The sequence below is a fragment of the Caballeronia sp. LZ065 genome, from assembly GCF_031450975.1.
In the GTDB taxonomy this organism is placed as follows: Bacteria; Pseudomonadota; Gammaproteobacteria; order Burkholderiales; family Burkholderiaceae; genus Caballeronia.
Map to the genome: position 1 here is coordinate 396346 of NZ_JARUXV010000004.1, position 56126 is coordinate 452471.

Below are 56126 nucleotides of genomic sequence, written 5' to 3' on the forward strand. Positions count from 1 at the left end.
CGAGCGGAACACCTCGCCGCGCCGGACCGACTCGCGCAACGAGTCGACCGATCGCAACGGCTTGAGACGTGCGGTCACGATCAGCTTCTGGTGCGTATAGACCCACAATGTGGCGATCTCGGAAGGCGTCAGTTCGAAATTGAACATCACGTCGTTGATGAGCGCGAACAGCGCGCCCTCGTGATGTTCGAGGCGCGTCGAGTGCGAGCCTTCGTGCAGCGTGTCGAAGAACGCGTCCGGCAAGCCGAGCCGGCCGCGCATCCAGCGCTCGCAGGCACTGTTGGCCAGATCGAAATGCAGCCAGACGAATTCCTTGGTGGTGTCGTCGCGGGCGAGCCATTCGCTCGCGGCCTCTGCATCGATCGGCTCGCCCGGCTGATCGACGTGGAATCGAAAGCCGCAGACGAGGCCGGAAAAATCGGAGCCGTAAGGCGGTCTTTGCAGGGTAGCGGGATTCATGCAGGATTCATGCGGAATTCGGTTGCGGTTCTGGTGCGATCTGCGCGTCTGCGATAGACGCCGCGGCGGACGCGACGCGCCAGTGTGCCATCGGTCGCGCCCCGAATCGTGATCGTAACGCGTGCCGGCCGCGAAACGTTGGCGGCGAGTGCATCGGCGCATGCAAATATGACTGTCATATTGGCGGCGTATGATCGGCGCACCGGAGACGGGCGCTCATGCGGCGTCCGCATCGGGCCGGCCGCGCACCGGGCGCCGCGCGCCAACTTGGGGAGAAGGCTTTGGAAGACCATGACGATCTGGACGGCGTGACTCAGACCACCGCCGGAGGACTCATCCGGCTGACATCGGTCATCGCGACGCTGACGCGGGAAAGCGCGATCGATACGCGCTTCGGCGCAAAACTCCTCAAGCGTCTGGACAAGGAGGCGCGCCGCGTGGCACAGAGCGGCGCGATGCTGGACGACGCCGAGCAGGCGGCGCTGCTTGGCGCGCTCGGCGAGCTGGATCTCGTGTTGCGCCAGCGCGACGCCGCTTCGCTGGTCGAAGCCAACGCCCGTCTGCGCGACACCGAAGCGGCGTCGAGCAAGAAGCGGAAGGGCAAGAAGGACGATCAAGCCGCCTCGTCCGCCGACGACGCCGCCTGAACCCGGTCGAGGCGGGCGGGATCGATTCGTGCTGCACTGCGGGCATCTGTGTCCGTCGGTTGCCCCATGTCCGTTTCCCTGCATTCCCCTCATTGCGCGCTGTGGTCGCGCCGTAATGTCGACGTAAATCGCGACCGGTGGCGCATCCTGGTCGTCGACGACAACGCCTTCAGCGCCGAGGCGCTTTCCGCCGCATTGATTTCGGACGGTTTCGACACGCGCTTCGCGCTCTCGGGCGTGGATGCGCTGCACGCCGTCGATCGTTGGGTGCCGCACGTTGTCATTCTCGACATCACCATGCCCGAACACGACGGCTACGCGACCGCGCGGGTGCTGCGCCGCATCGCCCATACGCGCGACGCGGTGATCATCGCGTTCACGGCGCTCGGCGAGGAAAGCGTGCGGCCGCAGGGGCTGCCTGCAGGCTTCGACGGCTATTGCCAGAAGGGCAATCCGCCCGGCGCGCTGGTTCATCTGATCGAGCGTCTGGTCGTTCACTGATAACGTCGATAATCACGCCTGCCAATGTTCTTTGCGCACGCTCGTGCGCTAAAAATTGTTCCGTCCCCGCCGAATGAAGCTCGCGGTGACTGGACATTTTCTCCTGCTCCAAACCATTGTCTGGAAAGCCATTGCGCGGTTTAAGCACGATTGTGCGGCCAGCGATTGTTGGCGATGGACGAAAACTGTATTGAAACTAATGGGGATAAAAAAGCGATAGTAGGGGTATACACTGCATTCCATCGACGTAGCAGACAGTTTCTCGCAAGACCGCTGCGGCGCTTTCTGATTGAACGTCAACCGTCTTTGGAGCACACACCATGAAACGCAATCTTCTCGCTACCCTGCTTATCGCTGTTTCCGCCGCTGTCGCCGCCCCCGCTTTTGCAAGCGGCTACGGTCCGGCTCCGTTCTACCGTCCGGCTGTCGGCGCGCCCGCTTCGCAACAAGGCCCGAGCGCGCAAGCCATCGCTGCTCAGGAAAACGCCAACGGCGTGAACACGACCGCTTTCGGCGGCTCGCGTGAATCGCTGGCTCAATCGGGCAATCGCGCCCAATCGAGCAACAACAACGCGCAATCGGTTTTCTTCGGTCACTGATCGAACCGGTCAAGCCTGGCGTACCGGCCGGGTTGACTGTCTGACGGAATTTCGGCGCCCGGCGGTGCAGACTCACAAGGTCTGCATCACCGGGCGCCGAACGTTTAGGGAACGCTTTTTCAGGCCGGGGTCACGCGGCCCGGGCGAGGGCGCTGCGCATCACGGTGGCCAGCTCCGAGGGCTCGAATTTCGATACGTAGGCATTCGCGCCGACCTTGCGCACGTGCTGTTCGTTCGCCGAGCCGGACAGCGACGAATGGATCACCACCGGAATGTGCATCAGGCTGCTGTCGGCCTTGATGCGGCGCGTGAGCGTGAAGCCGTCCATTTCCGGCATTTCGAGATCGGTGAGTACGAGGGCGATCCGATCGGCGATTTCGGTGCCGTCCTTCTGCGCTTTCTTCAGCGCGGCTTCCAGCACGTTCCACGCTTCCTGGCCGGTTTTGGTCATGACGTAGGGCACGCCCATCGCGGCGAGGCTTTGCTCGATCAGCGCGCGCGCCACGCCTGAATCGTCGGCGGCGAGCACGCGTGCGCCCGGCCTCAGTTGCAGGCGGCCGGTGCTGGCTTCGGTGATGTCGGCGGTCTGTCCCGGCAGCACGTCGCGCACGATGCGCTCGACATCGAGTACCTGCGCCAGCCGCGAGCCGTCGATGTTGCCATCCAGCCGCGCGAAACTCGTCACGGCGGTGCCGCCCGAGTGCGATTCCGCCGACAGCACCTGGTTCCATTCGAGCCGCACGATATCGTCGACTTCCTCGACGGCGAAGCCTTGCGTCGTGCGCGCGAATTCGGTGACCAGCAGGATTTTCGGACCGTTCTTGGGACGGCAACCGGTGATGCGCGCGAGATCGATCACCGGAATGATCTGGCCGCGGATATCGGCGACGCCCAGAATCTCCTCGTTCGATCCGGCGACGGCCGTGATCGACGGCATCGCGAGAATCTCGCGGACCTTGAAGACGTTGATGCCGTAAAGCTCGCGCTGCTCTGAGCCTGGCGCCTCGCCGAGTCTGAAAAGGAGCAATTCGAACATGTTGCTGCCTGCGAGCCGCACGCGCTGCTCGATATCCTGTTGTGAAGTGCTCACCTGTTCTCCGTAAGCGGCGCGTTGCGCCGCGTTGCTGTCCTGTATGCCGCATCCGGCGATGATGTCCGCCGGGTGTCTGAATAGCGGCAGGCGTCGCGGAAACTGAAGGAAGACGGCGCGCGGCCGTTGCACGATGCAGGCGGCGCGCCGCACCGTTGATCTATACTTTTTGCCGAATGGTCGGGTTAATGCCGATGAGGGCGTCGCGTGCGAGGCTTTAGGCTCTTGAAAGGCGCATGACAAGACCGTCGCCGAAAGACAGCACCGTTTTCCGCGTACAACAATGCGCACCACGCCGGCACGATGCGCCGGCAGACCGCGCGAAGCCAGTCGGAGGCGCTCGATGGCAACAGTCGCACAGGTTCTGAATTCGAAACCCGACCAGACGGTCTTTACGGTTGCCGCCACGGCGTCGGTCTTCGATGCCATCAAGATGATGGCCGACCGGCATATCGGCGCGGTGATCGTCACCGAGGGCGACGAGATCGTCGGCATCATGACCGAGCGCGACTATGCGCGCAAAGTCGTCCTGATGGACCGCGCGTCGAAGCAGACGCCGGTGCGCGACATCATGACGTCGCAGGTGCGCTACGTGCGCCCCGACCAGACCACCGACGACTGCATGGCGCTCATGACCGAAAAGCGCATGCGCCATCTGCCGGTGATCGACGGCGGCAAGCTGATCGGCATGATTTCCATCGGCGACCTGGTGAAAAACATCATGGCCGAGCAGCAGTACACCATCCAGCAACTCGAGTACTACATTCGCGGCGAACACACGTAAGCCGCCGCATCCGGACTGTAAGCCATTCGTTATAATCGGCAAGCCGCCGCGCGCTCTTGCATCAAACGCGCGGCGGCTTGCCGTGTCCATCGCGCACGGGAATCGCAACGAAACCTCGCGGAGCGCTGCCGATGACCCCCACCGCTGTAGCCCCTGCCTCTGTCGAAACCGTTCACACGCTCGCCGCCGACGCGCCGTTCTTCATCGTGATGAACGCGGGTTCCGGCCGCAAGCTCGTCGACGAAACGCGCGCCGTGCTGGAACGCGAACTCGGCGCGGCGGGGCGTCGTTTCGAACTGCGCGTGGTCGAGGATCCGCGCCGGCTGCAAGCCATCGCGCGTGAAACGGCGAGCGTGGCGCGCGCGCAGGACGGCGTGCTCGTCGGCGCGGGCGGCGACGGCACGCTCTGCACCGTCGCGCACGCGGCGCTGGACGCCGGATGCCCGTTCGCCGTGCTGCCGCGCGGCACCTTCAACTACTTCAGCCGCGATCACGGCATTCCCGCCGACCTCGAATCCTCCACGAAACTGCTGCTCGGCGCGCGCGTCTATCCGACGCAGACAGGCTTCGCCAACGGGCGGATGTTTCTCGTCAACGCGAGCCTCGGTCTGTATCCGCGCCTGCTCGAAGACCGCGAAACCTACAAGCGGCAATTCGGCCGCAGCCGGCTGGTGGCGCTATGGTCGGCGCTGTATACGATGCTCAAGCCGCACCGGCATTTGCGCCTGCATCTCGAACATGAAGGCCGCACGACCGAGTTGCGCTCATCGACGCTCTTCGTCGGCAACAACCGGCTGCAAATGGAGCAGATCGGCATGCCCGACGCCGCGCGTGCGCTGGAACAGGGTTTGCTCGTTGCGCTTGCGCCGCGGCCGGTCGGACGGCTGATGCATCTGTGGCTGTCGCTGCACGGCGCGGCGGGGCGTCTCGCCGATTCGGATCACGTGACGAGCATGACCTTCGAGCGGATCGTGGTCACGCATCCGTCGAAGAAACGCAAGCTCGTCAAGATCGCCACCGATGGCGAGATCACGCGGCTGCAACTGCCGCTCGAATTCCGCGTGTCCGACCGGCCGCTGCTGCTGCTCAAACCCGAGCCCGAGGTGGCGGAAGCGAACCGTTCATGACCTTGCTGGTGCAGATTTCCGATCCTCATTTCGGCACCGAACGGCCTGCTGTGGTCGCGGCGCTGCTGCATCTGATCGAGACATTGCCGCCCGATCTCGTGGTCCTGTCGGGCGACATCACGCAGCGCGCACGTCGCAGCCAGTTTGCGGCCGCGCGAGCGTTCGTCGATGCGCTGGGCGCCACGCCCACGCTGGTCGTGCCGGGCAATCACGACATTCCGTTGTTCAATCCGCTCGCGCGGCTCTGCTATCCCTACGCCAACCATCAGCGCGCGTTCGGCGCGGACCTCGAACCGAGTTTCGAATCGGCGGCGCTGCTGGTGCTCGGCGTCAACACGACGCGTCCCTGGCGGCACAAGGACGGCGAAGTGTCGATGGCGCAGATCCGGCGCGTCTCGGCACGGCTGGAAGCGGCGCAGGCCGAACAGCCGGCGCAGTTGCGCGTGGTGGTCACGCATCAGCCAGTGGCCGTGACGCGCTCGCAGGACGAAAAGAACCTGCTGCACGGGCGCGAGCGCGCCGTGATGCGCTGGGCGCGCGCGGGCGCGGACCTGATTCTCGGCGGCCATATCCATCTGCCCTATGTGCTGCCGCTGCACGATACCTTCGCCGGCTTGCCGCGGCGCATGTGGGCGGTGCAGGCGGGCACGGCGCTGTCGAGCCGCACGCGCGGCACCATCGACAATTCGGTGAACCTAATCCGTCACGATGCCGCCGCACGCGGTGAGCGCCGGACCACGGTGGAACGCTGGGACTATTCGGAAACGCACGGCGCGTTCGAGATGATCGCGCGGCACGATCTGGCGCTGGACGGCGTGCTGCCGCCGGCCGCGGTCACGCAGCCCGGATGACCAGTTCCGCAAAGCCGGTGGCGGCATCGGGTTCGCGGGTGTAACGCTCGCCGGGCAGGTTCGCGACGACAAGCTCAACGGTGGTGCGCACGATGCAGCCCGGCGCGACGTGGCCGCCAAGTACGCGGCCGTCGGCATCGGACACGCTCATGTGCAGGTGCGGACCTTGCGACGAGAGCGAACCGGCCAGCGTCAGGATTTCGAGATCGCCCTGCAACCCGGCGATGTCGTCGCGCCCCGCATAGCGGATCCGAGCGACGCTCAGGCTGCCGATGCCCTGCAGCACGAACGCCGCTGAAAGTCCGCGCGACTGGAAGGCGTGATCGAGCGCGGCGCGCAGGTCGCTGCCGGGCGGGAGGCGGAGAGTCAATGCATGCATGACGGGAAGAGTGAAGCCGGACCGCATTCAAGGTAACACGCTCGCGGATCGCGATGGCATGATGGCGCGACCCGTTCCGGGCATTCATCGATGGAGGCGCCGTGAGTTTCGAACTGACGATGCTGGCATGGACACTCGTGCTCGCGCTGGTGCAAGTCTTGCTCCCTGCATTCGTACGCAGCCGCGAAGTGGGGCTGCGCTACAACGCCGGCCCGCGCGATGCTCCTGCACGGCCGCCCGGCAGGCTCTCCGGGCGCCTGCTGCGGGCCCAGACGAACCTTTTCGAAACCCTGCCGATCTTCGCCATCGCGGTCTTGATCGTGCATGTGACCGGACGCGAGAACGTCCTGACGCACTACGGCGCGCTGGCGTATTTCGTCGCGCGCCTGGTGTACGTGCCGCTGTACGTGGCGGGCGTGCCTTTCGTGCGCTCGCTCGTATGGCTGGTGTCCATCGTGGGGATCGTGCAGATTCTTGTGCCGATCGTCTAGCCGCTGTCCGGCCGCCGCGTTCTGGCAGCCCGCGTGTTCAAGCAATGGAGTACCGAGCCATGACCGACCAACCCGCCACTCTCGAAATCGACACCGCGCCGGATCCTCGCTTCGCCGTGATCCTGATGCACGGCCTCGGCGCCGATGCCAACGACTTCGTGCCGCTCGTGCCCGAGTTGCGCCTCGCTGATGCGCCCGCCATCCGCTTCGTGTTTCCGAACGCGCCGGAGATCGCCGTCACCGCGAACAACGGCTACGTGATGCGCGCGTGGTACGACATCCTGTCCTTCGAAGGCGTCAACCGGCGCGTGGACGAGTCGGGGATCGAGGCATCGGTGGCGCGTGTGCGCGAGCTGATCGCCGAACAGGACGCACGCGGCATTCCCACCGAACGCATCTTCCTGGCGGGCTTCTCGCAGGGCGGCGCGATGACGTATCACGCCGGCCTCACGCACCCGGATCGGCTCGCGGGGCTGATCGTGCTGTCGGGCTACATTCCGTCGGAAGGGCTGATCGGCGAAGCCTTGAGCGAGGCGAACCGCACGCTGCCGATTTTCGCCGCGCACGGCACCCTCGATGACGTGCTCAAGCCGAGCCTCGGCGAACAGGCGTGCGAGTTTGCGCGCGAGCAGGGCTGCGACGTCGAATGGCATGCCTATCCGATGCCGCATTCGGTCTGCATGGAGGAAGTGGAGGCGCTACGCCAGTGGCTTGGCGCGCGTCTGGTTTCTTAAGGTCGCGGCGAAGAGCTTCAGCACCGCGTCCGCGTTCACGCCGATGCAGGCGTCGCAGGCTGGGCGCGTGTCCCACTCGGGCGCGGGCGCGTGCATCGAAGCGGGCTTCTGCACCGTGAGCCCGGCGGCGATGCCTTCCGCCAGCACGCGCACCGGACCGCGCCGCGTCACATAGTTTTCGCGTGCCACGACGAAAGCCGCCGCCGAGTAATCGTGCGCGTAGATGCCGCCCACGACGCCTTCCTGCGCATGAAAGCGTTCGTAGAAGCGCGACACGTCCCACACGAAACGGCCCGCGTCGCCGGCGCTGTCGCGCAATCCGGCCAGGAAGGCGGTGGTCATCACGGTTTCGTGCGTGACATCGAGTCCGACGATCGACACCTTCCAGGGCGCGCCGAACACGATGTCGGCGGCATCGGGATCGCCGTGCATGTTTGCCTCGGCGGCCGGCGTCACGTTGCCGAGCGCACCATGGATGCCGAACGCGCCGCCCATCACGACGACCTCGCGCACGAGCATCGCGATGTCGGGATCCAGTTGCAGCGCCAGGGCGAGATTGGTCAGCGGCCCGACCGCGAGCAGCGTGATCTCGCCGGGATGCGCCCGCACCGTCTCGATAATGAAGCGATGCGCCTCGCGCCCGTCTTCTCGCCCGGAAACGTGATCCCGCTCGATCTCCCCAAGCCCGTCCTTGCCATGAATATGCGGAATGGGCGAAGGCGCGGGCCGCCGCAACGGCGCCGCCGCGCCGCGCACGACCGGCACGCCCGGCGCGAAGCGTTGCGCGAGATAGAGCGCGTTGGCGGTGGTCGTGTCGATATCCGCGTTGCCGAACACGCTCGTGATGCCCACCAGTTCGATGCCCGGATGCAGCGCCTGAAACACGAGCGCGAGGGCGTCGTCGATGCCGGGATCGGTGTCGTAGATGACCTTGTGCAGCGTCATGCCGCGTCCGCCGTCTCGTGCTGCGGCAGCAGCGCAAGCATGCCGCGCCGTAGCTCAGCCGGGCTGACCGGCTTGCTCAGCACGTCCTGGTCGCACGCGAGCGGCACGATGCAGGCCGCCGGCTCGCCCGTCACGACGAGCACGGGGCACGGCCGGCCGAGCTTCACGGCCCCGAGCATCGCCACCTGGCGGGCGGTGCGGGCATCGCGCAGACGGAAGTCGGTGATGATGAGATCGGGAAAGCGCTCGATGTCGCTCAGGATCTCCTCGTATTCCTCGAAGGTCGCGGCCGAATCGAACAGCACGCCCCACTGGGTCAGCAGCGCTTCCGTGGAGGCGCGCACGAGCCCGTCGTCTTCCACGAACAGCACGTAGCGGCCCTTCAACTGCGCGGCATCGGCTGCTTCCGAGCGCGCCGGCGCGCGCGCCGACGGCTGATCCTGCGTCGGCCCGCACAGCGGCATTTCAAGCGAGAAGCGCGACCCGCGTCCCTCGGTGGACTTGAGCTCGATGCGATGCTGGTCGAGCATCGACATGACCGCGTTGACGATCGACAGCCCGAGTCCCAGCCCCTTGTCGCGATCCTGCTCGGGATTGTCGACCTGGAAGAAGGGCTGGAAAATCGCGTCGAAATAATCGGCGGGAATGCCGATGCCGTTGTCCAGCACGTCGATGCGCGCCCGCGTGGCCGAGCGCACCACGCCGACGATCACGGTTGGCCGGGTCGACTTGCTGGTATCCGCATACTTGATGCCGTTCGAGACCAGATTGGCCACGGCGCGCCCGAGCCAGTGCGCATCGCTGCGCACGCAGACGACTTCTTCTTTCGGCAGCCGCAGCCGCAAGTCGACGCCCCGGCTCGTCGCGAACGGCCGCAACTGCTCGGCGGCTTCCTCGACGATCTGCCGCACGTCGAACACGTGATAGCGCGGCACGACCCGCCCCGATTCGAGCCGTGACAGATCCAGCACCGCATTCAGCAGGCGCGCGAGGATCACGGAGGAACGGCCGCAATCGTTGATAAGCCGCTCGGCCTGGTCGAACTCGCCGTTGCGGATCGCCTCGGCGGCGGCCTGCAGGAACAGGTTGAGGGCGTGCATCGGCTGCCGCAGGTCGTGGGTCGCGGCAGCGAGGAAGTTGGACTTGTCGCGGCTCGCAGTCTGCGCCGCGATCATCTGCTGTTCGCGCAGCGCGAGCAGCGCGTTGGTCTTGTTCTCCTGGTCCTTCTTCGAAATCTCCAACTCGCGGTTCTTGCGCCCGAGCGAGCCATTGGCGGCGCGCAGTTCGTCGTTCAGCGAGGCCAGCGCGCGCTCGGAGCTGTAGCGTTCGCGCGAGACGCGCTCGGCGTGCGTGCAGACGCCGTGTCCGACGATCAGCACGTTGAACATATAGAACAGGCCGGCGAAGAAGTCCTCGGTGTTGAGCAGATGGAACGTGATCTGGCACAGCACGACCGAGCCCATCGTGATGGCGCCGGCCGTCAGCGCGACGCGCGAGCGCAGATAGAAGAAGCTGAACTGGAAGAACAGCGCCAGATAGAGGCCGATGAAATACTGCGTGTAGTTATAGGGCGCGGGGGTGATCGCGACCATCGTCAGGATCAGGCACAGCAGTCCGTAGATGCCGGTGAGGATGACGCGCTGCGCGTTCGCATGCGAGCGGAACGACGGCCGGAGCACCAGCGCGCCGACGAAGATCAGCAGCGCGACGCCTGCGAAGCGCAGCGCGAGGATGTCGGCGAGGCGCACGTTGAGCGCCTTGTTGCCGCGCACGAAGCTGAAGTCCCACCAGAGGAAGCACGTCCAGATGACGAGTGCGAGCAGCGCGGACGCGCGCCGGAACGCGCAGAAGCGCTGACTGTGATCCTCGAGGAATTGGGCCTCGAGAGCGGGATCGGAGAACGGCGCCGGAATCGCGAGATTGCGCACCAGGCTCGCGACGGCTTCACGGGCGGCCGCGGACAGCACTCCTGGGGGACGCACGCCGGCGGCGCGTTGCGGTACGGCCATCTTCATGCTCGCTGTGGAACGGGGGACTCTACTTTAGGACAATGCAGTCATACCAATACGCCTTTTTTTAGGCGACAACCGTTATATCCGGCAAATATTGCGGTTTTGTGGGTCTTTTCAGGCGGGGTAACGGGGGATGAGGCAGGAACCGGCCGGGTCGAACAGCGAGCGCCGCGAAGGCCGCGCCCGCCGTGTCGAAGGATAGCCACAGGAAATGCCCCCCGCGCGATGAAGAGGGCGGATCGTTCGATGACCGCTCAGGACTTCGGTTTTGCCTTGGTGGTGCGCTTGGTGACCTGCATCTCTTTCGCGCCTGCGGCCTTGGCGGGCGATGCCTTGGTGCCGGCCGTTTTCTTGCGGCTCGACATTTCGGTTTCGGCGGGTTGCTGAGCTGAAGCCTTGCGTGGGGATGGCATGATGACCTCCTTCAGAACGTGTCCGGATCGACACACTGATAACCATAGGCGGCGCTCCACCGCTATTCAAGACATCGCGCGGCTGGAAACGCTTCTGATGACGAAGTATCTCGGTTTTGGTTGCAGCGGAAGCGTTGAGCCGAGTCACTGTGCGAAGCCGCTGAGCGAGGCAGAAGAGCGAAGCCGCTGAGCGAAGCCACTCACCGAATCAGCTTGAGCCCTGCTGGCAGCGTCTCGCCGAACACGCGGCCTTCATCCGCGCGATCCAGTTCCACCGTCTCGCGGACCATCGCGATCCACGATTGCGCCGCGCCCATCGCTTCCAGACGCTGGATCACGGCGGCGCGAGTCTCGTCGGCGAGATCGCGCGAGCGGTCGCCGGTCATCCGGGCGATCTGCACAGCGGCGAACGCGGCGGGATCCACCTTCTTCCAGTCGAGCGCGAGCAGGGCGTCGAGCCAGCGTGCCGCTACATCGGGCGGCACCACGCCGTGCGCGCTGCCGTAGAAGGGCTGGCGCGCGCCGATCCGTCCCAGCGCCCACCAGCCCTGGATGTTCTCCGAAGGCTTCTTGAGCCGCGTCAGCAACCACTCGCCGACCTCGATCTTGCGCTCTACCGGCACGCGTTCGAGCGACGCCGCGAGCCGCACCATGTCCTCGTAGCCCGCGCGCGCCGCGCCCGCCGCGCGGCGATAGCGGCTCGTGCCGGGCGGCTGGAGCACGAAGGCCATGTCGTCCAGCAGGCGCAACTGGGCCGTTTCGGACAGTCCTCCGGCCGCACGCCGCCATAGCGTCCACCACTCCGACCAGATCTGGCTTTCGTTGCTGTACTGGATGCCCTGGTCGAACAGCGTCCAGAGCTGCTCGACGCGCCAGTCGTCGAGCGGGTGACCGAATCCCGGCCGCATGCAGAAGCCCGTCAGATTGAGCCACAGGCGTTCGTGATCGGCGCTGCGCCGACGCCTCTTCGCGCGTTCGAACAACGCGCCGAAGAGCTCGCGCAACAGAACGATGTCCCAGGTATCGCGCGTGCCGAGCGTCTGTTCGAGCTGTGCGCGCAAGCGTTTTACTTCCTTCGGACCGACGTCCTGCGAACGCGCGCCAAAGGTGCGGTCGATCAGTTCGACGGCCTTCGGCAGCGCCGGATGCGCGACCGCGCCCGCTGGCTCGGCCGGCGCTGCTTCATGGCGCAACTGGAATTCGAGCAGCCAGCGCTTCGAAGGGTCGTCGACGGCGATGCAATGCATCGCAAGCGTGCCCACTTCGGTCAGCGAAGTCGTCAGCTGCACGGCGGTTTCGCGGGGGCGGGCCGGGTCGCCGGCGTGCGCATCGATGACGGTGGCGATCGGCGGCAGCCGCACGAAGTCGGCCGATGCGCCGAGGTCCGCGAGTTCGCCCGCCTGCCAGGCCGTCTCCGCCACCGACGACGCCAGGTGGAACCGCACCGGCGCGCCGAGCGTCAGCGCGAAGGTGCGATCGGCGAGATGCACCGGTTGGTCTTCCTCGGTGCCGCGCGGCAGCACGCACACGCCGCGCGTGCTGTCGGACTGGTCCTCAAGCAACAGGAAGAAGCTGCGCGCCGAGCCGCCCCCGATCTTCGGCGCATGACCCGCGCGCGCCAGCGCATAGGCGACCGCGCCGCGCGCGACGGCCACATCGGGATCGGCGTTTTCGAGCACGTTGACGGCCGCACCGCGCCAGCCCGACAGCGTCTGGGCGATGCGCCGCGACAGCGGCCCGGCGCGGAACACGCCGCCGTTCAGCAGCAGCGTGTCGGGAATGGCAAGGGTGTCGGCGGGCAGGTCGAGCGCCTTGCGTGCCTCGCCCGCATGTTGGCCGAGAAAGGCCGCGACATGCCGCGTGATGGCCGGATCGCTCGCATAGGGCAAGCCGAATTCCACCAGACCGCCGCGCGTGCGAGCTGGCCGCTCATTGGCGGACACCTGCGGAAAGAAACCATCCACGATGATCTGCCCGATCTCGTCGCGCGTGATCTCGACGGAGCGCGCACCGCCGATGAGCTTCGAGCCCGCGCCCAGCAGCGTGACCGCGACGGACGCGGGCGCGTCCTTGCCGAGCAGTTGTTCCTTGGCCGCCCGGCAGCGCTCGACCAGTTCGGCCATGCGCGTCGCCGAGAGCCGCGCGGTATCGCCCGTCAGCCGCCTCTCGACGAGATGCGCGAGCGCCAGGTCCATGTTGTCGCCGCCGAGCATCAGATGGTTGCCCACGCCGATGCGCGTCAACACCGGCTCGCCGTCCTGCATCGCGACCTGGATCAGCGTGAGGTCGGTCGTGCCGCCGCCCACGTCGACGATCAACACAAGGCGCGTCTCTGCAAGCTCACGGCCAAGCGTTGCGCGATGATGGAACAGCCAGTCGTAGAACGCCGCCTGCGGTTCCTCCAGCAAGCGCAGCGAGGTCAGCCCCGCCATGCGCGCTGCTTCGAGCGTGAGGGCGCGCGCGCCTTCGTCGAATGACGCGGGCACGGTCAGCACCACGTTCTGGGCGTCGAGCGGCGCGTCCGGAAAGCGCTCGTTCCACGCGGCGTGCACGTGCGCCAGATAGCTCGCGCTGGCGATCACCGGCGAGATCTTCTCGACGTCGTCGCCCGCGCCCCACGGCAGAATGGCCGCGAGACGATCCACGGCGCCGTGCGACAACCAGCTCTTCGCGCTCGACACGAGCCGTCCGGGCGCCTGCGCGCCGAGCTTGCGGGCGAACTGGCCGATGACCGCCGCCGTTTCCATTTCGCCCCACGGCAGGTACAGGTCTTCGCTGCGGAGTTCGCCGGGCGCGTAGTGATAGCGCAGCGATGGCAGCAGGGGCAGCGCCGCGACCTCGCCCGGAGCGACGAGCTGGTCGATGCCGAACACGCGCACCTCTTCCGAGCCGGCCGCCGCATAGGCGACGACCGTATTGCTCGTGCCGAGATCGATGCCGACGCTGAAACGGGACACTTACAGTCCCATGCCCTGATCGACGCCTGCATTCGGACCGCCGCGCACGTCGAACTCCACCTTCCAGCGTTCCGACGAACCGCGCGGAATCGCTTCGAGTTCGAGCGTGCCCGCTTCGGTCACGCGAGCGTGCAGCTTGACCGGCACGACTTCGCCGGGCGTGCGGCCTTCCGACGGCAGCGAGGCCTCGATCTCTTCGAGTTCCTGGAGTTCGTCGGGCTGCCAGAAATCAAGCAGCGTGCCGACCTGATCCTGGCGCCGCACCGACGAGCCGAAGAAGCGGAAATGCACTGGCTCGCCGACGACCAGACCGAACTCCTGCGCGGGCAACGCGGCGTCGGTGCCTTCCTCCATGCCGAACGGCGCGACGCACAGCGCCTGCACCGGCGGTTCGAGGCCGGGCACGGCGGGCATCGCCGATTCGATCGCCACGTAATACGCGCGTGCCGTGCCGCCGCGAATCCGCACGCCGCTGCCATGGCGCACATAACCGTAGTAGGCCGCGCCGCGCGCGACCGCCAGATCGAGGTCCGCGCCTTCCAGCAGGCGTGCGGCGGGCGCGCTTTCGGCGGCGAGCCACTGATTGAGCGTGGCCATCACGCGATCCACCAGCAGCGGCGACTTGAACACGCCGCCGTTGAACAGGACGACGGTCGGATGGAGCATCGTCGCGCCCTGCGGCGCCTCGCGCCGGAGTCCTTCGACTTCGGCAAGCGCATTCACCTGACGGCCGAGGAAGGCGGCGAGATGACGCGTGACGGCGGCGTCCTGCGCGTAGGGCAGGCCGAGTTGCGTCAGGCCGACGCGCGCGCGCGACACGGGCCGCGCCGCGGCATCGACTTGCGGGAAGAAGCCTTCGAGCAGGATCTGCGTCAGTTCGGCGCGCGTGAGTTCGGTGCGCAGCGAACCGCCGATCAGCTTCGAGCCGCGGCTCGGCACGACGAGCGGCACGGCGTCGGCGGCGGGATCGGAGAGCAGGGTTTCCTTGGCCGAACGGCACGCGTAGGTGAGCGCGCGCAACTGCCACGGGTCGGGCTGCGAGCCTTGCGCCGCCAGTTTCCGGGCGACGGTATGCGCCAGCGCAAGGTCCATGTTGTCGCCGCCGAGCAGGATGTGCTCGCCGACCGCGACGCGATGCAGTTCCAGATTGCCTTCACGCTCGACCACGGCGATCAGCGAGAGATCGGTCGTCCCGCCGCCGACATCGACCACGAGGATCACGTCGCCTACTTTCACCTGCTTGCGCCAGCCGCCCGCCGACTTCTGGATCCAGCTATAGAGCGCGGCCTGCGGCTCTTCGAGCAGCGTCATGCGCGTGTAACCGGCGGCCGCCGCGGCTTCGGCGGTAAGTTCGCGTGCGGCGGGATCGAAGGACGCGGGAATCGTCACGGTGACGTCCTGCTGGTCGAACGGCGCGTCCGGATGCTGATGGTTCCACGCTTCCCGCAGGTGCGTCAGATAGCGCACCGAGCTTTCCAGCGGCGACACGCGCTCGACTTCCTCGGGTGCATCGGCGGGCAGGATGGCCGCGCGGCGATCGACGCCCGGATGGCACAGCCAGCTCTTCGCGCTGGAGACGAGGCGGATCGGCGTGCCCGCGCCCCGGCTGCGCGCCAGTTCGCCGACGATGAAGCGGCGTTCCTGCGTCCACGGCAGCGTCATGTCGCCGGGCGCGAGTTCGTTTTCGTGCGGCAGATAGAGAAAGGAGGGCAGCAGTTCGCGTTCTTCGGCGGCGCCGGGTGCGGTCAGCTGCGCGACCGGCAGCACGCCTTGCGCGGTCTTTTCGCCGTCGCTGGCGCTCATGTCGACGTAGGAAAGCGCGCAGTGCGTCGTGCCGAGATCGACGCCGATCGAATAGCGGGCGCGGGTTTCGTTCATATCGCTCACAGTTCCACCTCCGCCGGCGCGACGATGCTCGCATCGTGGGACGGCGCGAGCTTCGGCAGGCGCGTGTCCTCGACCTTCCAGCCGCGATGGCTGATGCTGCCGCTGAACGGCGCGCGGCCCACGACATTGCCGGTCAGGCGCACGGCCGCCGCGTCGAAGCCTTCCTGCAGCGTGATGCGGCTGCCTTCGGCTTCGCTGCGCACGGGGTTGATCGTGAAGTGCTCGCGCAACACCGCGCGGCAGCCGTCGTGCACGAGACGGGCGGCAGCGCCGATATCGGCGTCGCTGTACTTGGCGATGTCTTCCTCGACGAAATCGACGAAGCGCGCGTCGCGTTGCAGCAGCGCCAGCAACTGGAGCGCGGCGACCGGGCTGGCTTCCTTCAGTGCGGACGGCGCGGGCTGCACGGGCGCGGCGGCGGGCTTCGGCGGCTGCGGGGCGGCGGGGGCGGATGCAGCAGGCGCTGCTTCGGGCGCATGCGGCGCGTCGCGCAGACGCTGCACGCGGCCGGCGAAGGCGGCGTTGCCCAAGACGCCGAAGAAGGCGCCGAAGGCAATGCCGATCCTGCCGAAAAAGCCTGGGTTCATGTCGGTCATGTGATGCTCCTGTAGGCCGCGCGAGGACGACTCCGATCCTCGGGCGGCGCGGGTGGCCGGTGTTGGGTGCCGTTGGGCGAAAGGTGCCGGAATGCCCGCAGGTTCGTATTCCGTGCGCCTGCGCGAGCAGACGGCATGCCTTCGCTGCGGAGACGACGGGACGAAGCAAGGGACAACGCGGGAAACCTGGCAAACGCGCGCGTGGCGCGTTCACCGAATTCCGCTATTTTCCATGATGTCGCGCTCCGGCTGGAAAAACGCCCTGGAACGCGCAGGCGCGCGCGACGGCCCGGGCTGCAACGGCGGGCCTCATTCTCGCGATTTGCGCGGCCAAGTCAAGGCGCGGCGGCGCTTTCCGACTGTCGGCAAGGTCAGAGCTTGTAGCCGATCTGGCGCAGCAGATTCTTGCGCCATTGCACGTCTTGCTCCGCTTCCACGCCGAGCGGCGGCAGGCCGTCCACCACGCCGACGATGCCGCGCCCCTGATCCGTCTGCGCGACCAGCACCTGGGTGGGATTGGCGCTCGCGCAGAAAATGCGGCAGACCTCGGGCACCGCCTTGACGGCATTGAGCACGTTCACCGGAAAGAAACCGTCGCCGAGCATGATGATGAAGCTGTGACCCGCGCCGAGGGTCAACGCATTGCGCGCGGCCAGATCGACGAGGTTCTCGTCCGTGCCCGACGTGCGCACGAGCCGTTTGCCCGATGCCTCGCAGAACGCGAGTCCGAAACGGATGCCGGGCACCGCGCCGACCAGCGCCTCGTGCAGATCCTCTACGGTCTTGATGAAATGCGACTGGCCGAGGATGAAATTCGTGTTCTCGGGCTTGTCGATGCCGATCGCGAGCAGTTCCATGGCGGGTCTCCCGTGCGCGCAGGAACTTCCATGGTAGGCGCTCCGGCGCCGCTCACGCGCGGATTTCGAAGCCCGCGAGATACGCTGCGCTGTCGCCGCCGTCCCACACGCGGCCGTCGCAGAAGGTGGCGGCGCGCCGCTCGCCCGGTATCGCGATGCCGGCCGCCTGCGCCGCCTCGCGATACAGCGCGGTCTGGTTGACGGCGGCCGCGAGGGCGGCGTCGTCGGGCGCGCTGTCCAGCATGCCCCAGCGCCGGTACTGCGTGATGAACCACTGGCCATCCGAGATGCGCGGATAGTTGACCGCGCCGCCATCGAAGAAACGTACTGGCAGCGCGTGCGCGTCGCCGCCATGGGCCACCGAGAGACGCGCCTCGATCAAGCCGCGCGGCGCATCCAGCAGTTGCGCCGAGGCCAGCGCCTCCGCGATTTCGGTGCGGTGCGCGGGCGCATCGAGCCAGGCGCAGGCGTCGAGCATCGTGCGCACCAGCGCGCGCGCCGTGTTCGGATACAGCGCGGCGAAATCGCGCCGGCACGCCAGCACCTTTTCCGGATGGTCCGGCCAGATCTCGCTCGTATAGGCGACCGTGCGGCCCGCGCCGTGCGCCTCGGCCACCGCATGCCACGGCTCGCCCGCGCAGAAGCCGTCGAGCTCGCCGGCCGCGAGCGCGTCAGCCATGCGCGGCGGCGGAATCACCACGCTGCGCACGTCGCGCAGCGGATGCAGGCCGTGCGCCGCGAGCCAGTAGTACAGCCACATCGCGTGCGTGCCGGTCGGAAAGGTCTGCGCGATGACAGGCTGACGGCCAAGCGCCTGTAGCGCTTGCTTGATGCTTGCGCCGTCTTCGATTGCATCGGCGAGCGCGCGCGACAGCGTGATGGCCTGGCCGTTACGGTTGAGCACCATCAGCACGGCCATGTCGGCCTGCGGTCCGCCGATGCCCAACTGCACGCCGTATACGAGGCCATAGAGCGCGTGGGCGGCATCGAGTTCGCCGGAGAGCAGCTTGTCGCGCACGGCGGCCCACGATGGCTGGCGGCACAGTTCGAGCGTGATGCCGTGGCGCGCGCCGAGTTCGCGCAACGCGGCGACGGCGAGCGGCGCGGCATCGGACAGTGCGACGAAGCCGAGCCGCAGATGCGTGCGTTCGGGCGTGGAGAGCGTGGTGTCGGGCGGATTCATGGCGGTTCTTGGAAGCTTTATCGGTCAGCGCAGCAGGTCGGCCATGGCGAGCAACTGGCGCGCGATTTCCGCGACCTTCACGCCCTGGTCCATGGCGCGCTTGCGCAGCGCGGCGTAGGCGTCGTTCTCGGACATGCCGCGCTTGTCCATCAGCAGGCGCTTGGCGCGGTCGATGACCTTGCGCTGCTCCAGTTCGTTTTCCACTTGCGCGAGCCGCAGGCGCAATTGTTCTTCATGGGCGAAACGTGCGAGCGCGACCTCGATGATCGGCGCAAGACGCGCGCTCGCGAGTCCTTCGACCGAATAGGCCGTGACACCCGCGCCCACCGCCGCGCGGATGAATTGCTGGTCGGCGTCATTGCTGAACATCAGCACGGGGCGGGGCGCCGCCTTGTTCATCACGGCAAGCTGTTCGAGCGTGTCGCGCGACGGCGATTCGGTATCGATGATGACGACATCGGGTTTCTGGCTCTCGACAGCCGCATGCAGCGCCGAGGGCGCGGCGACTTCGGCGAGCATGTCATAGCCCATGCGCGCGAGCTGCTCGCGCAGGTCGCCGATGGGCTTGTCGGTGTCGGTGACGAGGAGCACGCGCAGCATGCGGGAAGCGGGAGACGGGGTCATGCGGGGAACGGCGCAAGCGGATGCGGAGACGCTGACAACTTTAACGCGCCGCCCGCCGTTTGAGAACCCGCGTCATGCGGCATGCGCGAACCCTCGGGCCTGAACGGCGAATTCGACTGCCTCGCCGATCGCGCCGCCGACCAGGATCACGGCCGGGCTGCCGAGACCCGCGGCGGCGGCGTCATCGGCGAGACGGTCGAGCGTGGTCACGAGACGCCGTTCCTGCGCCGAGCCGGCGTGCTGCACGACGGCGGCGGGCGTACTCGCGGGCAGCGCCTCAAGCAGCGCGGTCGTGAGGCTTGCGATGCGGCTCATGCCCATGTAAATGGCAAGCGTGGTGCCGGTGGCGGCAAGCGCCTGCCAGTCCGGCTGCCGATGATCCTGCAGATGCGCGGTGACGAAGGTGACGCCCTGGCAATGATCGCGATGGGTGAGCGAGATGCCGAGTCCGGCCGCCGCCGCGAAGCCCGACGACACGCCATTGACGATCTCCACCGCGATGCCCGCTTCGCGCAGCGCCGCGATCTCTTCGCCGGCGCGTCCGAAGAGCAAGGCATCGCCGCCCTTGACGCGCACGACGTGCAGCCCCTTGCGTGCATGGCGCTGCATCAGCCGCTCGATGAAGGCCTGCGGCGTGGACCGGCAGCCGCCGCGCTTGCCCACGCGGATCACGCGCGCATCCGGCGCAAGCGAAACGATGTCGGGATTGACGAGGTCGTCGAGCAGCAGCACGTCCGCGGCGGCGAGCGCGCGGGCGGCGCGCAGCGTCAGCAGGTCGAGATCGCCTGGGCCTGCGCTCAGCAAGGTGACTTTGCCATTCGCGGTGTTCATCTTGGTGTCCTCTTTCGACTGAAGCGCAAAAGCAAAAACAAAAGGCGTCCGCTCGTGCTGTTGCACGAAGGGACGCCATTGTCCTTGCTCTCATGAATGGGTATGCCGCAAGCGTCGTTGCACGCGGCGCTGCGTGAGTCAATGCAAGTAGCAGGCCATGCCACATTCAATCGGTTTCGGCACCCGCGTTGTGCGCGGCGCACGGCGAGGGCACCGTTTCGGCGCATGCATGCCTGCTCCATGTGAATGACGTATGTTCACCAGGCGGTTAATAAAGATAACCAGACGGTACACATGTCCGCGTGGTGCTGCCTTTCGATGCGAGGGTCCGCACGGCATCAGTGCTGCGCCGCACCAGCGCTGTGCCCGTCTGCATCGAAAGCGCGCCGCGCCGGATCCCCGCGAAGGCTTCCGACATGCGCCGCCAAGCCCCGGCCAGCAAGCCTTTGCAGCCGATTCCGCCGTCGATGGCATAGCCCTTGCCTTATGCCTTGCCATCGGATCAACGGCGATCCGTCTCGATTACAGCGCCCGGCAGGTGAACAACGTGCGGGCATCGGACAACGGCGTCCCCCGCATCGGCTTCCCGGCCGGATGCGCGGGACGCCTTTCTTTTTTGGCGGTTAGACGATGGACAAAGCCACCCGGATCGATCTCTTCAGCATGCGCAGCGTGCCGATGCGCGCCTTCCATCTCACCTGGATGGCGTTTTTCGTGTGCTTCTTCGCGTGGTTCGCGTGCGCGCCGCTGATGCCGCTCATCAAGCGCGAATACGGTCTCAGCGCCGATCAGGTCGCCAACATCAATATCGCGGCCGTGGCCGTGACGATTCTCGTGCGGCTCGTGATCGGCCCGATGTGCGACCGCTTCGGTCCGCGCAGGGTCTATAGCGTGTTGCTGGTCGCAGGCGCCGCGCCGGTGATCGGCGCGGCGCTCTCCACGGGTTACGACAGTTTCCTGTGGTGCCGTCTCGCCATCGGCGCGGTGGGCGCGAGCTTCGTCATCACGCAGTACCACACGTCGGTGATGTTCGCGCCGAACGTGGTCGGCACCGCGAACGCAACGACCGCGGGCTGGGGCAACGCCGGCGCGGGCGCGGCGCAGGCCGTCGTGCCGCTGCTGGTAGCGGCGGCCATCGCGCTCGGTGGGGGCGCTGCGTCGTCGTGGCGCATTGCGCTGCTGGTGCCGGGCCTTGCGATGCCGGTCATGGCGTTCTTCTACTGGCGCTATACGCAGGACTGCCCGCAAGGCGACTTCGTCGAACTGCGCCGTGCAGGGATCGCCATCGATGGCGGCAAGAAGGGCGGCTGGCAAAGCTTCGTGGCCGCGTGCTCGAACTATCGCGTGTGGATGTTGTTCGTCACGTATGGCGCGTGCTTCGGCGTGGAAGTGTTCATTCACAACATGGCCGCCGTGTATTACGTCGACCGCTTTCATCTCACGCTCGGCGAAGCGGGTCTGGCGGCGGGCAGCTTCGGCCTTCTCGCGCTGTTTGCCCGCGCCCTCGGCGGCTGGCTCTCCGACAAGGTGGCCGCGCGGCGCGGCCTCGACGTGCGCTCCACGCTGCTGTTCGTGCTGATCGCGGGCGAGGGGATCGGTCTGTTTGCCTTCGCGCATGCGCCGGGCGTCGCGCTCGCCGTGATCTCGATGCTCGTCTTCGGCCTCTTCACGCACATGGCCTGCGGCGCGACCTACGCGCTGGTGCCGTTCATCGACCGCAAGGCGCTTGGCGGCGTGGCCGGCGTGATTGGCGCAGGCGGCAATGTCGGCGCGGTCGCGGCGGGCTTCCTGATGAAGGGCCTCGGCAGCGCCCAGGCCACGCTTTCGATGCTCGGCTTGATCGTCGCCGGCACGGCGCTGTGCGCGCTGGCCGTGCGCTTCTCGCCCGAACACAAGGCGCGCGAAGCCGCGCTGCGCGAACACGCGCTTGCAGCCAACAACGTCATCGCGAACTGAGAAAAGAAAGGTCCCCCGTCATGAAAATCGTCGTCATCGGCCACGGCATGGTCGGCCACAAGTTTCTCGAAGCGCTTGCCGGGAGCGGCAACGATGCCGTGCAGGTCACCGTGCTGTCCGAAGAGCCGCGCGCCGCATATGACCGCGTGCATCTCACGGAATTTTTCACGGGCAAGAGCGCGGATGATCTCTCGCTGGTCGAAGAAGGCTTCTTCGAGCGTTCCGGCTATGCGCTCAAGCTGAATGCGCGCGCTGTAGCAATCGATCGCGTGGCGCGCACCGTGACTGCCTCGACCGGCGAAGTGCTTGCCTATGACAAGCTCGTGCTCGCGACCGGTTCCTACCCGTTCGTCCCGACGATCGAAGGACGCGATCGCGCGGGCTGCTTCGTGTATCGCACCATCGAGGATCTCGAAGCGATGCAGGCCTTCGGCGCGCACTCGAAGACGGGCACCGTGGTGGGCGGCGGCCTGCTCGGACTGGAAGCCGCCAAGGCGCTGCGCGACATGGGATTGCAGACGCATGTCGTCGAATTCGCGCCGCGCCTGATGGCGGTGCAGGTCGACGAAGGCGGCGGCCGCATGCTGCGCGGCAAGATCGAGGAACTCGGCGTCACCGTGCATACCGGCAAGAACACGCTGGCCATTGTCGAAGGCGAAGGCGCGGCGAACCGCATGAACTTCGCCGACGACACGCATCTCGACACCGACATGATCGTGTTCTCGGCGGGCATCCGGCCGCGTGACGATATCGCGCGTGCGACGGGGCTCGAGATTGGCGCGCGCGGCGGCATCGTGATAGACGATACCTGCCGCACCAGCGATGCCGACATCTACGCAATCGGCGAATGCGCGCTGTGGAAGGGGCAGTTGTTCGGTCTGGTGGCGCCGGGCTACGAGATGGCGCGCATCGTCGCGAAGCAGATCCTGGGCATCGAGGCCGCGTTCGCCGGTGCGGACATGAGCACGAAGCTCAAGCTGATGGGCGTGGACGTGGCGAGCATCGGCGATGCGCACGGCAAGACGCCGGGCAGCCGCACCTACCAGTACAGCGACGAGCGCAAGCAGGTCTACAAGAAGATCGTCGTGTCCGATTGCGGCAAGTTCCTGCACGGCGCGGTCATGGTGGGCGATGCCGCCGAATACGGCACGCTGTTGCAGATGATGCTCAACCGGATCGAGTTGCCCGAGGCGCCCGAATTCCTGATTCTGCCTTCGAGCGACGGCCGCGCGAAACCCGCGCTCGGCGTGGAAGCGCTGCCCGACGGCGCGCAGATCTGCTCGTGCAACAACGTGAGCAAGGCCGAGATCTGTGCGGCGGTGTGCGCAGGCGCGACCAGCATCGGCGCGATCAAGTCGTCATGCAAGGCGGGCGCGACCTGCGGCGGCTGCGTGCCGCTCGTCACGCAGGTGATGAAGTCAGAGATGAAGCGGCAAGGTCTTGCCGTCAACAATCACCTCTGCGAGCATTTCCCGTATTCGCGCCAGGAGCTGTATCACATTGCGCGCGTGGAAGGGCATCGCACGTTCGGGGCGCTGCTTGCGAAGCACGGCAAGGGACGCGGCTGCGATATCTGCAAGCCGGCTGTCGCCAACATTCTCGCGTCCTGCTGGAACGAGTTCGTATTGAAGACGGAACACGCGAGCCTGCAGGATTCCAACGACTACTACCTTGCCAACATCCAGCGCGACGGGACGTATAGCGTCGTGCCGCGCATGCCGGGCGGAGAAGTAACACCCGACGGACTGATCGCGGTCGGGCAGATCGCGAAGCAATACGGTCTCTACACGAAGATCACCGGCGGCCAGCGGGTCGACATGTTCGGTGCGCGCGTCGAGCAGTTGCCGTTCATCTGGGAGGCCTTGATCGCGGCCGGCTTCGAGTCGGGACATGCGTATGGCAAGGCGCTGCGCACAGTCAAGTCGTGTGTCGGCTCGACGTGGTGCCGTTATGGCGTCGGCGATTCGGTCGGCCTCGCGATCGAACTGGAAAACCGCTACAAGGGCCTGCGCACGCCACACAAGATCAAGTTCGGCGTATCGGGCTGCACGCGCGAATGCGCCGAAGCGCAAGGCAAGGACGTCGGCGTGATCGCGACGGAGAAGGGCTGGAACCTCTACGTGTGCGGCAACGGCGGCATGAAGCCGCGCCATGCCGAACTGCTCGCGTCGGACCTCGATCACGCGACGCTCGTGCGTTACATCGACCGCTTCCTGATGTTCTACGTGCGCACCGCCGACCGCCTGCAACGCACCAGTGTCTGGCGCGACAACCTCGAAGGCGGACTCGACTATCTCATCGATGTGATGGTCAACGACAAGCTGGAGATTGCAACGGAACTGGAGACGGAGATGCAACTCGTCGTGGATACCTACGAGGACGAATGGAAGAAGGCCGTGACCGACCCGCAAACGCGCAAGCGCTTCCGCCACTTCGTCAACAGCGACGCCGCCGACGTCAACGTGACCTTCGTCGAGGAACGCGGCCAGATCCGGCCTGCCACGCCGGATGAACGCAAGTCGAAGCTCGCGGACATACCCGTCGTCGTCGAGACTGTTTGACCCATTGAAACGCAAGGAGATCAACATGAACGACCGCATCGAACAGGACTGGACCGCCGTGTGCGAACTCGACGACATCGTGCCGGACACGGGCGTCTGCGCGCTCGTGAAGGGCGCGCAGGTCGCGGTGTTTCATCTCGCTGGCGAAGAGGCGCATGTCTACGCGATCGACAACTACGATCCGCATTCGCAGGCGGCGGTGTTGTCGCGCGGCATCGTGGGGAGTGTCGGCGAGCGCATCGTCGTGGCTTCGCCGATCTACAAGCAGCATTTCGATCTGCAAACGGGCGAATGCCTTGAAGCACCCGAGCTTTCGGTGAGCGCGTACCGCGTGAAAGTAGCGGGCGGCAAGGTGTGGGTCGCGGCCTGACGCTTCTGAAGTTCGCTTTCCTTTCATGACACGGCGCCGCCCGGCGCTGTGAAGCTGCGCGCAACGCGCACGCCTCCGTGGAAACCCTTGAAAACAGGGCGTTTCCGACCACATCCCTCCTACAAATGAGCGCTGGCCCACTCAATTTCTCACGATCTGGAAGGACGTGAGGTCGAGTGTTGGCTTTCCCACGCTTACAGTCGTTCATCTTCCTTACAGTCACTCGAAACACAGGCACTCAGTTCAAGACCAAAAGCCTGAAAACATCATCGAAAAGGTGATACGGGGATTGCGATGAAGAACGACGCACGACAAGCAAAACAAGCGGACGGCCAGCGCGCCGCGCTTCGCTTCACGGACGGCCAACGTCCGCCACTCCTTCAAGAGCGCCGCCTTCGCCTGTCGGAAGCGCGTGCCCTGACCGGTCCGAACCGAACCTGAACACGCGCTCCGGCGCTTCCTGTCTCACCTGCTTGCCCACATCGCCCGGATCATCCGGGCGAACTCGAAGCAAGCCGGTGAAAAAGGATGCCTAACTAAATGGATTCGCTGTGCCCGCTACATATCGGCGTCGATGTAGCTGGATAGAACCGTGCGCCGAAACCAGGAGACTTCACCATGCAACGCAAACTGATCGCAGCAGCCATCCTCTCGCTCGTGTCTGCCGCCGCCTTCGCCACGGGCACGAACTCCAGCTCCAGCTCGACGTCGGGCGGCAACACGGCAGCCGCCGTGTACGGCTTCGGCGCCTTCACGGCCACCAACTCGGGCATCGCCAACGGCAACGCGTCGGCACTGGCCGGCACGGGCTTCGGCGTCACGGGCAACGCAACCAACGCGACGACCGGCCACATCAACAATTCGTCGGTGGGCGGCGCGGGCTTCGGCGGTTCGTCGGCGAAGGGCGTGTCGGGCGCGGATGCCGCAGCGAACGCCTGGAGCAAGCTCGGCGGCGGCTGGCATTAAGCCACGGCGACGAACGGCGGATGCCGCAACGCGGAACCGTTCTCCCGTCACCGCACGAAGCAACAGATGCACAAACAACTGATTCCAATCTCATTCTGTCAACCAGGAAGGTCCATCATGAAACGCACTCTGATCGCTGCCGCACTGCTCTCGTTTGTCTCCGTCGCCGCCATGGCCACGACGACGAATTCCACCTCGAGCTCGACCTCGGGCGGGTCGACCTCGGCGTCCGTGTCGGGCTTCGGCCGCTTCACCGCCACCGACTACGGCACGGCCAACGGCAACGCGCAATCGGTCGCGGGCGGCATGTACGGCGTCACCGGCAACATGACCAACGCGACGACCAGCCACAGCAACACGTCGACGGTCGGCGGCTTCGGCCACGGCACGTCGCAGGCAGGCGGCCTGTCCGGCGCGGACGCAGCAGCGAACGCGTGGAGCAAGCTCGGCGGCGGCTGGCGCTAAGCGGCCCGCGGGCCACGGCTCTTTTGCCAGGCGAAGGCCGCGTCGTGACGCGCCACGAGAGCGCAAGACGCGTCCTTTGCCCCACCCGATAACAATAAAACCAGATCGTGTCACGGGACCGCCATGCTTACGGCGCCCCCTTCCTTCCGGAGAACCATAATGAACAAGACCACTGTGCAACTGGCCTGTGCGGTTCTGTTTTGCGCCGCGCAACTCGCCCATGCCGATACCACGGCCAACTCCTCGTCGGGCTCGGTGTCGGGGTCCACGTCCACCGGTATCGGCCAGGGCGGCGGCTCGAGCTTGAACAACATCGGCACGTCGGCCAATTCGACGGCCAGCACCACCTCGAATTCCTCCTCCGTCGGCGGCCTCGGCGTGGCGACGGCGAACGGCGGCCGTTCGTCGGCCTCGGGCGGATCGTCGAACGTGAACATCTCGCTGACCATGCCTTCGCTGACCAACTCCAGCTCGTCATCGACGGGCGCAGCCGGAAGTGGCACGAGCGGCACGAGCGGCTCGGCGAACGGCATCGATGCGACCGGCAAGGCTTCGTCGCCCGGTTCCAGCGCCTATGACACGCGCGCCACGGTGGACTACAACCAGAGCTCGTACTCGGTGCGCACGACGCCTTCCATCGCCGCGCCCGCACTGACCACGACGCTCTCCGACACCTGCATGGGCTCGGCCAGCTTCGGCCTCTCGATCACCGGCTTCGGCGCGACCGGCGGCACGACGATGGTCGATCAGGCGTGCGTGCGCCGCCTCGACGCCCGCGAGTTCCGCGCGATGGGCCTGACCGATGTCGCGCTCGCGCTGCTGTGCCAGAGCGATTCGAACCGCCGCGCTGTCGAAGCCACCGGCCATCTGTGCCCGGGCACGACGAAGCCGCTCGCGAAGTCGGGCGAAGACGCGGTGCTGTCGGACGACGAGAAGTATCGCGACCCGCTGGTCCGTGCGCGCCTCGGGCTGCCGGTCACCGCTGCGAACCATCCCGAAGTGAGCATGAAGACGCAGGACGCGACCGAAGCGAAGCAGCCCGCGCCGGCATCGGCGAAGCAGGTTGCACAACCGTCGCCGGTTGCGCCGCGCGGTCATGACAAGGCCGATGTCGCCGGCAATGGCGTCGAATTGGCCCGCTCGCCGATCGGTGAGAAGATCGAAGTCGCGCTGATGCAGTGACGCAGGAGCCGGTTCGCCGGCAAGGTCGTGCAGTGGAGCAGGAGACGCTTTGCGTTGCATGAGCGTCTCACCCTTTCAAGGGTTGGTTCGTTTCACGGTTCCCGGAGAGCCAACCCTCGTTTTCCCGCTGAGGCATGCGATGAAGAGTCAGAAGATAGCGGCGGCCGTCGCGCTCGCGGCAGGCACGATGCTCGCGATGATGCCGCCCGCGCACGCCCAGACGAGCGCGGACGTGGTCTGGGCCGCGAGCCCGGCCGGCGTCCAGGCGATGCCCAACGCGCAGGCGCTCGCGTTGTTGCCGTCGAGCGGTTATGTGCCGTTGCAGACGTCGGGTGGCAAGTGTCTGCTGGTCGCGCGGCGCGGCACGCAGATCGTCGCGATCGAGTTGTCGCCGCTGGCGATCGGCGCGAAGGTGATCGGCTGGAGGCCGCAGGTCATCGACATGAGCACGCTCACGTCGAAGTGGGGCTACCAGACGCCGGATTCCTCGCTCGATACGCAGTCATTCGGCAATCCGGTGACCGCGCGGATTTCGGCGCAGAGCAGCATGGACATGTCGAACACGGCAAGCTCATGGAGCAACAGCAAGGTGGACGCGCACAGCAGCGCGATTGCAGCGACGTCCGGTGAGATGGAATCGGCTGAAGCCATAACGGTGAACGGCAAGACCTACCGGCGTTACAGCCACTTCAAGCCGGCGACGGCCGATGCGCCGGTTGCGGCATCGGACGAATATTTCTGCCAGTGAGATATCGATGAGATTCAGGTCGCCGTGGATTTGCTTGCGGCCACCGGCGGCACCGGCAATGCCACGTCGTGCACGGTGCGCGGCTCGCTGCCGAAGCGCGCGACCGAGAACGAGAACGTATTGATGCCGCCCGCGCTCGTCGCCGCCACGCTGCCGCGATGCATCTCGGCCACCGCCTTCACGATGGCGAGTCCCAGCCCGTGGTTCTCACGGCTGTTGGTGCGCGAACTCTCCGCGCGATAAAAGCGATCGAACAGATGTTGCATCACGTGCGGCGCGATCGGGTCGCCCGGATTGGCCACCGCGATGCGAATAAGCCCGTGTTCACGCACGACGGCAACGGCGATCGTGGCGCCCGGCGCGCAATGCTGGATCGCGTTCATCACGAGGTTCGACAGCGCGCGCCCGAACAGCGAGGTATTGACGAACGCGCGCGCGTCGCCGCTCGCCACAGCGCTGACCTGCGCTTCTTCGAGCGGAATCTCCAGGAACTCGAGCGTGCGGTTGATCTCGGCCGCGAGCGATACTTCCACGAGTCCGGTCGCGCGTTCGCCCTGGTCAGCGCGGGCGAGGAACAGCATGTCGTTGATGATCGCGCGCACGCGCTCGAATTCTTCCAGATTGGATTGCAGCGTGTGACGCAGTTCATCGATGGAACGGTCGCGCGTCAACGCCACTTCCGTCTGTCCGATCAGAATGGTCACCGGCGTGCGCAGTTCATGCGCGACGTCGGCATTAAAGGATTCGAGCCGGCCGTAAGCGTGATCCAGACGTTCGAGCGCGCCGTTGAAGGACTTCGCGAGATCGTCGAGTTCCATGGGCAGCGCGCGCGTGTTGAGGCGCTGCGAGCGGTTGTTCGGGCTCAGCGTCTGCGCATCGCGCGACAGGCGCGTAAGCGGCGCAAGACCCAGACGCGCCACCGAATAGCTCAACAGCAAAACCGCGACCGTGGCGAGCGCCATCAGCGCGGCGAGCGCCAGACCGAAGGCGCGCATGGTGTGGACGTTCGGCGAGCAGTCGATGGCGACGAACAGTTGCAGCGGCGGCCTATCCACGTTGGGCGGAATGGTCAGCGTGGTCATCAGCATGTCGTAGGCGCGGTCGGCGGGACGGAAGTGCACGTAGCCGCCCATCACCTCCCTGATGACGCGGCCCGCAGGCGGCGCGCCGTATTCGAAGCGCGGGTCGTTGCTGGTGACGGCGAATAGCGTGGAGCCGTCGCGCGGCGTGATGTCCGCGAGCTTCTCGCGAGCGATCTTCCATTTGTCCGGATTCGACACGTGCGCGACGATGAGGCGCGCCACTTCCGCGCGATTGTCGAGCGAGTCGCGCAGATGCTGTTCCAGCTGCACGCGCAGCACGAGGAACAGCCCCGACCCGACGAGCGCGAACACAAACAGCGCGACGAGCGCGAACATCACGGCGAGCCGCCGCGAGATGGAGCGCTGCGCGCGTGGTTCAGACGGCGACGACGCCCACGGCATGTTCATGATGGTCTCGCATCTTCCCGGATGTCACGCAGGTCGCGGACTTCGCGCACTTCGAGCACATAGCCCATGCCGCGCACGGTGTGCAGGAGTTTGGTGCGGAACGGGCCGTCGAGTTTCGCGCGCAAGCGCTTGATGGCCGTTTCCACGACGTTCGTATGACTTTCGAAATCGACTTCCCAGACGAGTTCGGTGATCGCGGTCTTCGAGAGAATGTCGCCGTGGCGGCGCGCCAGCACCGACAGCAGCTGGAACTCCTTGGCGGTGAGGTCAAGGCGCACGCCGTCACGGGTGGCGCGACGGCCAATGAGATCCACGTAGAGATCGCCGACGGAAATCAGCGTCGATTCCTGCGCGCGCGTGCGGCGCGCCAGCGCGTGCAGCCGCTCGACGAGTTCGAGGAACGAGAACGGCTTGGTCAGGTAGTCGTCGGCGCCTTCGCGCAGGCCGCGCACGCGGTCGTTGATGTGATCCCGCGCGGTCAGCATGATGACCGGCGTCGACTTCTGGAGGCGCAGCGCCTTCAGCACGGCGAAGCCGTCACGACGCGGCAGCATGACGTCGAGCACGACCACGTCGTAGTCGTATTCGATGGCGAGATGGGTGCCTTCCTCGCCATCCATGGCGACGTCGACGACCCAACCCTGCTCGGTCAAGCCCGAGCGCAGGTAATCCACCACCTTGTGTTCGTCTTCGACTATCAGGACTTTCATGCCGGGCACCTGTGAGGGTTGTGTTTCGTGTTCATAGCTTGTTCTAGCGCTAACTATACGAGCCTAGCGGTCATCCTGCTGACGTCATCTTTCAAGTCAGCGAGCGGGCGCGTTGCCGCGCGTCGCTGCCATCTCTTCTTCGCGTGGTGCAGCGTCCGTGTCCCAGCCGCCGCCCAATGCCTTCACCAGCGCCACCGACGTCGTGTGTTGCTGCCCCTGGATCTGCACGTCCTGACGTTCGCTCGTGAGCAATTGCTGCTGTGCGGTGATGACGTCGAGATAGGCGACGAGGCCGCCCGAGTAGCGGTCGTTTGCCAGAGACAGCAGACGCTGCGCATCGTTGACGGCCGCGTGCGACTGCTTCGCCGCGCCATCCAGCACGGACAGTCCGACGATGCCGTCCTGCACCTGCTGGAACGCCCCCAATACCGTCTGTCGATAATTCGCGACCGCGGCGACATAGCCTTCATTGGCGAAATCGACAGCAGCGGAGCGGCGTCCGCCATCGAACACGACCTGGCTCGCCATCGTGCCGATGGTCCACAGCAGGCTCGGCGCGGAGACGAGGCTGGCGAGCGCGGTGCTTTCCCAGCCGACCGTGCCGTTCAGGGTCAGGCTCGGAAAGAACGCCGCGCGCGCGACGCCGATCTGCGCGTTGGCCGCGGCCATCGCGCGTTCGGCGGAAGCGACGTCGGGCCTGCGCTGCAGGATGTCGCTCGGCAGGCCGAGCGGTATGGCCGGCAGCGGATGCATGGCGAGATCGGGCGCGATGGCGAACTGCGGCGCGGGCGTGCCGACGAGCGCCGCAATGGCGTGCTCGTATTGCGCGCGCTGGGTCAACAGCAATTGCGCCTGCACGCGTGTCTGGTCGAGCAGCGCCTGTTGCTGAAGCACGTCGAGACCCGACACCGCGCCCAGATCGTGTTGCGCCTGCACGTAGTCGAGCGCCTTCTTTTGCAGCGCGACGGAGCGGTTCAGCACGTCGAGTTCGGCATCGAGTTCGCGCAGCGAGTAGTAACTGCTGGCGAGATCGGTGGTGAGCACGAGACGCGCGTTCGCCAGGTCGTCGCCCGACTGATCCGCCGAGGCTCGCGCGCTTTCCACCTCGCGGCGGATGCGCCCGAACAGATCGACGTCGTAGCTGACCGTCGGCGCGAGCTTCAGGTCGTTCTGCACGGTCGTGGAGTTCGGCGTGTTGTAGTTGGTGACCGGACGGTTCTTCGAGATGCGCAGCCGCGATGCGTTCGCGCCGAGATCGATCTCGGGCAGCGCGAGCGCGCCCGTTTGCGCGAGCGTTGCGCGTGCCTGCGCGTAGTGCGCGCTGGCGGCGGCAAGCGTCTGGTTTTGCGCGAGCGCCTGGGTTTCGAGCGCGTTCAGCGTGACATCGTCGAAGCCTTGCCACCAGTCGGGCGCGAGCGGCGCATGCGACGGTTCACCTACGCGCCAGTAGGAATCGGTCTTCCAGGTGGGCGGCGTGTCGGCGGCGGCGCGCCGGTAGTCCGGACCGACGGTGCAGCCCGCGAGCAGGGAGACGAGCGTGAGGCCGAGCAGCGTCTTCATGATGCGGCCTTCGTTCCTGACGCGGCCTGCTGACCTTGTTGTCCTTGCTGCTTCTGCTGCGGGGCGATGACCACGTGATCGCCGTCCGCGATGGAGTCGCTCGGATTGATGATGATCTTGTCGCTCTGCCCGATCCCGCTTTCGATCTCCAGCGACTGCCCGAGATCCTGCGCAATCACGATCTTGCGCAACTGCACGTGTCCGTTCGCATCGACGACCGCGACGCGCGGCCCTTCTGCACGGAACAGGAGCGCATTGCCCGGCACCATCAGGCGCGCATGCGCGGCCGCCGGCAGCGCGACCTGTACATAGGCGCCGGGCCGCAGGCGGCCGTCGGGATTCGGCAGCGTCACTTCGATTTGCAGCGAACGCGTGGGCACGTCGATGGCGCCCGACACATGCGTGATCTTGCCGTGGAATTTTTCGCCCGGCAGTTCTGCCTGCGTAACGGTGGCGTCCTGTCCGACCGACACGTTCTGCGCGTAGGCCTGCGGCAACTGCACGAACACGCGCAGCGGATCGGACTGCGCGAGCGCGAAGAGCGCGCGGCTGGTGCCGCTGCCGGCATCGATGAGATCGCCGACATCCACGTTGCGCTGCGTGACCACGCCCGCGAATGGCGCGACGATTCGCTTGAACGATTCGAGCTGGCGCAGGCGCTTGACGTTGGCGTCGGCGGCGGCGAGATTCGCGACGCCCTGGTTGTAGGTGCTTTGACGTTCATCGAGTTCCTGTTGCGAGACCGCATCGCGCTGACGCAACTGCTGCCAGCGCTCCAGTGAACTCTTCGCAAGGCCCAGGCTCGATGACGTCTGGTCGCGCTGCGCAACGGCCTGCGCGAGTTCCTGGTCGATCTCGGGCGTGTCGAGATCCGCGAGCAACTGGCCTTGCTTAACGCGTGCGCCGATATCGACATACCAGTGCAGCAAATAACCGGTGGCGCGCGCATAGATGGGCGATTCGACGAAGCCGCGCAGCGTGCCCGGCAAGGTGGTTTCGGCGCCGCTGTCGGTGTGCGAGGGCTGCACCACGTTCACGTACTGCTGCGCGTTCTGCTGCGTGCGCGTGGCAATGGAGCGGTTGTGCACCATGTCCGTGACGACAGTGCGTGCGGCGCCGATCGCCAGCAGCGCCAGCACGATGACGAGCGCGAGCTTGGCGCGCTTCCATTCGGCATGGCGCGGCGGCAGCGCGGGGCCTTCGTCGGAGTCGCGCGCGGGAATCGCCAGCGAGGCGTGGTTCTTTTCGGTCATGTTCGTGATCTGGTCGATATCAATGTTGTCCGCTCGCGGCGTCGTGCTGCGAAGGCGTCTTGCGCGCGGCGCGGCGCGCGAGCCTTGCATGGATGCCCGCGAAGATGAGCGGCACGAAAAAGAGCGTGGAAACGGTCGCGAACAGCAGCCCGCCGATCACCGCGCGGCCAAGCGGCGCGTTCTGTTCGGCGCCTTCGCCGAGGCCGAGCGCCATCGGGATCATGCCGATGATCATCGCGAAGGCGGTCATCAGCACCGGGCGGATCCGGCTTGCGCCGGCTTCGAGCGCGGCGGTCAGCGGCGGCATGCCGGCGTTCAGCCGTTGCCGCGCGAAGGACACCATCAGGATGCTGTTGGCGGTGGCGACGCCCATCGTCATGATCGCGCCGGTGAGCGCGGGCACGGAGAGATGCGTGCCGGTGAGGAAGAGCATCCAGACGATGCCCGCGAGCGCGGCGGGCAGCGCGCTCACGATGATGAGCGGATCGATCCACGACTGGAAGTTCACGACGATCAGCAAATACACGAGCACGATGGCCATCGCAACGCCGATGCCCAGCCCGAAGAAGGACGTGCGCATCGTCTCGACCTGGCCGCGCACGACGATCTGACTGCCGCGCGGAAGCGTCTTGCGGGCTTCATCGACGAGATGGTTCACCTGCCGCGCGACGCCGCCGAGATCGCGGCCCTCGACGCTCACGAACAGGTCGATGACGGGCCGGATGTTGTAATGCGTGACCACCGCGAACTGACTTTGCGGCGAGATGCGCACGAGATTGCCGAGCAACTGCGTGGGGCCGTTGAGCGAGGCCGAGACCGGCGTGCGCAGCAGTTCGTCGATTGACGAGACCTGATACTGCGGCGTCTGTACTGAGAGGTTGTACTCGACACCGTTGCGCGGATTGAACCAGAAACCCGGCGCGGTCTGCGAACTGCCCGACAGCGACACGAGCACGTTTTGCGCGACGTTGTTCGCATTGAGATTGAGCTGTTGCAGACGCGTGCGGTCCATTTGCAGATCGATGACGGGCTCGTCCAGCTTCTGCTGGATATGCGTATCGACGTTGCCGGGGATCATGCGGATCTGCTTCATCAGCTTGCTCGCGGCTTCGAAATTCGCCTGGCCGTTTTGCCCCTGGATCTGCACGTCGATGGCGGCAGGCAGGCCGAAGTTCAGGATCTGCGTGACGATGTCGGCCGGCTGGAAGAAGAACTCGACGCCGGGGAAGAGGCGCGGCAGCCGCGCGCGCAGTTCATCGATATAGGTCTGCGTGGGCGCGTGATCGGCCGTGAGCGCGACCTGGATCTCGCCATCCAGCGTGCCGATGGTGCCTGCGTTGCTGTAGGACAGGTTGATGCCGCTGTAGGGCAGGCCGAGGTTGTCGAGGATCGTCGAGAGTTCATGCTGCGGCACGACTTGACGCACGACGCTTTCCACTTGATCGGCGAGACGCGCGGTTTCCTCGATGCGCGTGCCGGTCGGCGCGCGCATGTGCAAGCGGATGTCGCCGGCATCGACGCTTGGGAAGAAGTCTTCGCCCAGCACGAACACGAGGCCCGTGGAGAGCACGCAGAAGCCCAGGAACAGCGACCCGAACAGGCGCCGGCGCACCAGCAGCGTCGAAAGAATCACGATGTACGCGGCGCGCATGCGCTCGAAGCCGCGGTCGAAACGCTGATGCAGCCGCATGAAGACATTCGGCCGGGCGTGTGCACCCGGCGCGTGCGCGTGGCCCATCAGCAGCATCGCGAGCGTCGGGACGAGCGTGCGCGAGAGAATGTACGACGCGATCATCGCGAACACGACTGCTTCCGCCAGCGGCACGAACAGGAACTTCGCGACGCCGGTCAGGAAGAACATCGGCACGAACACGATGCAGATGCAAAGTGTAGAGACGAGCGCGGGGACTGCGATCTCGCCGGCGCCTTCGAGAATCGCCTCGTGCAGGTCGGTGCCCATGTGCAGATGGCGCTCGATGTTCTCGATGGTCACCGTGGCGTCGTCCACCAGAATGCCGACCGCGAGCGCGAGGCCGCCGAGCGTCATGATGTTGATGGTCTGCCCGAGCGCGTGCAGCACGATCAGTGAAGAGAGGATGGACAACGGAATCGAGATCGCGATGATGCAGGTGCTGCGCCAGTTGCCGAGGAACAGCAGGATCATCGCGGCGGTGAGCGCGGCGGCGATCAGCGCTTCGCGCACCACGCCCTGCACGGCCGCCTTGACGAACACGGACTGGTCGAACAACGCGCTGATCTTGAGATCGGGCGGCAGCGAGGCGCGCGCTTGCGGCAGCAGGTCCTTCAGCGTATTGACGATGGACAGCGTCGACGAGTTGCCGTTCTTCAGCACCGAGATCAGCACGCCGCGATGCCCGTCCTGGCGCACGATGTTGGTCTGCGGCGTGAAGCCGTCGCGCACGTGCGCGACTTCGCGCAGATAGGTCGTCGCGCCGTTGATGGTGCGCACGGGAATGTCGTTCAGGCCCGCGACGGTGGCGGGCGAGCCGTTCATGTTGATCGTGTATTCCTTCGGCCCGATCTTGGCGGTGCCGGTCGGCAGGATCAGGTTCTGCGCGTTCACGGCCTGCACGACGTCGGTGGGCGTGAGGCCCTTGGCGAGCAGCGCGCGCGTGTCGAGATCGACGGAAATCACGCGGCTCTTGCCGCCGTACGGATAAGGCACGGCGGCGCCGGGAATCGTCACGAGCTGCGGACGCAGGAAGTTGAGCGCGGTGTCGTTCAGGTCCTGTTCCGATTGCTTCGGGCTGGAAAGGCCGAGCTGGATCACCGGGATGCTCGACGCCGAATAACTGATGACCAGCGGCGGCGTGGCCCCCGGCGGCATCTGCTTGAGCTGCGCCTGTTCGACCGCGACAGTCTGTGCAATCGCGGTCTGGATGTTCGCCGTGGGTTGCAGGAAGAGCTTGATGATCGCGATGCCTTGCAGCGACTGCGACTCGATGTGCTCGATGTTGTTCACGGTGGTCGTCAAGCTGCGCTCGTTGACTGACGTGATGCGGTTGGCCATGTCCTGCGCGGAGAGGCCGGTGTAATTCCAGATGATGCTGACGACGGGAATGTCGATTTCAGGGAGTACGTCGACTGGCGTCGTCAAGAGGACGAAGGGCGTCGCCAGCAGGATCATGATGGCCATCACGATGAACGTGTAGGGCCGCTTCAGCGCAACGTTGACTATCCACATTGAGTCGTTCGGAAGAGCTTGGAAAGGGCGCGGCGGCGAGCTTGCATGCGGCGCGCGGGACGCAATGACGGACAAGGCGGGTGCAGACCCGCTGTGACGCTATGGTAGTGGCCGCGCGCCAACGACAATGTGGCGTGAATATGGCGCGTATGTCAGATTAGGCGATTTGAAAGCAAGCGCTTGAAAGGGCGCGGTCAGGGCCGGGCGGATTGCTTGAATGACAGAGGAATAGAGCAGGACTTGCGCCGGTTATCTCCGGGCAGAGGACAAGCGACGAGACGGCGCGGGAACGCTCGCGTGTGGAGGGAACCGCGCGGGGTCTCGACGTGATGAAGCGCGACTTTCTTACTGTGCGGGTTGCTGCATGGCGGGCTGTCCGGCGGCGGATGAACCATCGGTCGATGCACCATAAGCGCTCGACGATTGCACCTTGGCCTCGGCGGCCTGGATGTTATCGGGGTAGAAGGCATCGCGCTCGGACGGGTTGTAGCCCGCCTGCTCGACACGTTGGAGGTCCTGCTTGACCTGGGCGCGGGTCAGTCCGTCGGATTGGGCGAGCGCGGCGAGTGGCGTGGCGGCAAGTGCGAGGATCGCGAAGCGGGTAATCAGTTTCATGGGGGACTCCTCGAGCGTGGTAACGATGAATGCGGCGCATGCCTGCAAGTCATGCACGGCCACGGGCTCATTCTATGTTTTGGGTGGTGACGACATGCTGGCGTTCAAATGACGCTTTCGTCAGATTGGAACGCCCGCCGTATCGTCGATGAAGGGGCGTTGAAGGCAGTAGAGAGGGGGTCTGTAAAGAGGCGAGGCCGGTGATAGACTCGCCGCCTTGGGCGAACGTGCTGCTCGCGCCCGGTTCAATCAAGCATCGCAGCGGGGATCGATAAATTGCCGTTCAATCTGCCGACCACGGCCACCGCGCCGTTCTGTCCTTCCGAAGTCAAAGGCTCCGTGGCCGTGGCGCCCGGCGCGCCGCTCTGGAAGAAGCTGTTGCAATTCGCGGGGCCCGGCTTGCTCATCTCCATCGGGTACATGGATCCGGGGAACTGGGCGACGGATATCGAAGCCGGTTCACGCTATGGCTATGGGCTGTTGTTCGTCGTCGTGTTGTCCAGCCTCGCGGCGATGGTGCTGCAATGTCTCGCCATGCGGCTCGGCATCGTCACGGGGAAGGATCTCGCGCAGTTGTCGCGTGAACGCTATGCGAAACCGGTGGCGAATGCGCAGTGGGTGCTGGCGGAACTGTCGATCATTGCGTGTGATCTGGCCGAAGTGCTGGGCGGTGCGCTCGCCTTTCATTTGCTCTTCGGCGTGTCGCTGATCTGGGGCGTCGTGCTGACGGCGTTCGATACGCTGATCGTGCTCGGACTGAAGGGCAAGAACTTTCGCGATCTCGAAGCGATCATGCTGGGGCTGATCGCGACGATCGGAATCGGCTATGTGGTGGAGCTCGTGCTCGTGAAGCCGCATTGGCCTTCGGTGGCGGCGGGGCTCGTGCCTTCGATCCATGCATTGAGCCAGCGGGAGCCGCTTTATCTGGCCATCGGCATTCTCGGCGCAACCGTGATGCCGCATAACCTTTATCTGCACTCTTCCATCGTGCAGACGCGGGTGGTCGAGCGCGACCGATCGAGTCTGCGCTCCGCGATCACGCTTTCACGGCTGGATACCATCGTGTCGCTGATTCTCGCGTTGATGATCAACGCGGCGATTTTGATCCTGGCGGCGTCGGCGTTTCATGCCACCGGACATACGCAGGTGACGGAGATCGAGGACGCTTATAAGCTGCTCGCGCCGATCGTGGGTACGGGGCTGGCGGCAGTCTTGTTCGCGGTGACGTTGTTCGCTTCCGGGCAGAGTTCGACGTTCACCGGGACCATTGCCGGACAGGTCATCATGGAAGGATTCTTGAGGTTCAAGATTCCTTGTTATCAGAGGCGGTTCATTACCCGTGCGCTGGCGTTGATTCCTGCGCTGATCGGGGTTTATTGGCTGGGTAATGGAGCGGTGGGGAAGTTGCTCGTGGCCAGTCAGGTGGTGTTGAGTTTGCAACTGCCGTTCGCGCTGTATCCGCTTATTCGGATGACCAGCGATCGAAGACTGATGGGGGAGTTCGTCAACGCGCACTGGATGAAGGCCGTGGCGTGGGGGCTGTTCGTGGTGATCAGCGCCGCGAATGTGTGGCTCGTGGTGCAGACGGTGGGGGAGTGGGTGGGGTGACCTCATGTCGGGTCAAGGCGCCGCGAAGCGCATCGAAACTCGTGCACCTTCGCGGCTCTCGACCGCCGCCTTACTTCACCACATTCACCGTCCCATTCGACTTCGCCGCCACCGCAGCCGGAATTGCGGCTTCCACAGGCTGCCCCTGATCCACCGTGGTCCGCCCGCCGTCCTTGAAGAACGCCTGTTCCGCGGCCTTGTTCAGAACAAGGATACTGATTCGCCGGTTAGTCGGCTCATCAACGACATCCTTGTTCAACGGCAGCACGTCAGCCAATCCACGCACCTGAAGCACTTTGCTTTCCTTCATCCCGCCGGCCACCAGCGCGCGCCGCGCCGCATTCGCCCGTTCGCTCGACAGCTCCCAGTTCGAATACCCGGCCTGACCACCCGAATAAGGCACCGCATCCGTATGCCCCGCGATCGACACGCGGTTCTCCACGTCGTTCAGCGAAGCCCCGATATTGGTCAGGATCGTCGTCACATAACCTTCGAGCCTGAAGCTGCCGGAAGCGAACATCGGCCGATTGAGCGAATCCACGATCTCGATACGCAAGCCTTCGCTCGTGATCGCAATCCGGATCTGATCCTTGAATGCGCGCAACGCCGGGGTCTGCTCGATCAACGCGGTCAGCTTCTGCTTCAACTGCTGAAGCTTCTGCAAATCCTCCATCGCGACAGCCGCGCGCGCGATCGTCTGCGGCACGGGCTGCGTCTGGCTCTTCTTGCCTTCGCCAGGACGCGTGCTCGACAGATCCTGACCGCCGCCGGTGATCACGCTCGTATGCGTGGACGCGCCGCCATCATTGCCGAACAGCGCCGACAACGGCGTGTTGAAATACTGCTCGATGCCTTCCTTGTCGTACTTCGACGTCGACCCGAGCAGCCACATCAACAGGAAGAACGCCATCATCGCGGTGACGAAGTCGGCGTAGGCAATCTTCCACGCGCCGCCGTGATGCCCATGTCCGTGCGCCTTCTTCTTGCGCTTCACGACCACGGTGGGTGCGAGCACGGACTGCAGCGGATCGCGTGATGGTTTCTCAGCCATGAGAGTGAATTCCTTCTTGCGTGCGCGTGCGGGTTACGAGGCCGACTTCGGCATCTTGGTCGCGCGCACCGCGTCGTCCAGTTCCTTGAAGCTCGGACGGTCCGCCGTGAACAGCACCTTGCGGCCGAACTCCACCGCAATGGTCGGCGCATAGCCGTTCATGGAAGCAAGCAGCACCGACTTCACGCACTGGAACGGCTTCGCTTCGGCCGCGCCCTTTGCATTGAGCAGATCGGCGAGCGGGCCGATGAAGCCGTACGCCAGCAGAATGCCGAGGAACGTGCCGACCAGCGCGCCCGCGATCATCTCGCCGAGAATGGCGGGCGCTGCGCCCACCGAGCCCATCGTGTGCACCACGCCCATCACCGCAGCGACGATACCGAACGCGGGCAGGCCATCGGCCATCTTCTGGATCGCGTTGGCCGCGACCCCGCTCTCGGTGTGATGCGTCTCGAGTTCCTCGTCCATCAGGTCTTGCATCTCGAGCGCGTTGACATTACCCGCCGACATCATGCGCAGATAGTCGACGATGAAGTCGAGCAGATGATGATCGGCCATCACGTGCTCGTACTTCTGGAACAGCGGGCTGGATTCGGGCGCGTCGACATCGGCTTCGAGGGCCATCATGCCTTCCTTGCGCGCCTTCTGAAGCAGTTCGTACAGCAGCGCGATCAGCGCCACATACTTCTCTTTCGTATAGCCGCCGCCCTTGAACGCCTTCGGGATGGATTGCAGGGTTTTCTTGAGCGTCGCGGTCGGATTCGACACGACGAACGCGCCGATCGCCGCCCCGAAAATGCACAGCAGCTCGAACGGCTGCACGAGCGCGGCCAGGTGGCCGCCTACGCCGATGAAGCTTCCGATCACCGAGCCGATGACCACCACCCATCCGATGATGACAAACATTATTTCTCCGCAGTTTTCCGCGCGCCGCGGGCCGTGCGTGCTTGCCTGAAGACGCGCACGGCTCGCGACACATTGTTCGCTTATTCTTGGCTCTTAACGGCCGTTAAGAAGCGGAAATGAAGGGTGGCCGGCGCAAGTTTTTCTGCGCAAATGTTTGCGGCGTAAATGTTACGTCGCGCGTGATTCGCGCGGCGGGCGGGCGGCCGTCGCGTCGCGATGACGTGGCAGGTAATGGAACGCGCGCATCCGGTTCGACTAAGATCGTCCGCATGAACTCGACCTTTGTCCACGCTTTTGCCGATCCGGTGCGCGCCGGCCCGAACGCCACCGTCGGCGCGCTGCTGCGCGAATGGCGTCAGAGACGACGCATGAGCCAGCTGGATCTGGCCAGCGAGGCCGATGTCTCCACGCGCCACCTGAGCTTCGTCGAATCGGGGCGCGCGCTGCCGAGCCGGGAAATGGTGATGCGGCTCGCCGAACAGCTCGACGTGCCGCTGCGCGAGCGCAATACGCTGCTGATGGCGGCGGGCTACGCGCCGCTTTATCGCGAGCGCGCCCTGGCCGATCCGCACATGGCCAGCGCGCGCCGCGCCGTCGAACTGGTGCTGAAAGGTCACGAGCCGTTTCCCGCGCTGGCTATCGACCGGCACTGGAACATCGTCGCGGCCAACGCGGCGCTGCCGCCGCTGATCGCATCCGCCGATGCCGCGTTGCTGACGCCGCCGGTCAACGCATTGCGCCTCTCGATGCACCCGCGCGGCCTTGCCGGCGTCATCGACAACTGGCACGAGTGGCGCGCGCATCTGCTCGCGCGGCTGCATCGACAGGGGGAGGTGTCGGGCGATCCGGTGTTGCTTGCATTGCATGCCGAACTCGAGGCGTATCCCGTGCCCGCGCACGCTCATGCGCCACAGTCCTCGCGTCACGAGCCCAATCCGGTAGTCGTCCTGCTGCGGCTGCGCACGCCGCATGGCATGCTGTCGTTCTTCAGCACGACCACGGTGTTCGGCACGCCGGTCGATATCACCTTGTCCGAACTCGCGATCGAAGCCCTGTTTCCCGCCGACGACGCCACCGCCGCCGTTCTTGGCCGGCTCGCCGAAGCTCGACGCTGAGCTTGCGCCGGCGCGCACGGGCTTACAGAATGGAACCTAGTGCGGGTACGCGGATCAATGAGAAAGGCAGGCTGTTCAACCTGAGCCTGGTGAGCTTTTGTCCAACCAACGCGGAAGAGAGCGATGATTCAAACATTCGAGCAAGTGATCGGCGGGCAAAGCATGCAGTTTTGCGCAAGCATTGCGGATGGCGGCGGCCCGCCGCGCGTCATCATCAGCCGCGCGGACTCGGCGGAGTCGCTGGTGATCGTCCAGGCCGAAGGCATCATCGGCACGATCAAGGCGGAAGTGGAAGCGCCCGCGTCGCTGGTAGCCGATGCCGTTCGCAAGGCCCAGCAGGAGGCGCTCATCGAGCGCGCACTCGAGACCGGCGCCGTGCAGACCACGAGTCTTTAGGCTTCACGGCGGCTGACTTCACACAGACAGGCCCGCGCGGTTCATCGAGCCGCGCGGGCCTTGTTCATCAGCTTGGCGCTACAGACGCGGTTCGCCGTTTTTCGGGTCGGCGGGCACCATCGGCGTGGCGGAATCCGGGCCGTCGGGCATGTCCGGATCGTCGGGGTTCGGCGCCGCGTCCGGATCGAATAATTCGTCGGGATCCGGCTCGTATGGCTCTTCGGGGGAACGGGGCAGCGTCGACATCAGCTTCTCCTTGAGGGTTCCTGGTGGATGGATGGCTTAAGGCTCCGAGGCAGCTTGGTTTAGCTCAAATGCATTAAGCGTCGTACTGGATCGTTGCAACGGGCGTACCCGCTGACCAGCACGCTCAATTGCTGCGTTCAATCAGCATTTTTGGAAAGCGCGCGGCGCACGTGCTCTGGCGGACGGTCCTTGTCCGTCCTCGCCGGATTGCTCACCTGACGTGCAACCAGCGCCGTGCCAAGCAGAATCGCGACGGAAATGCCCGCCGACCCGCGCACGGCATCGACAATATGCGCCGCGCTCGCCGCGCCGTCCCCGTGACCGGCAAGCGCACCGAACGCCGCGACCCCGATCGCCCCCGCCGCCTGTCGCGCCGTGTTGAGCACCGCCGACGCCGTCCCCGCGCGCTGCTGGCCGACAGTGCCGAGCAAGGCGGTCGTCATCGCGGGCACCGCGAGTCCCATGCCGGAGGGAATCAGCAGGAACGGCACGAGCAGGGCGGCCGTGGGCGTGTGCGCATCGACGAAACAGAGCGCGGCGAAACCGGCGGCATCGAGCAGCGCGCCCGCGATCATCGGACCGCGCGAGCCGAAACGCGCAACCACCGGTCCGCTCGCCAGGTTCGAAATGAGGAACCCGCCCGTCAGGGGCAGGAACGCCAGCCCCGTTTGCAGCGGCGTATGGCCGAGCACGCGTTGCAGGTACAGGCTCAGAATGAACACCGTTCCATAGTAGGTGAGATTCACGCCGATACCGAAGACCACCGCCGCGCTGAAGGTGCGCTCGGCGAACAGCGAGAGCGGCAACATCGGCGACGCGCTTCTGCGTTCGATCGCGACGAATCCGCCGCCCGCCGCCAGCGCGAGCAAAAGCCCGCCCCACACGAGCGGATGAGCGATTCCGAGCGGCCGCCATTCGATCACCGCGCCCACCAGCGCCGCCAGCGCCACGATGGCGAGCGTCTGACCCGGCAGGTCGAGGCCGCGCGCGTCATTCGCTGACTTCGGCCGCGCGGCCCGCACCCATAGCACGGTTGCCACGATGCCCGCCGCGCAAACCGGCAGATTGACCCAGAAGATGCTGCGCCAGCCGAAGGCCGCGATCAGCAGGCCGCCGACGATAGGCCCCGACGCAATCGACACCGCGCCCGCCGCCGTCCACAGTCCGACCGCGCGGGCGCGCAGTCGCTGATCGTGGCCGCACGCCGCGTTGAGCAAGGCCAGCGAGTTCGGCAGCATCGCGGCGGCGCCGACGCCCTGCGCCGCGCGGGCGGCGATCAGTTGCGGCGCATCGACCGAAAAGGCGCACGCGAGCGACGCCAGTCCGAACAGCAGCAGTCCGCCGAGAAACATGCGCCGTGCGCTGAAACGGTCGCCGAGCGAACCGGCCGAAAGCATCAGCGCGGAAAACGCGAGCGCGTAGCTGTCGACGGTCCATTGCAGGCTCGCGACGCTCGCGCCCAGATCGCGGCCGATGCTCGCCAGCGCGACATTGACGATGGACACATCCAGTTGCGACACGACGAAACCGACGCTGGTCGCGGTCACGACGAGCTTCTGTCGCCCGGAGAGGTGTGCAGAGGAGGAGGAAAGGTTCGAGTTCATGCCGCTCATCGTAGGCGCGTGGCGCGTTCGATGTTTCGGCCTGGCCTGAAACGTGGAAATCCCGGCGTAAAAATGGCGCACTGCGTCAGCAGGTGCGCCATTTCCTCGACGAAAAAAACGAACTTAACGCGCGTGTTTGATGAACAGCGTCGTCAGCGCGCCCACCACGCACAGCGCGGCCACATACCACACGGGCGCGAGCGGGCTCGACTTCATGAACAGCGAAACGACGATCGGCGTCAGACCGCCGAACACCGCATACGCGACGTTGTACGAGAACGAAATGCCCGAGAAGCGCACGGCGGCGGGAAACGACTTGACCATCACGAAGGGAATCGCGCCGATCACGCCGACGAAAAAGCCCGCGACCGAGTACCACGGCAAGAGCGCGGAGGCATCGACGGCGACTTCGCGGAACAGCATCCAATACGACACCGCCAGCGCCAGTCCGCCGATGAAGATGGTCTTGCCCGCGCCGATCCGGCCCGCGATCGCGCCGGCCAGCACGCAGCCGATCGTCAGGAACAGCGTTGCGGCGCAGTTCGCGACGAGGACCGTCGCCGGCGCGAGGTGGAATTGCTTCTGCAGGAGCGTCGGCGTCATCAGGATCACGACGACGATCGCCGCCGACAGCATCCACGTGAGCAGCATCGAGACGATCACGGCGCGGCCGTGGTCGCGCAGCACGGCCTTGAGCGGCAGCTCCGCCGCGAGCGACTTGCGCAGCTTGAGTTCGGCGAAGACCGGCGTCTCGTGCAGCCAGCGGCGCAGATACACCGAGCACAGCCCGAACACGCCGCCCAGCAGGAATGGCAGGCGCCAGCCGAAAGCGGCGACATCGGCGGGCGTGAACGCCTTGTTGATGCCGGTCGCGATCAGCGAGCCGAGCAGGATGCCCGCCGTCAGGCCGGCCGTCAGCGTGCCGCAGGCATAGCCGATGTGCCGCGCCGGGACGTGTTCCGACACGAACACCCACGCGCCCGGCACTTCGCCGCCGACCGCCGCGCCCTGCATCACGCGGAACAGGAGCAGCAGCACGGGCGCCATCAGGCCGATCGACGCATAGGTGGGCAGCAGGCCCATCAGCAGCGTCGGCACCGACATGAGCAGCACGGAGAGCGTGAACATGCGCTTGCGGCCGAGCAGGTCGCCGAAGTGCGCCATGATGATCCCGCCCAGCGGACGCGCCAGATAACCCGCCGCGAAGATGCCGAAAGTCTGCAATTGCCGCAGCCAGTCAGGAATGGCCGGCGGGAAGAACAGCTGGCCGATCACCGGTGCGAAGAACACGAAAATGATGAAGTCGTAGAACTCGAGCGCGCCGCCGAGTGCGGCGAGCGTGAGCGTCTTGTAGTCGCCGCGCGTGAGGGCGCGGCTGGCCGCGCGCGGGGCGTCGGACAGAGGTGTTGCCTGCATCGAAAGAAAACCCGTGAGTGAAAAGACCACGCGTGACGCGCGGGCAGGGCGAGGCTGTGCCCGATGCGGGAGGGGTCGGGTGCGCCGGATGGGCGCGCGGCGGATCCGGGTGTGGAAGACGCCGATGACCGGACAGGCGCGGAGTCGAGAGCCGCCGCCCGTCCATCCGCGCTGCGGGAAGCGACGGAGAGCCGCGGCGCAGCTTGCTACGCGACGTCTCGGTAAAACGGCGGAAGCGGGACTGAAAAAGCCAGACGCGCGATGTTACAGGATGCAAGCGGCCGAAAAACGAAATGCCGTTCTATTTTTTGCAGGGGGTTGCGCGCATAAGACGGCACGAGATTGTCCTCATGGTCGGGCACATGCATTGACAATTCAGACGAGTCCGATGGGAAAGCGGCGCGTGCTTGCCCAGAATGCCGAGTTCGAAGCGCCCGTCTCATCCCTTCGACGAGACGCCCGGCGGACGCCTTTAACCGCGCATCCGCTCCATGTCCCTTGGACTCATCAGGTAAGACACCATGCGCGTCGCCGTTCTGCAAACCGATCCGAGTTATCGAAATCTCGTCAGCGACGTCGTCAAGCGACTCGGCCATACCTGCGTGACTTTTGGCGACGGCCTCGTGCTGTCGAAAGCCCTGTCGCGCTCAACGGTCGATCTGCTGATCCTCGACTGGAATTCCACCGGCCTGTGCGGGCTGGATCTCCTCAAATCCGTGCGCTCCAGCTTCGGCGAGCGCGTGCCCGTGCTGTTCGCCACGCCAGACGGCGCCGAGCACAACGTCGTGTGCGCGCTGACCGCCGGCGCGGACGATTACGTCGTGTATCCCATCCGTCCGGGCGAACTCGGGGCGCGCATCGAGGCATTGCTGCGGCGCGCCTATCCGACCACGTCGAACGCCTGCCTGGAAATCGGCCCGTATCGTTTCGACGCCCGCCAGCAGATCGTCACGGTGCGCGGCAAGCCGGTGCAGCTGAGCGGCACGCAATTCCGGCTGGCGCAGTTGTTCTTCTCGAACATCGGCCGCGTGCTGTCGCGCGATCACATCTTCGCGATGGTCTGGGGACGCGAGTTCCGCGAAACCACGCGGACCATCGATAGCCACGTGTCGCGTCTGCGGCTCGCGCTCGAAATCGAGCCGGTCAACAACTTCCGGCTGCAGCCGGTCTACAAGAGCGGGTATCGGCTGCTTCATCTCTACGACGACGGCAAGGGAAGAGGCGACGAGCGTGTCGATTCCGCGGCCGCGCAGATCGCTGCGTGACGGACTCGGCTGCGGCCAGCGCTTGCCGGTTTGTCGTATCGCGGAGCACCGTGGGGACGGCACGCATTTTTTTCAGGGCGGGGCGCTTTTATAATCGGGCGCCAGGATCCTCACGCGCAACCCGCCCCGACACCACGACGCATGACAAGCACGGCAGCCCAATCGAGCGAGACCTTCATCGCGCGCCCTCCGGCATCCACGCTTGCCGACATGCTCGGGCATTTCGCGCAGCTCGCGCCGGTGTTCGACGCCATGCCGGACATCGTGTTCTTCGTGAAGGATCGCGAAGCGCGTTATGCGATGGTCAACCGCACGCTCGCGCGGCGCTGTGGCTACAAGGACAACAAGACAGCGCTGCTCGGCAAGACCGCCGAAGAAGTGTTTCCCCGTCGCTTCGGCCGCATCTACACCGCGCAGGACCAGGCGATCATCGCGCAGGGGCATCAGCTGATCGATCAGCTCGAACTGCATCTCTACCCGGGCCGCGAGCCGGGCTGGTGCATGACCTGCAAGCAGCCGCTGCTGGACGGGCAGGGCGCGATCGTCGGCCTGGCGGGCATCTCGCGCGACCTGCAGGCCGCCGAGGGCACGCATCCCGCCTATAGCCGGCTGGCGGCCGTGGTCCGGCACATCCAGGAGAACTACGTCCAGCCACTCAACATGCGGCAACTCGCGCAGATGGCGAATATGTCGATCGCCCAACTGGAGCGGTATTTCCGCAAGGTATTCCACCTGACGCCGCGACAGGTGCTGCTGAAAACCCGGCTCGACGCTGCCACCGCGCTGCTCGTCTCGCAAGACGACAAGGTCACGGATGTCGCGGCGCTGTGTGGCTATACCGATCACAGCGCGTTCACGCGCCAGTTCAAGGCGACGGTCGGCATCACGCCGTCCGAATACCGCGCGTTGCTGCAATCGGGCACAATGCGCCCCGAATCGCCGCAGGATACAAACGTCTGACGGGAAATTGGGGTACGGCGGGTCCCTGAATTACATGGTCGTGCGGTTCCGGCGCTTAGGGGCCGGCGCTGAACCCGCGCTCAGGCCCGCCAGATGGGCGCTTGCGGCCTGTCTGGATTAAACCGGTCCGCTTCTTGCTCGAACAGGCTTGCCACAGTCGGCGATGTTTGTCCGGACGTGGACAGAAACCGCGAGGCGTTCCGCACCGGCGCACACGCGGCTCAAATAGCGGTGCGTTCGGAATTCCCGCCGCGTTTTCGTGTCAACAAGGCGCATCGCATGTTTGCGGAGCGCCCGATGCGGCGAGTCAAGGAGACCGTCGCGAGAATTCCGTTTTTGGCAGTTGAAAAGAACATCATGAACGAAGTAGCAAGACTGGGGCATATGCGGATCGTGCTCATCGAGGACGATCCGGAAAGCAGGGCATCACTGCAAATGTTGTTGCAAGAGGAGGGGGCCGAAGTCATCGCCGTAGCCGACGCCGAAGACGGCGCGCAGGCGGCGATCGAGCATCTTCCCGACGCGGTGATCTGCGATCTCGACCTTCCCGAAATGGACGGTTTCTACCTGATCCAACGTTTGCGGGACCATGAAATACGCGGCAACCTGCCGCCTTCCGTCGCCATCGCGCTGACGGGACACGGCGGCGATGCATATCGCCTGCGCAGTATCGGCGAAGGTTTCCAGCACTTCATGACCAAACCCGTGCATCCCGATGAACTCGTCAACTTGATCCAGGATGCGGCCGGGGCGCGCGTCGTGATGTAGGGCGCCATCTGGCCTTTGACACGCGGCGCGTGACGCCGCGTGTGGCTACGCGCTCAGGACCGATCGCGGTTGCGTGCTCGCGTCGCGCCCGTGATGATCGCAATCCCGAGCATGATGACGGCGACGATCATGATCGTGTGCTGCGAGACGTGCATCGCGACGAGTGCCCACGACACGCCGCCGATCAGCACGAGCCAGCCGACGAGATAAATGATCAAGGTCATCGGTTTCTCCTTTTGTAGTTGTCGATAAGGTGAGTCCGCATGGCGGGAGCGGTTGGGTTCAACATCCGCGCGCACGCGTTCGCTGCCTGCAAGATGCGTACCGGCGCTGTGAGGAGATGCTTCCGGGGCATCGACGGAATTTGCGTCACGCTTTCTTCGACACGGCAGACTGAGAAGCATGCGAAGCCGAATGGCGACGTGCAGTATTTCTAGCGTCTCGTGTTCCATGGCGGCGCTCGCGGACTGGTCGATGCTCGAGGAACTGAAGCAAGCTGGTTTCAACGATCTGGCGAAACGACGTTTTGCCGTTTCGCATCGCCGGCCGGTCACTTTATGCCCATTGCCGCGTGCGTCACGGCGCGGGTGCGCTGAGCGATGCAAACTTTTCAGCCCAAACAATCAAAATCCATGCTGACCGTCCACCACCTCAACAACTCCCGTTCGCAACGCGTCCTGTGGATGCTGGAAGAACTGGAAGTCGAATACGAACTGAAGCGCTATCAGCGCAACCCGCAAACCATGCTCGCGCCGCCCGAACTGCGCGCCGTGCATCCGCTCGGCAAGTCGCCCGTCGTGGCGGACGGCGACCTGACGCTCGCGGAATCGGGCGCGATCATCGATTATCTGGTCGAGCGCTACGGCGAAGGACGCTTCTCGCCGCCGCCGGGCGTCTCGCCCGAGCGCGTGCGCTACACCTACTGGATGCACTACGCCGAAGGGTCGGCCATGCCGCCGCTGCTGCTCAAGCTGGTCGCGCGGCGTCTCGAGACCGCGAAAATGCCGTTCTTCGCGCGGCCGATTGCGCGGCGCATCGCGCAGACGATGCAGAGCAGCTTCATCGATCCGCAATTGCGCCTGCACTTCGGCTATATCGAAGCCGAACTCGCGAAATCACCTTGGTTCGCCGGCGATGCCTTCAGCGCCGCCGACGTGCAGATGAGTTTCCCGCTCGAAGCGGGTAGCCAGCGGGCCGGGGCAAAGCAGCTTCCGCATATCCGCGCATTCCTCGAACGCATCCATGCGCGGCCTGCGTACCAACGGGCGCTGGAACGCGGCGGGCGCTACGACTACGCGAGCTAGCAGAAGCCAGCCATTTGGCCAGGTTCGGAACGTCCGGCCTGTTGCGTACAATGAGCCGCAGGATTCAATCGCTGAACGCAACCCCAAAGGCAAGCATGGCTCGAATCGTTCCTGACGACTGGAAGAATCTCGAAGCAACCGGCGCGGCCGCGCGCGAGCTCGAAACCCTGGCGCTGCTCGAAAAGCTGCCGGAAGACTACACGGTGTATCACGGCGTGCACTGGACGCGCGTCAACGAAGGCTTCTCGGTATTCGGCGAGGCGGATTTCGTCGTGGTGGCGCCGTCCGGACGCGTGCTGATGATCGAGCAGAAGGCCGGCTTCCTGCGTGAGACCAACGCCGGTCTCGTGAAGGTTTATCTGCAGAAGGAACGCAACGTCGCCATCCAGCTGGCGCGCACGCTGGAAAACCTGCATCGGCGCTTTACGGCGGCGTTCGGCGCGGGCACCTACCGGATCGAAGAACTGCTGTACTGCCCGGATTACACGATCAAGGACGCGGCCATCGCGGGCGTGGCGCCCGCGCGGATCGTCGATGCCAGCCGCAAGGCGCAACTCGCGCGCGTCGTGCTGGAGATCCTTCCGCCTGACGAACCGCGCTTCGAGGCGGCGACCCGTATCCATCACTTTCTCGCTGACGAACTGTCCCTCACGCCCGACACCAACGCGCTGGTCGGCGCGGCCAGCACACTGGTTACGCGGCTGTCGGGCGGACTGGCGACCTGGGCACGGCGGCTCGAGTTCGAGCCGTTCCGCTTGCGCGTCATCGCCACCGCCGGCGCGGGCAAGACGCAGCTCGCGGTGCGCGTGATGCGCGAGGCGCTTGCGCAGGGCAAGAGCGTGCTTTACGTCTGTTTCAACCGGCCGCTTGCCGATCACATCCGAGCCATCGCGCCGAAAGAGGCGAAGGTCGCGAACTATCATCAACTGAGCGCAGCCGTAGCGCGCGATGCAGGCAGCCCGCCCGACTTCAGCCAGCCCGACGTGTTCGCCACGCTCGAAGAACGTTTCGCCGCCGTGCCGGTGCCGGAGCACTGGAAGACCGACGTGCTGATCGTCGACGAAGGCCAGGACTTCCAGGCGGCCTGGGTCGAGGCGCTGGAGCGCCTGCTCAACCCGGCTGGCGCGTGGTGGTGGCTCGAAGACCCGATGCAGAACCTGTATCTGCGCGAACCGGTGCGCTTGCCGGGCTGGACCATCCTGCGCGAATCGACCAATTACCGCAGCCCGCGCGATCTGCTCGGTTTCATTCGCAAGATCGTTGGCCCCGAGGTGCGGCTCGACGCAGGCAGCCCGTTCGACGGCTCGGACGTCAGCATCGCCACCTACGAGAACGGTCATACCGAAGAGATCGTCGAGGCCACCAAGCGCGCCATCACGCAGGCGCTGTCGCTCGGTTTCCGCAAGCAGGACATCGCGGTGCTGTCGTTTCGCGGCCGCGAAGGCTCGGCGCTCACGGCGGTCGAGCATCTCGGCCCGCACCGGCTGCGGGCCTTCACCGGCACCTACGACCTGTTCGGCAACCCGGAATATCGCGAAGGCGACGTGCTGCTCGAATCCATCTATCGCTTCAAGGGTCAGTCCGCGCCGTGCGTGATCCTCACCGAGGTGGACTTCGACACGCTCGACGAGCAGGCCGCACGCAAGATCTTCGTCGGCGCCACGCGCGCAACCATGAAGTTGATCGTGGTGGCCTCCGAACGCGCCGAGCGCGCCATCGAGGCGCTGTAGCGCCGGCTGCCCGTGACGAGTTCCGTCTTCTCCATGCGCGGGCCCGCCGCGCGTCCGTGGTTCCGCCGCCTGTGGTACGCGGCGCTGGTCGCGCTCGCCATTGCGCCGCCCATCGGCGCGGTCGGCTACATGCTCTATTCGGGCCTGCTCGCGCGCGAAACCCGTACGCTCGTCGTTCCCTACGACGTCTATTGGGACGCCGCGCAGTTCCAGATTGCCTACGAGCGCTTCGAGAATCACGTACTGCTGTATCGCAACGGCATCGACGAAGACGCCGACGCCGTGCGCACAAATTATCGGCTGCTGCGCGCGCGGCTCTTGCAGGTTTCGGCGTCGCCGGGGCTGGCCGCCGGTCATGAGGCGCTGTTCAACCGGCAGCGCGAAATCCTGCGGCAGTTGCAGACGGCGCTCGATTCCATCCAGAGCGACGTCGATGCGCTCGGGACCGAGCGAAGACACAGCCTGCGGATCGTCGGCGTGCTGCGCCAGAATGCACCGGTCGTGGCGGAGCTGGCGAGCGGGCGCCGCCTGATGGATGTCGCCGAGCGCGAAAGCATCGTGCGCGACTTCGACGCCAGGCGCCGCTATCTGACTCTCGGCGGCATTCTGCTCGGTATCCTATCGGCGGCGGCCACCATGCTGCTGCTGTTCAACGGCTACCGGCGCACGCGCCTGATCGAACAGCAGCGCACGGCGCTCGCGGCCGAGCACCAGGCGACGCGCGCAGCACGCGAAGCGGGCGTCGCCAAGGACACCTTCCTTGGCATGCTGAGCCATGAGCTGCGCACGCCACTGCATGCCATCGTGTCCTCGGTGGAACTGCTCGGGCTGAACGCGCGCGGCGAGGCGGATCGCAAGATCATGTACCGGCTTGAATCCGGCGCGCGTCATCTGGAAGCGCAAATGCGCGATCTGACCGACTACGCGCGGCTCGGCGCGGGCAAGCTGGAGCTGCGCACCATGGCGTTCGATCCGGTCGAGTTGCTCGAATCGATCGTCGATGCGAACGCCTCCTCCGCGACCGCCAAGGGACTGGCGTTGCGTGGCGACTTCGCGGGCGAGCGCGGCCCGCTCGAATCAGACGCGCATCGCGTGCGGCAGATCGTCACGAATCTCGTCACCAACGGCATCAAGTACACCGATACCGGTTCGGTCGAGGTGCATTTCATGCGCACCGAAAAGCGCCTCGATATCTCCGTCATCGACACGGGTCCGGGCATTCCGCGCGAGCAGTTGCCGCTGATTTTCCAGGAGTTTACGCAGCTCGACTCATCGAGCACACGGCGTTTCGACGGCGCCGGCATGGGTCTCGCCATCGTGCGCGGACTGGTGGAACTGCTGGGCGGCAAGATCACGGTGTCGAGCGAAGTGGGCGAGGGCACCGCGTTCCGCGTCAGCCTGCCGGTCGTGTCGGTCGATCGTCTGCCCGCGCGCGCCGAGCTGGACGCGGCGGCGCCGGCGCAACGCAAGTCGCGCGTGCTGGTCATCGACGATCACGAGTCGATCCGCGAATCGCTGAGCGAAATGCTCACGCATCTGGGTTATTCCGCGGTCGCCATGCCGGAGGTGGACAGTGCGCTCGCCTGGCTGCGCGCCAACGACGCCGACGTGATCCTGGCCGACCTGCACATGCCTGGCAAGGACGGTTACTCGTTCGCCAACGAATACCGCGCGCGCATCGCGCCCGGCGCCAGTGTGCCGATCATCGCGGTGAGCGCGTATGCGCCTGAACTGGTGGACCCGAGCGCGGCCATTCTGTTCTTCGACTATTTGCTGAAGCCGGTGCGCTATGAAGTGCTGAAAGGCGCCGTGCACCGCGCGGTGATGGCGCGGCGGCGCGTGAGCTGATTGATAGGGCTGACGGCGCTGGCGGCGCCTAGCTGCGCATCAGGCGTTTCGAGAGGTCCGCCACCAGAATGCCGAGCCGCGCGGGTTTTTCGAAACACGTGGCGTTGTAGTCGCGAATCAGCTGGCTGATCTCCGATTCGCTCGCCTTGCCCGTGGTCAGTTCGCCGGTGAGCACGAAGATCGGCGCATCCGGATTGTCCGATTCCCGCACGGCGCGAATCGCGCCCGCCGAGGTATGCACGCCGAACAGCCAGTCGATCACCACGGCATCGAAAACCTGCGTCTGCAAGGCTTCGAGGAAGGCGTCGAGTCCATAGAAGGCCATTGCGGCGAAACCGGTGGCTTCGAGATAGTCGTGGAGGTTGTCGGCGGAGGCGTGGTCGTCATCGACCACGGCAATCATGGGCTTGTCCGTATCCGGCCGGCGCGGCTGGATCTCGATCTTGTGGACGTCGCTCGCTTCGTGCAGCAACACGCCTTCATGCTTGCTGACGATCCAGCGGCCGTTGAGTTTCTGCGCAATGAAATCCGGCCGGCTGCCCGGGTCGAGCGCACTGCCGACCCACGCCATGCAAGGAATTTCCACCGAACCGAGCTTGAAGACGGCGTCGTGCGCGGTGCCTTCGGTTTCGTCGGGGCGCGTGTTGATGGAATCGAACAGCTTGAGGGCGGGTTCGTCGAAGGCGTCGGCGACCCGGCGGATTTGCGCGAGCGTCCACGGACTGTTGCCACGTAGCTTGCGGTGACCTTGCGAAAAACTCAGATCGAGGATGCGGCACAACTCGGCGGTCTGTTGCCGCTTGCCGATGCCATGACGGCCCATGAGCTCGCGCACGCGTTCGGCGACGGCGAGTGATTCCGAAGAAGACGTTTCAGTGACCATACCGCCAGCGGAGTGAAAAGTGGGACTGCGGGAGGGGAAAAGTCTGGCGCAACGATCGGCCAGGCGCAGTCGAACGGACATTGTAAACGGCGCGGCCCGGCGCACTCAAAACGTGCAGGGAGACGGCTCGTAATGGATTGATCTGGTTGAGAAAAAGGCGTCGAACGCAATTCGTCAGACGAAGCTCGGTTGCAACGCGCCGAAAGCAATCCTCCGGCGCTGCGCTCGCGTTGTTCGTGCCTTATTGCGGCTGGATTTCGGCGGCCTGAAGGCCCTTCGGTCCTTGGCGCACTTCGAACATCACACGCTGGTTCTCTTGCAGCGACTTGAAGCCGTCAGCGCGAATTTCCGAAAAATGCGCGAACACGTCGGGCGTGCCGTCGTCCGGCTGGATGAAGCCAAAGCCCTTTGCGTCGTTGAACCACTTCACAGTACCAGTTGCCATTGCTTCCTCTTCTTGCAGCGTTGAGCGAGGCGCGAGCCTCGCAAGGGTTGATCGATACGGTTATGCGGCGGCGTCGGAATCACGCCAGCGCGGCCACGCGCGATCGGGCTGGCGCGGGCGCAACGGGAATCTCGTCGAGCAAGGCCGACAGTTCGTGATCGCTACTGTTGCCGCTGAATTCGCGCAGCGTCGCAAGCAGCGTCCGCCACGGCGCCGGCCAGCGCGTTTCGCGCACACAGCGCCCGTTGGCGTCGGTGATGCGCAGCAGGGTGGTGTCGGGGTAGTAGGTGAGCGTGACGGGCATTCCGTCGAGAACGCAGGTGGCGGTACAGGCTTTCGGTGTGAACATGCTTTTTTGTGTGTGAGTGATCGTCGTGCGCGCGGCGTGCGCGATTCATTCGACGGCCGCTGGCTTGAGCAACGCGCGTGCCTGGGGTGCTGGCAGGGCGATTCGGAAGCGGACCGCCGAGGCCGACTAGCCGCAGTATTCGCGCAGGTTGAACGGAGTATTGTCCAATTTCACGACAATTGACGTCACACGACAATTTAAACTTCATTCAGGTCAGACTGGAGTCGAAATCGTGTTGCTTGCCGTCATGTTGATCAGCCCCGTGGGCGTCGCCGCGCTTTTTGCATTCGCACGCTTTGCGGACAGAAATTTCAGGGATGGCGCGTTGCCCGCGCAGAAGCGCTTCATGGATGTCGTCAAGCGATCCCGGCCGCGCGACAGGCCGCAGCACGCAGGCTGATCGCCCCACGAAATTCAATGCTGCACACCGTTCGATCCACTTTTGCTATCGAACGATCGCCCTTTCGAATTGTTCCGCTATTGGCGCCGGACTATAGTGCTTCCCACGGCATGAACCGGCCATAAGACCAACGAGACAACGAAGGAGACAACGCATGAACCGTATCGATCTGGCTGAACGCACGGTCATCATCACGGGCGGCGCGCGGGGCATTGGGCTCGCCGTCGCGGAACGGGCGCTGGACTCGGGCGCGGATGTCGCCCTGTGGGATGCGGACGCCGAACGCCTGCAACGCACCAGCGCCGAACTCTCGGCGCAACACCCCGGACGCCGCGTCAGCGACGCAGTTGTCGAACTCACCGACGAAGCCTCCGTCGATGCCGCCGTCCAGAAAACCCTCGCCGCGCACGGCCGGATCGACGTGCTGGTCAACAATGCGGGCATCACCGGCGGCAACGGCAGCACCTGGGAGCTCGCGCCCGATGTATGGCGCCGCGTGATCGATGTCAATCTGATCGGCCCGTATCTGACCTGTCGCGCGGTCGTGCCGCACATGCTGAAGGGCGGCTATGGACGCATCGTCAACATCGCGTCGATCGCCGGCAAGGAAGGCAATCCGAACGCGTCGCACTACAGCGCGTCGAAGGCGGGGCTGATCGGGCTGACCAAGTCGCTCGGCAAGGAACTCGCTGGCAAGAACATTCTCGTCAACGCGGTCACGCCTGCCGCCGCCAAGACCGAAATCTTCGATTCGATGTCGCAGCAGCACATCGACTACATGCTT

The 56126-nt window shown here is 65.4% G+C and carries 54 protein-coding genes (2 of these 54 only partly in view); 26 read left to right on the forward strand and 28 right to left on the reverse strand.

Annotated features, from left to right (window positions below):
- Window positions 1-459, reverse strand: the start of a protein-coding gene (locus QCE63_RS28350; protein WP_309837820.1) for a transporter. 564 nt of this gene lie to the left of the window's left edge; only the first 459 of its 1023 coding nucleotides appear in the window; the start codon lies at window positions 457-459; its stop codon lies beyond the left edge, outside the window.
- Between the two features lie 281 nt (window positions 460-740).
- Here QCE63_RS28350 and QCE63_RS28355 point away from each other — a divergent pair, with 281 nt between their 5' ends.
- The 3 genes from QCE63_RS28355 (at window position 741) to QCE63_RS28365 (ending at window position 2206) form a co-directional block, all read left to right on the forward strand.
- The gene (locus QCE63_RS28355) at window positions 741-1106 is read left to right on the forward strand and encodes a hypothetical protein (RefSeq protein WP_309837822.1); all 366 of its coding nucleotides are present in this window, start codon (window positions 741-743) and stop codon (window positions 1104-1106) included.
- 66 nt (window positions 1107-1172) lie between these two features.
- The gene (locus QCE63_RS28360) at window positions 1173-1607 is read left to right on the forward strand and encodes a response regulator (protein ID WP_309837824.1); all 435 of its coding nucleotides are present in this window, start codon (window positions 1173-1175) and stop codon (window positions 1605-1607) included.
- 320 nt (window positions 1608-1927) lie between these two features.
- Entirely contained in the window at window positions 1928-2206 is a 279-nt protein-coding gene (locus QCE63_RS28365; RefSeq protein WP_309837826.1) for a hypothetical protein, read from the forward strand.
- Between the two features lie 130 nt (window positions 2207-2336).
- Here QCE63_RS28365 and QCE63_RS28370 read toward each other — a convergent pair whose 3' ends face one another.
- Complete coding sequence (locus QCE63_RS28370; protein ID WP_309837827.1) at window positions 2337-3296, reverse strand: chemotaxis protein; 960 nt, start codon at window positions 3294-3296, stop codon at window positions 2337-2339.
- Between the two features lie 343 nt (window positions 3297-3639).
- Between QCE63_RS28370 and QCE63_RS28375 the strand changes: the two genes are divergently transcribed.
- The 3 genes from QCE63_RS28375 to QCE63_RS28385 all read left to right on the forward strand — a co-directional run bounded on the left by QCE63_RS28375 (window position 3640) and on the right by QCE63_RS28385 (window position 6058).
- A complete protein-coding gene (locus tag QCE63_RS28375) occupies window positions 3640-4080 on the forward strand; it encodes a CBS domain-containing protein (RefSeq protein ID WP_309837828.1) in 441 nt (146 codons plus the stop codon).
- A 131-nt stretch (window positions 4081-4211) separates the two neighbouring features.
- Window positions 4212-5207, forward strand: coding sequence for a diacylglycerol kinase family protein (locus QCE63_RS28380; protein WP_309837829.1), 996 nt, complete (start codon window positions 4212-4214; stop codon window positions 5205-5207).
- Entirely contained in the window at window positions 5204-6058 is an 855-nt protein-coding gene (locus QCE63_RS28385) for a metallophosphoesterase family protein (RefSeq protein ID WP_309837830.1), read from the forward strand. The genes QCE63_RS28380 and QCE63_RS28385 overlap by 4 nt, the downstream gene beginning before the upstream one ends.
- Here QCE63_RS28385 and QCE63_RS28390 read toward each other — a convergent pair.
- The gene (locus QCE63_RS28390) at window positions 6042-6437 is read right to left on the reverse strand and encodes a DNA-binding protein (protein WP_309837832.1); all 396 of its coding nucleotides are present in this window, start codon (window positions 6435-6437) and stop codon (window positions 6042-6044) included. The genes QCE63_RS28385 and QCE63_RS28390 overlap by 17 nt on opposite strands.
- A 101-nt stretch (window positions 6438-6538) precedes the next feature.
- Here QCE63_RS28390 and QCE63_RS28395 point away from each other — a divergent pair, with 101 nt between their 5' ends.
- Both QCE63_RS28395 and QCE63_RS28400 read left to right on the forward strand, forming a co-directional pair.
- Window positions 6539-6928: an MAPEG family protein gene (locus QCE63_RS28395; RefSeq protein WP_309837833.1), complete on the forward strand. Its 390-nt coding sequence runs from the start codon at window positions 6539-6541 to the stop codon at window positions 6926-6928.
- Between the two features lie 59 nt (window positions 6929-6987).
- Window positions 6988-7662, forward strand: a complete 675-nt coding sequence (locus QCE63_RS28400; protein ID WP_309837835.1) for an alpha/beta hydrolase — start codon at window positions 6988-6990, stop codon at window positions 7660-7662.
- Here QCE63_RS28400 and QCE63_RS28405 read toward each other — a convergent pair.
- From QCE63_RS28405 to cobA, 10 genes are all read right to left on the reverse strand, one after another.
- Window positions 7627-8607 carry a nucleoside hydrolase gene (locus QCE63_RS28405; protein ID WP_309837836.1) on the reverse strand — a complete coding sequence of 327 codons (981 nt, stop codon included), beginning with the start codon at window positions 8605-8607 and terminating at the stop codon, window positions 7627-7629. The genes QCE63_RS28400 and QCE63_RS28405 overlap by 36 nt on opposite strands.
- Window positions 8604-10616: an ATP-binding protein gene (locus QCE63_RS28410; RefSeq protein WP_309837838.1), complete on the reverse strand. Its 2013-nt coding sequence runs from the start codon at window positions 10614-10616 to the stop codon at window positions 8604-8606. The genes QCE63_RS28405 and QCE63_RS28410 overlap by 4 nt, the downstream gene beginning before the upstream one ends.
- A gap of 257 nt (window positions 10617-10873) precedes the next feature.
- The gene (locus tag QCE63_RS28415) at window positions 10874-11032 is read right to left on the reverse strand and encodes a hypothetical protein (RefSeq protein WP_309819798.1); all 159 of its coding nucleotides are present in this window, start codon (window positions 11030-11032) and stop codon (window positions 10874-10876) included.
- 200 nt (window positions 11033-11232) lie between these two features.
- Window positions 11233-13989: an Hsp70 family protein gene (locus QCE63_RS28420; protein ID WP_309837841.1), complete on the reverse strand. Its 2757-nt coding sequence runs from the start codon at window positions 13987-13989 to the stop codon at window positions 11233-11235.
- A complete protein-coding gene (locus QCE63_RS28425; protein WP_309839293.1) occupies window positions 13990-15867 on the reverse strand; it encodes an Hsp70 family protein in 1878 nt (625 codons plus the stop codon).
- A 5-nt stretch (window positions 15868-15872) separates the two neighbouring features.
- On the reverse strand, window positions 15873-16472 hold the full coding sequence (locus tag QCE63_RS28430; RefSeq protein WP_309837843.1) for a DUF2760 domain-containing protein: 600 nt from the start codon (window positions 16470-16472) through the stop codon (window positions 15873-15875).
- Between the two features lie 371 nt (window positions 16473-16843).
- Window positions 16844-17329 carry an adenosine-specific kinase gene (locus QCE63_RS28435; protein ID WP_309837845.1) on the reverse strand — a complete coding sequence of 162 codons (486 nt, stop codon included), beginning with the start codon at window positions 17327-17329 and terminating at the stop codon, window positions 16844-16846.
- Window positions 17330-17381: 52 nt separating this feature from the next.
- A complete protein-coding gene (locus QCE63_RS28440) occupies window positions 17382-18512 on the reverse strand; it encodes a CmpA/NrtA family ABC transporter substrate-binding protein (RefSeq protein WP_309837847.1) in 1131 nt (376 codons plus the stop codon).
- A gap of 24 nt (window positions 18513-18536) precedes the next feature.
- Entirely contained in the window at window positions 18537-19112 is a 576-nt protein-coding gene (locus tag QCE63_RS28445; RefSeq protein WP_309819810.1) for an ANTAR domain-containing protein, read from the reverse strand.
- Between the two features lie 96 nt (window positions 19113-19208).
- Window positions 19209-19967 (reverse strand): uroporphyrinogen-III C-methyltransferase, encoded by a 759-nt coding sequence (gene cobA, locus QCE63_RS28450; RefSeq protein WP_309837849.1) that lies wholly within the window; start codon window positions 19965-19967, stop codon window positions 19209-19211.
- A 630-nt stretch (window positions 19968-20597) separates the two neighbouring features.
- Between cobA and QCE63_RS28455 the strand changes: the two genes are divergently transcribed.
- From QCE63_RS28455 to QCE63_RS28485, 7 genes are all read left to right on the forward strand, one after another.
- On the forward strand, window positions 20598-21923 hold the full coding sequence (locus QCE63_RS28455; protein WP_309837851.1) for an MFS transporter: 1326 nt from the start codon (window positions 20598-20600) through the stop codon (window positions 21921-21923).
- A 20-nt stretch (window positions 21924-21943) separates the two neighbouring features.
- The gene (nirB, locus tag QCE63_RS28460; protein WP_309837853.1) at window positions 21944-24484 is read left to right on the forward strand and encodes a nitrite reductase large subunit NirB; all 2541 of its coding nucleotides are present in this window, start codon (window positions 21944-21946) and stop codon (window positions 24482-24484) included.
- Window positions 24485-24509: 25 nt separating this feature from the next.
- Entirely contained in the window at window positions 24510-24854 is a 345-nt protein-coding gene (gene nirD, locus QCE63_RS28465; protein WP_309837855.1) for a nitrite reductase small subunit NirD, read from the forward strand.
- 618 nt (window positions 24855-25472) lie between these two features.
- Entirely contained in the window at window positions 25473-25820 is a 348-nt protein-coding gene (locus QCE63_RS28470; RefSeq protein ID WP_309837857.1) for a hypothetical protein, read from the forward strand.
- 117 nt (window positions 25821-25937) lie between these two features.
- The gene (locus QCE63_RS28475) at window positions 25938-26285 is read left to right on the forward strand and encodes a hypothetical protein (protein ID WP_309837859.1); all 348 of its coding nucleotides are present in this window, start codon (window positions 25938-25940) and stop codon (window positions 26283-26285) included.
- 159 nt (window positions 26286-26444) lie between these two features.
- Entirely contained in the window at window positions 26445-27467 is a 1023-nt protein-coding gene (locus QCE63_RS28480) for a hypothetical protein (RefSeq protein ID WP_309837860.1), read from the forward strand.
- Between the two features lie 139 nt (window positions 27468-27606).
- Window positions 27607-28215, forward strand: a complete 609-nt coding sequence (locus QCE63_RS28485) for a hypothetical protein (protein ID WP_309837861.1) — start codon at window positions 27607-27609, stop codon at window positions 28213-28215.
- 14 nt (window positions 28216-28229) lie between these two features.
- Here QCE63_RS28485 and QCE63_RS28490 read toward each other — a convergent pair whose 3' ends face one another.
- The 6 genes from QCE63_RS28490 to QCE63_RS28515 form a co-directional block, all read right to left on the reverse strand.
- Window positions 28230-29705, reverse strand: coding sequence for a heavy metal sensor histidine kinase (locus QCE63_RS28490; RefSeq protein WP_309837863.1), 1476 nt, complete (start codon window positions 29703-29705; stop codon window positions 28230-28232).
- Window positions 29702-30415 (reverse strand): heavy metal response regulator transcription factor, encoded by a 714-nt coding sequence (locus QCE63_RS28495; protein WP_309837865.1) that lies wholly within the window; start codon window positions 30413-30415, stop codon window positions 29702-29704. The genes QCE63_RS28490 and QCE63_RS28495 overlap by 4 nt, the downstream gene beginning before the upstream one ends.
- A 96-nt stretch (window positions 30416-30511) precedes the next feature.
- Window positions 30512-31975 carry an efflux transporter outer membrane subunit gene (locus QCE63_RS28500; RefSeq protein ID WP_309837867.1) on the reverse strand — a complete coding sequence of 488 codons (1464 nt, stop codon included), beginning with the start codon at window positions 31973-31975 and terminating at the stop codon, window positions 30512-30514.
- The gene (locus QCE63_RS28505; protein WP_309837868.1) at window positions 31972-33228 is read right to left on the reverse strand and encodes an efflux RND transporter periplasmic adaptor subunit; all 1257 of its coding nucleotides are present in this window, start codon (window positions 33226-33228) and stop codon (window positions 31972-31974) included. Before QCE63_RS28505 ends, QCE63_RS28500 begins: the two co-directional genes overlap by 4 nt.
- Window positions 33229-33247: 19 nt before the next feature.
- Window positions 33248-36433 (reverse strand): efflux RND transporter permease subunit, encoded by a 3186-nt coding sequence (locus tag QCE63_RS28510; RefSeq protein ID WP_309837870.1) that lies wholly within the window; start codon window positions 36431-36433, stop codon window positions 33248-33250.
- Window positions 36434-36778: 345 nt separating this feature from the next.
- Window positions 36779-37048: a DUF4148 domain-containing protein gene (locus QCE63_RS28515; RefSeq protein ID WP_309837872.1), complete on the reverse strand. Its 270-nt coding sequence runs from the start codon at window positions 37046-37048 to the stop codon at window positions 36779-36781.
- Window positions 37049-37324: 276 nt separating this feature from the next.
- Between QCE63_RS28515 and QCE63_RS28520 the strand changes: the two genes are divergently transcribed.
- Window positions 37325-38656, forward strand: coding sequence for an Nramp family divalent metal transporter (locus tag QCE63_RS28520; RefSeq protein ID WP_309837874.1), 1332 nt, complete (start codon window positions 37325-37327; stop codon window positions 38654-38656).
- A 70-nt stretch (window positions 38657-38726) separates the two neighbouring features.
- On the opposite strand, the gene motB is transcribed toward QCE63_RS28520, so the two are convergent.
- The gene (motB, locus tag QCE63_RS28525) at window positions 38727-39707 is read right to left on the reverse strand and encodes a flagellar motor protein MotB (RefSeq protein ID WP_309837875.1); all 981 of its coding nucleotides are present in this window, start codon (window positions 39705-39707) and stop codon (window positions 38727-38729) included.
- Between the two features lie 33 nt (window positions 39708-39740).
- Window positions 39741-40613 (reverse strand): flagellar motor stator protein MotA, encoded by an 873-nt coding sequence (gene motA / locus QCE63_RS28530; protein WP_309837878.1) that lies wholly within the window; start codon window positions 40611-40613, stop codon window positions 39741-39743.
- A 269-nt stretch (window positions 40614-40882) separates the two neighbouring features.
- Between motA and QCE63_RS28535 the strand changes: the two genes are divergently transcribed.
- Window positions 40883-41728 carry a helix-turn-helix transcriptional regulator gene (locus QCE63_RS28535; RefSeq protein WP_309837879.1) on the forward strand — a complete coding sequence of 282 codons (846 nt, stop codon included), beginning with the start codon at window positions 40883-40885 and terminating at the stop codon, window positions 41726-41728.
- A gap of 123 nt (window positions 41729-41851) precedes the next feature.
- Window positions 41852-42124: a hypothetical protein gene (locus QCE63_RS28540; RefSeq protein ID WP_309819845.1), complete on the forward strand. Its 273-nt coding sequence runs from the start codon at window positions 41852-41854 to the stop codon at window positions 42122-42124.
- 78 nt (window positions 42125-42202) lie between these two features.
- On the opposite strand, the gene QCE63_RS28545 is transcribed toward QCE63_RS28540, so the two are convergent.
- The 3 genes from QCE63_RS28545 to QCE63_RS28555 form a co-directional block, all read right to left on the reverse strand.
- On the reverse strand, window positions 42203-42370 hold the full coding sequence (locus QCE63_RS28545; protein ID WP_309819848.1) for a hypothetical protein: 168 nt from the start codon (window positions 42368-42370) through the stop codon (window positions 42203-42205).
- 137 nt (window positions 42371-42507) lie between these two features.
- On the reverse strand, window positions 42508-43974 hold the full coding sequence (locus tag QCE63_RS28550) for an MFS transporter (RefSeq protein ID WP_404990200.1): 1467 nt from the start codon (window positions 43972-43974) through the stop codon (window positions 42508-42510).
- A 123-nt stretch (window positions 43975-44097) separates the two neighbouring features.
- A complete protein-coding gene (locus QCE63_RS28555; protein WP_309837883.1) occupies window positions 44098-45390 on the reverse strand; it encodes an MFS transporter in 1293 nt (430 codons plus the stop codon).
- 521 nt (window positions 45391-45911) lie between these two features.
- Between QCE63_RS28555 and QCE63_RS28560 the strand changes: the two genes are divergently transcribed.
- The 3 genes from QCE63_RS28560 (at window position 45912) to QCE63_RS28570 (ending at window position 48383) form a co-directional block, all read left to right on the forward strand.
- Window positions 45912-46655, forward strand: a complete 744-nt coding sequence (locus QCE63_RS28560; protein ID WP_309837884.1) for a response regulator transcription factor — start codon at window positions 45912-45914, stop codon at window positions 46653-46655.
- 141 nt (window positions 46656-46796) lie between these two features.
- Window positions 46797-47615: a helix-turn-helix domain-containing protein gene (locus QCE63_RS28565; RefSeq protein WP_404990201.1), complete on the forward strand. Its 819-nt coding sequence runs from the start codon at window positions 46797-46799 to the stop codon at window positions 47613-47615.
- A 297-nt stretch (window positions 47616-47912) separates the two neighbouring features.
- Window positions 47913-48383: a response regulator gene (locus QCE63_RS28570; RefSeq protein WP_404990226.1), complete on the forward strand. Its 471-nt coding sequence runs from the start codon at window positions 47913-47915 to the stop codon at window positions 48381-48383.
- A 53-nt stretch (window positions 48384-48436) separates the two neighbouring features.
- Here QCE63_RS28570 and QCE63_RS28575 read toward each other — a convergent pair whose 3' ends face one another.
- Window positions 48437-48607 (reverse strand): hypothetical protein, encoded by a 171-nt coding sequence (locus QCE63_RS28575; RefSeq protein ID WP_309819855.1) that lies wholly within the window; start codon window positions 48605-48607, stop codon window positions 48437-48439.
- A gap of 408 nt (window positions 48608-49015) precedes the next feature.
- Between QCE63_RS28575 and QCE63_RS28580 the strand changes: the two genes are divergently transcribed.
- The 3 genes from QCE63_RS28580 to QCE63_RS28590 all read left to right on the forward strand — a co-directional run bounded on the left by QCE63_RS28580 (window position 49016) and on the right by QCE63_RS28590 (window position 53265).
- On the forward strand, window positions 49016-49687 hold the full coding sequence (locus tag QCE63_RS28580; protein WP_309837887.1) for a glutathione S-transferase: 672 nt from the start codon (window positions 49016-49018) through the stop codon (window positions 49685-49687).
- A 95-nt stretch (window positions 49688-49782) separates the two neighbouring features.
- On the forward strand, window positions 49783-51417 hold the full coding sequence (locus QCE63_RS28585; RefSeq protein ID WP_309837888.1) for an ATP-dependent helicase: 1635 nt from the start codon (window positions 49783-49785) through the stop codon (window positions 51415-51417).
- A gap of 33 nt (window positions 51418-51450) precedes the next feature.
- Complete coding sequence (locus QCE63_RS28590) at window positions 51451-53265, forward strand: ATP-binding protein (RefSeq protein WP_309839300.1); 1815 nt, start codon at window positions 51451-51453, stop codon at window positions 53263-53265.
- 28 nt (window positions 53266-53293) lie between these two features.
- Here QCE63_RS28590 and QCE63_RS28595 read toward each other — a convergent pair whose 3' ends face one another.
- From QCE63_RS28595 to QCE63_RS28605, 3 genes are all read right to left on the reverse strand, one after another.
- On the reverse strand, window positions 53294-54148 hold the full coding sequence (locus tag QCE63_RS28595) for a helix-turn-helix domain-containing protein (RefSeq protein WP_309837890.1): 855 nt from the start codon (window positions 54146-54148) through the stop codon (window positions 53294-53296).
- 241 nt (window positions 54149-54389) lie between these two features.
- Entirely contained in the window at window positions 54390-54593 is a 204-nt protein-coding gene (locus QCE63_RS28600; protein WP_309837892.1) for a cold-shock protein, read from the reverse strand.
- A gap of 79 nt (window positions 54594-54672) precedes the next feature.
- On the reverse strand, window positions 54673-54942 hold the full coding sequence (locus QCE63_RS28605) for a hypothetical protein (RefSeq protein WP_309837894.1): 270 nt from the start codon (window positions 54940-54942) through the stop codon (window positions 54673-54675).
- Window positions 54943-55102: 160 nt separating this feature from the next.
- Between QCE63_RS28605 and QCE63_RS28610 the strand changes: the two genes are divergently transcribed.
- Window positions 55103-55342: a hypothetical protein gene (locus QCE63_RS28610; RefSeq protein WP_309837895.1), complete on the forward strand. Its 240-nt coding sequence runs from the start codon at window positions 55103-55105 to the stop codon at window positions 55340-55342.
- Window positions 55343-55496: 154 nt separating this feature from the next.
- A protein-coding gene (locus tag QCE63_RS28615) for an SDR family NAD(P)-dependent oxidoreductase (protein ID WP_309837896.1) crosses the window boundary here: on the forward strand, window positions 55497-56126 show its 5' portion. Its footprint extends 132 nt past the window's final position; the window shows 630 of its 762 coding nt (coding positions 1-630); it begins with the start codon at window positions 55497-55499; the stop codon falls past the right edge of the window.

What these genes read in the sequence shown, in the direction of transcription:
- QCE63_RS28445 (WP_309819810.1), bottom strand. Translation starts at nt 19,112, where the DNA reads ATGCTGCGCGTGCTCCTCGTCACCGACACCGACAAGCCCATCGGCGAC.
- cobA (WP_309837849.1), bottom strand. Translation starts at nt 19,967, where the DNA reads ATGAACACCGCGAATGGCAAAGTCACCTTGCTGAGCGCAGGCCCAGGC.
- nirD (WP_309837855.1), top strand. Translation starts at nt 24,510, where the DNA reads ATGAACGACCGCATCGAACAGGACTGGACCGCCGTGTGCGAACTCGAC.
- QCE63_RS28580 (WP_309837887.1), top strand. Translation starts at nt 49,016, where the DNA reads ATGCTGACCGTCCACCACCTCAACAACTCCCGTTCGCAACGCGTCCTG.
- QCE63_RS28495 (WP_309837865.1), bottom strand. Translation starts at nt 30,415, where the DNA reads ATGAAAGTCCTGATAGTCGAAGACGAACACAAGGTGGTGGATTACCTG.
- QCE63_RS28555 (WP_309837883.1), bottom strand. Translation starts at nt 45,390, where the DNA reads ATGCAGGCAACACCTCTGTCCGACGCCCCGCGCGCGGCCAGCCGCGCC.
- QCE63_RS28510 (WP_309837870.1), bottom strand. Translation starts at nt 36,433, where the DNA reads ATGTGGATAGTCAACGTTGCGCTGAAGCGGCCCTACACGTTCATCGTG.
- QCE63_RS28570 (WP_404990226.1), top strand. Translation starts at nt 47,913, where the DNA reads ATGCGGCGAGTCAAGGAGACCGTCGCGAGAATTCCGTTTTTGGCAGTT.
- motA (WP_309837878.1), bottom strand. Translation starts at nt 40,613, where the DNA reads ATGTTTGTCATCATCGGATGGGTGGTGGTCATCGGCTCGGTGATCGGA.
- QCE63_RS28415 (WP_309819798.1), bottom strand. Translation starts at nt 11,032, where the DNA reads ATGCCATCCCCACGCAAGGCTTCAGCTCAGCAACCCGCCGAAACCGAA.
- QCE63_RS28380 (WP_309837829.1), top strand. Translation starts at nt 4,212, where the DNA reads ATGACCCCCACCGCTGTAGCCCCTGCCTCTGTCGAAACCGTTCACACG.
- QCE63_RS28475 (WP_309837859.1), top strand. Translation starts at nt 25,938, where the DNA reads ATGAAACGCACTCTGATCGCTGCCGCACTGCTCTCGTTTGTCTCCGTC.
- QCE63_RS28425 (WP_309839293.1), bottom strand. Translation starts at nt 15,867, where the DNA reads ATGAACGAAACCCGCGCCCGCTATTCGATCGGCGTCGATCTCGGCACG.
- QCE63_RS28560 (WP_309837884.1), top strand. Translation starts at nt 45,912, where the DNA reads ATGCGCGTCGCCGTTCTGCAAACCGATCCGAGTTATCGAAATCTCGTC.
- QCE63_RS28515 (WP_309837872.1), bottom strand. Translation starts at nt 37,048, where the DNA reads ATGAAACTGATTACCCGCTTCGCGATCCTCGCACTTGCCGCCACGCCA.
- QCE63_RS28565 (WP_404990201.1), top strand. Translation starts at nt 46,797, where the DNA reads ATGACAAGCACGGCAGCCCAATCGAGCGAGACCTTCATCGCGCGCCCT.
- QCE63_RS28540 (WP_309819845.1), top strand. Translation starts at nt 41,852, where the DNA reads ATGATTCAAACATTCGAGCAAGTGATCGGCGGGCAAAGCATGCAGTTT.
- QCE63_RS28480 (WP_309837860.1), top strand. Translation starts at nt 26,445, where the DNA reads ATGAACAAGACCACTGTGCAACTGGCCTGTGCGGTTCTGTTTTGCGCC.
- QCE63_RS28400 (WP_309837835.1), top strand. Translation starts at nt 6,988, where the DNA reads ATGACCGACCAACCCGCCACTCTCGAAATCGACACCGCGCCGGATCCT.
- QCE63_RS28485 (WP_309837861.1), top strand. Translation starts at nt 27,607, where the DNA reads ATGAAGAGTCAGAAGATAGCGGCGGCCGTCGCGCTCGCGGCAGGCACG.
- QCE63_RS28600 (WP_309837892.1), bottom strand. Translation starts at nt 54,593, where the DNA reads ATGGCAACTGGTACTGTGAAGTGGTTCAACGACGCAAAGGGCTTTGGC.
- QCE63_RS28585 (WP_309837888.1), top strand. Translation starts at nt 49,783, where the DNA reads ATGGCTCGAATCGTTCCTGACGACTGGAAGAATCTCGAAGCAACCGGC.
- QCE63_RS28605 (WP_309837894.1), bottom strand. Translation starts at nt 54,942, where the DNA reads ATGTTCACACCGAAAGCCTGTACCGCCACCTGCGTTCTCGACGGAATG.
- QCE63_RS28505 (WP_309837868.1), bottom strand. Translation starts at nt 33,228, where the DNA reads ATGACCGAAAAGAACCACGCCTCGCTGGCGATTCCCGCGCGCGACTCC.
- QCE63_RS28435 (WP_309837845.1), bottom strand. Translation starts at nt 17,329, where the DNA reads ATGGAACTGCTCGCGATCGGCATCGACAAGCCCGAGAACACGAATTTC.
- QCE63_RS28535 (WP_309837879.1), top strand. Translation starts at nt 40,883, where the DNA reads ATGAACTCGACCTTTGTCCACGCTTTTGCCGATCCGGTGCGCGCCGGC.
- QCE63_RS28430 (WP_309837843.1), bottom strand. Translation starts at nt 16,472, where the DNA reads ATGACCGACATGAACCCAGGCTTTTTCGGCAGGATCGGCATTGCCTTC.
- QCE63_RS28575 (WP_309819855.1), bottom strand. Translation starts at nt 48,607, where the DNA reads ATGACCTTGATCATTTATCTCGTCGGCTGGCTCGTGCTGATCGGCGGC.
- nirB (WP_309837853.1), top strand. Translation starts at nt 21,944, where the DNA reads ATGAAAATCGTCGTCATCGGCCACGGCATGGTCGGCCACAAGTTTCTC.
- QCE63_RS28595 (WP_309837890.1), bottom strand. Translation starts at nt 54,148, where the DNA reads ATGGTCACTGAAACGTCTTCTTCGGAATCACTCGCCGTCGCCGAACGC.
- QCE63_RS28545 (WP_309819848.1), bottom strand. Translation starts at nt 42,370, where the DNA reads ATGTCGACGCTGCCCCGTTCCCCCGAAGAGCCATACGAGCCGGATCCC.
- QCE63_RS28455 (WP_309837851.1), top strand. Translation starts at nt 20,598, where the DNA reads ATGGACAAAGCCACCCGGATCGATCTCTTCAGCATGCGCAGCGTGCCG.
- QCE63_RS28360 (WP_309837824.1), top strand. Translation starts at nt 1,173, where the DNA reads ATGTCCGTTTCCCTGCATTCCCCTCATTGCGCGCTGTGGTCGCGCCGT.
- QCE63_RS28385 (WP_309837830.1), top strand. Translation starts at nt 5,204, where the DNA reads ATGACCTTGCTGGTGCAGATTTCCGATCCTCATTTCGGCACCGAACGG.
- QCE63_RS28390 (WP_309837832.1), bottom strand. Translation starts at nt 6,437, where the DNA reads ATGCATGCATTGACTCTCCGCCTCCCGCCCGGCAGCGACCTGCGCGCC.
- QCE63_RS28550 (WP_404990200.1), bottom strand. Translation starts at nt 43,974, where the DNA reads ATGAACTCGAACCTTTCCTCCTCCTCTGCACACCTCTCCGGGCGACAG.
- QCE63_RS28375 (WP_309837828.1), top strand. Translation starts at nt 3,640, where the DNA reads ATGGCAACAGTCGCACAGGTTCTGAATTCGAAACCCGACCAGACGGTC.
- QCE63_RS28440 (WP_309837847.1), bottom strand. Translation starts at nt 18,512, where the DNA reads ATGAATCCGCCCGACACCACGCTCTCCACGCCCGAACGCACGCATCTG.
- QCE63_RS28405 (WP_309837836.1), bottom strand. Translation starts at nt 8,607, where the DNA reads ATGACGCTGCACAAGGTCATCTACGACACCGATCCCGGCATCGACGAC.
- motB (WP_309837875.1), bottom strand. Translation starts at nt 39,707, where the DNA reads ATGGCTGAGAAACCATCACGCGATCCGCTGCAGTCCGTGCTCGCACCC.
- QCE63_RS28590 (WP_309839300.1), top strand. Translation starts at nt 51,451, where the DNA reads ATGCGCGGGCCCGCCGCGCGTCCGTGGTTCCGCCGCCTGTGGTACGCG.
- QCE63_RS28490 (WP_309837863.1), bottom strand. Translation starts at nt 29,705, where the DNA reads ATGAACATGCCGTGGGCGTCGTCGCCGTCTGAACCACGCGCGCAGCGC.
- QCE63_RS28410 (WP_309837838.1), bottom strand. Translation starts at nt 10,616, where the DNA reads ATGGCCGTACCGCAACGCGCCGCCGGCGTGCGTCCCCCAGGAGTGCTG.
- QCE63_RS28470 (WP_309837857.1), top strand. Translation starts at nt 25,473, where the DNA reads ATGCAACGCAAACTGATCGCAGCAGCCATCCTCTCGCTCGTGTCTGCC.
- QCE63_RS28500 (WP_309837867.1), bottom strand. Translation starts at nt 31,975, where the DNA reads ATGAAGACGCTGCTCGGCCTCACGCTCGTCTCCCTGCTCGCGGGCTGC.
- QCE63_RS28365 (WP_309837826.1), top strand. Translation starts at nt 1,928, where the DNA reads ATGAAACGCAATCTTCTCGCTACCCTGCTTATCGCTGTTTCCGCCGCT.